Annotated in this window: 48 protein-coding genes, 1 tRNA gene and 4 pseudogenes (1 of these 53 only partly in view); 31 read left to right on the top strand and 22 right to left on the bottom strand. The window is 54.3% G+C overall.

Features of this window, described 5'->3' with window-relative positions:
- The 4 genes from AC4PCC_RS16550 to AC4PCC_RS16535 all read left to right on the top strand — a co-directional run.
- Positions 1 to 845: the 3' portion of a hypothetical protein gene (locus AC4PCC_RS16550; protein WP_492125242.1), read on the top strand. Its footprint begins 709 nt before the window's first position; the window shows 845 of its 1554 coding nt (coding positions 710-1554); the start codon falls outside the window, past its left edge; the stop codon is at positions 843 to 845.
- Complete coding sequence (locus AC4PCC_RS16545) at positions 842 to 1981, top strand: Imm72 family immunity protein (RefSeq protein WP_492125241.1); 1140 nt, start codon at positions 842 to 844, stop codon at positions 1979 to 1981. The genes AC4PCC_RS16550 and AC4PCC_RS16545 overlap by 4 nt, the downstream gene beginning before the upstream one ends.
- 685 nt (positions 1982 to 2666) lie before the next feature.
- Entirely contained in the window at positions 2667 to 3119 is a 453-nt protein-coding gene (gene tssE / locus AC4PCC_RS16540) for a type VI secretion system baseplate subunit TssE (RefSeq protein ID WP_492125240.1), read from the top strand.
- 42 nt (positions 3120 to 3161) lie between these two features.
- Positions 3162 to 4553 carry a VasL domain-containing protein gene (locus tag AC4PCC_RS16535; protein WP_492125239.1) on the top strand — a complete coding sequence of 464 codons (1392 nt, stop codon included), beginning with the start codon at positions 3162 to 3164 and terminating at the stop codon, positions 4551 to 4553.
- A 130-nt stretch (positions 4554 to 4683) separates the two neighbouring features.
- Here AC4PCC_RS16535 and AC4PCC_RS16530 read toward each other — a convergent pair whose 3' ends face one another.
- A complete protein-coding gene (locus AC4PCC_RS16530; protein ID WP_492125238.1) occupies positions 4684 to 10578 on the bottom strand; it encodes an autotransporter outer membrane beta-barrel domain-containing protein in 5895 nt (1964 codons plus the stop codon).
- A 543-nt stretch (positions 10579 to 11121) separates the two neighbouring features.
- Between AC4PCC_RS16530 and AC4PCC_RS16525 the strand changes: the two genes are divergently transcribed.
- Positions 11122 to 11646 carry a DUF2778 domain-containing protein gene (locus AC4PCC_RS16525; protein WP_492125237.1) on the top strand — a complete coding sequence of 175 codons (525 nt, stop codon included), beginning with the start codon at positions 11122 to 11124 and terminating at the stop codon, positions 11644 to 11646.
- 236 nt (positions 11647 to 11882) lie between these two features.
- Positions 11883 to 12284: pseudogene (locus tag AC4PCC_RS16520) on the top strand (Hcp family type VI secretion system effector); the annotation flags it as partial.
- A gap of 111 nt (positions 12285 to 12395) precedes the next feature.
- Here the strand turns inward: AC4PCC_RS16520 and AC4PCC_RS16515 are convergent.
- Positions 12396 to 13284: pseudogene (locus tag AC4PCC_RS16515) on the bottom strand (IS3 family transposase).
- A 447-nt stretch (positions 13285 to 13731) separates the two neighbouring features.
- Between AC4PCC_RS16515 and hemA the strand changes: the two are divergent.
- From hemA to AC4PCC_RS16495, 4 genes are read left to right on the top strand one after another with little or no spacing between them, the layout of a single operon-like run.
- Entirely contained in the window at positions 13732 to 14973 is a 1242-nt protein-coding gene (hemA, locus tag AC4PCC_RS16510) for a 5-aminolevulinate synthase (protein ID WP_067705554.1), read from the top strand.
- Positions 14970 to 15482, top strand: a complete 513-nt coding sequence (locus tag AC4PCC_RS16505) for a GNAT family N-acetyltransferase (protein ID WP_067704814.1) — start codon at positions 14970 to 14972, stop codon at positions 15480 to 15482. Before hemA ends, AC4PCC_RS16505 begins: the two co-directional genes overlap by 4 nt.
- 6 nt (positions 15483 to 15488) lie before the next feature.
- The gene (locus AC4PCC_RS16500) at positions 15489 to 16574 is read left to right on the top strand and encodes a Gfo/Idh/MocA family oxidoreductase (protein ID WP_492125236.1); all 1086 of its coding nucleotides are present in this window, start codon (positions 15489 to 15491) and stop codon (positions 16572 to 16574) included.
- 27 nt (positions 16575 to 16601) lie between these two features.
- Positions 16602 to 17771 carry an MFS transporter gene (locus AC4PCC_RS16495; RefSeq protein ID WP_067704819.1) on the top strand — a complete coding sequence of 390 codons (1170 nt, stop codon included), beginning with the start codon at positions 16602 to 16604 and terminating at the stop codon, positions 17769 to 17771.
- Between the two features lie 129 nt (positions 17772 to 17900).
- On the opposite strand, the gene AC4PCC_RS16490 is transcribed toward AC4PCC_RS16495, so the two are convergent.
- From AC4PCC_RS16490 to AC4PCC_RS16480, 3 genes and pseudogenes are all read right to left on the bottom strand, one after another.
- A complete protein-coding gene (locus tag AC4PCC_RS16490) occupies positions 17901 to 18914 on the bottom strand; it encodes a zinc-dependent alcohol dehydrogenase family protein (protein WP_067704821.1) in 1014 nt (337 codons plus the stop codon).
- 377 nt (positions 18915 to 19291) lie between these two features.
- Positions 19292 to 19669: an acetyltransferase gene (locus AC4PCC_RS16485; protein ID WP_067704824.1), complete on the bottom strand. Its 378-nt coding sequence runs from the start codon at positions 19667 to 19669 to the stop codon at positions 19292 to 19294.
- Positions 19666 to 19988, bottom strand: a pseudogene (locus AC4PCC_RS16480) (conjugative transfer ATPase); the annotation flags it as partial. The gene AC4PCC_RS16485 and the pseudogene AC4PCC_RS16480, both read right to left, overlap by 4 nt.
- On the opposite strand from AC4PCC_RS16480, the pseudogene AC4PCC_RS16475 reads away from it, so the two are divergent.
- Positions 19988 to 20553 (top strand): annotated as a pseudogene (locus AC4PCC_RS16475) (site-specific integrase); the annotation flags it as partial. The pseudogenes AC4PCC_RS16480 and AC4PCC_RS16475 overlap by 1 nt on opposite strands.
- 428 nt (positions 20554 to 20981) lie before the next feature.
- On the opposite strand, the gene AC4PCC_RS16470 reads toward AC4PCC_RS16475, so the two are convergent.
- The 3 genes from AC4PCC_RS16470 to AC4PCC_RS16460 form a co-directional block, all read right to left on the bottom strand.
- Positions 20982 to 21974, bottom strand: coding sequence for a reverse transcriptase family protein (locus tag AC4PCC_RS16470; RefSeq protein ID WP_492125235.1), 993 nt, complete (start codon positions 21972 to 21974; stop codon positions 20982 to 20984).
- 741 nt (positions 21975 to 22715) lie between these two features.
- Entirely contained in the window at positions 22716 to 23111 is a 396-nt protein-coding gene (locus AC4PCC_RS16465; RefSeq protein ID WP_492125234.1) for a hypothetical protein, read from the bottom strand.
- A 1-nt stretch (position 23112) separates the two neighbouring features.
- A complete protein-coding gene (locus AC4PCC_RS16460) occupies positions 23113 to 23673 on the bottom strand; it encodes a recombinase family protein (protein ID WP_492125233.1) in 561 nt (186 codons plus the stop codon).
- A gap of 384 nt (positions 23674 to 24057) precedes the next feature.
- Here AC4PCC_RS16460 and AC4PCC_RS16455 point away from each other — a divergent pair.
- A protein-coding gene (locus AC4PCC_RS16455; RefSeq protein WP_492125232.1) for an IS3 family transposase occupies positions 24058 to 25208 on the top strand; the annotation gives its coding sequence in 2 pieces (ribosomal slippage) (positions 24058 to 24316 and positions 24316 to 25208; 1152 coding nt in all).
- A gap of 446 nt (positions 25209 to 25654) precedes the next feature.
- Here the strand turns inward: AC4PCC_RS16455 and AC4PCC_RS16450 are convergent.
- The 7 genes from AC4PCC_RS16450 to AC4PCC_RS16420 all read right to left on the bottom strand — a co-directional run bounded on the left by AC4PCC_RS16450 (position 25655) and on the right by AC4PCC_RS16420 (position 32358).
- A complete protein-coding gene (locus AC4PCC_RS16450) occupies positions 25655 to 26590 on the bottom strand; it encodes a putative endonuclease domain-containing protein (protein WP_492125231.1) in 936 nt (311 codons plus the stop codon).
- Between the two features lie 29 nt (positions 26591 to 26619).
- Positions 26620 to 28290 carry a DUF6538 domain-containing protein gene (locus tag AC4PCC_RS16445; RefSeq protein ID WP_492125230.1) on the bottom strand — a complete coding sequence of 557 codons (1671 nt, stop codon included), beginning with the start codon at positions 28288 to 28290 and terminating at the stop codon, positions 26620 to 26622.
- A gap of 128 nt (positions 28291 to 28418) precedes the next feature.
- Positions 28419 to 28494, bottom strand: a tRNA-Phe gene (locus tag AC4PCC_RS16440).
- Between the two features lie 302 nt (positions 28495 to 28796).
- The gene (gene hpxZ, locus AC4PCC_RS16435) at positions 28797 to 29180 is read right to left on the bottom strand and encodes an oxalurate catabolism protein HpxZ (protein ID WP_067704831.1); all 384 of its coding nucleotides are present in this window, start codon (positions 29178 to 29180) and stop codon (positions 28797 to 28799) included.
- The gene (locus AC4PCC_RS16430; protein ID WP_492125229.1) at positions 29177 to 30577 is read right to left on the bottom strand and encodes an AtzE family amidohydrolase; all 1401 of its coding nucleotides are present in this window, start codon (positions 30575 to 30577) and stop codon (positions 29177 to 29179) included. Before AC4PCC_RS16430 ends, hpxZ begins: the two co-directional genes overlap by 4 nt.
- Complete coding sequence (hpxX, locus tag AC4PCC_RS16425; RefSeq protein WP_492125228.1) at positions 30568 to 30759, bottom strand: oxalurate catabolism protein HpxX; 192 nt, start codon at positions 30757 to 30759, stop codon at positions 30568 to 30570. Before hpxX ends, AC4PCC_RS16430 begins: the two co-directional genes overlap by 10 nt.
- A 12-nt stretch (positions 30760 to 30771) precedes the next feature.
- Positions 30772 to 32358, bottom strand: coding sequence for a gamma-glutamyltransferase family protein (locus AC4PCC_RS16420; protein ID WP_492125227.1), 1587 nt, complete (start codon positions 32356 to 32358; stop codon positions 30772 to 30774).
- A 154-nt stretch (positions 32359 to 32512) separates the two neighbouring features.
- Between AC4PCC_RS16420 and hpxU the strand changes: the two genes are divergently transcribed.
- The 11 genes from hpxU (at position 32513) to AC4PCC_RS16365 (ending at position 41523) form a co-directional block, all read left to right on the top strand.
- Positions 32513 to 33352, top strand: a complete 840-nt coding sequence (gene hpxU, locus AC4PCC_RS16415) for a MurR/RpiR family transcriptional regulator HpxU (protein ID WP_492125226.1) — start codon at positions 32513 to 32515, stop codon at positions 33350 to 33352.
- A gap of 290 nt (positions 33353 to 33642) precedes the next feature.
- A complete protein-coding gene (locus tag AC4PCC_RS16410; RefSeq protein WP_067704848.1) occupies positions 33643 to 34428 on the top strand; it encodes a transporter substrate-binding domain-containing protein in 786 nt (261 codons plus the stop codon).
- A 7-nt stretch (positions 34429 to 34435) separates the two neighbouring features.
- Positions 34436 to 35104 carry an amino acid ABC transporter permease gene (locus AC4PCC_RS16405; RefSeq protein WP_345830803.1) on the top strand — a complete coding sequence of 223 codons (669 nt, stop codon included), beginning with the start codon at positions 34436 to 34438 and terminating at the stop codon, positions 35102 to 35104.
- Positions 35101 to 35757, top strand: a complete 657-nt coding sequence (locus AC4PCC_RS16400; RefSeq protein ID WP_067704854.1) for an amino acid ABC transporter permease — start codon at positions 35101 to 35103, stop codon at positions 35755 to 35757. The genes AC4PCC_RS16405 and AC4PCC_RS16400 overlap by 4 nt, the downstream gene beginning before the upstream one ends.
- Positions 35738 to 36490: an amino acid ABC transporter ATP-binding protein gene (locus AC4PCC_RS16395; protein WP_492125225.1), complete on the top strand. Its 753-nt coding sequence runs from the start codon at positions 35738 to 35740 to the stop codon at positions 36488 to 36490. Before AC4PCC_RS16400 ends, AC4PCC_RS16395 begins: the two co-directional genes overlap by 20 nt.
- 15 nt (positions 36491 to 36505) lie before the next feature.
- Entirely contained in the window at positions 36506 to 37744 is a 1239-nt protein-coding gene (locus tag AC4PCC_RS16390) for a pyridoxal-phosphate-dependent aminotransferase family protein (protein WP_492125224.1), read from the top strand.
- Entirely contained in the window at positions 37744 to 39012 is a 1269-nt protein-coding gene (hpxK, locus tag AC4PCC_RS16385) for an allantoate amidohydrolase (protein ID WP_492125223.1), read from the top strand. Before AC4PCC_RS16390 ends, hpxK begins: the two co-directional genes overlap by 1 nt.
- A 27-nt stretch (positions 39013 to 39039) precedes the next feature.
- Positions 39040 to 39543 carry a 2-oxo-4-hydroxy-4-carboxy-5-ureidoimidazoline decarboxylase gene (gene uraD / locus AC4PCC_RS16380; RefSeq protein ID WP_492125222.1) on the top strand — a complete coding sequence of 168 codons (504 nt, stop codon included), beginning with the start codon at positions 39040 to 39042 and terminating at the stop codon, positions 39541 to 39543.
- Positions 39530 to 39865 (top strand): hydroxyisourate hydrolase, encoded by a 336-nt coding sequence (uraH, locus tag AC4PCC_RS16375; RefSeq protein ID WP_492125221.1) that lies wholly within the window; start codon positions 39530 to 39532, stop codon positions 39863 to 39865. The genes uraD and uraH overlap by 14 nt, the downstream gene beginning before the upstream one ends.
- A 249-nt stretch (positions 39866 to 40114) precedes the next feature.
- A complete protein-coding gene (locus tag AC4PCC_RS16370; RefSeq protein ID WP_492125220.1) occupies positions 40115 to 40807 on the top strand; it encodes a hypothetical protein in 693 nt (230 codons plus the stop codon).
- A gap of 236 nt (positions 40808 to 41043) precedes the next feature.
- The gene (locus tag AC4PCC_RS16365) at positions 41044 to 41523 is read left to right on the top strand and encodes an Hcp family type VI secretion system effector (RefSeq protein WP_345830812.1); all 480 of its coding nucleotides are present in this window, start codon (positions 41044 to 41046) and stop codon (positions 41521 to 41523) included.
- 112 nt (positions 41524 to 41635) lie between these two features.
- On the opposite strand, the gene AC4PCC_RS16360 is transcribed toward AC4PCC_RS16365, so the two are convergent.
- Positions 41636 to 42424, bottom strand: a complete 789-nt coding sequence (locus tag AC4PCC_RS16360) for a sulfite exporter TauE/SafE family protein (protein ID WP_492125219.1) — start codon at positions 42422 to 42424, stop codon at positions 41636 to 41638.
- Between the two features lie 117 nt (positions 42425 to 42541).
- Between AC4PCC_RS16360 and AC4PCC_RS16355 the strand changes: the two genes are divergently transcribed.
- On the top strand, positions 42542 to 43345 hold the full coding sequence (locus tag AC4PCC_RS16355) for an AraC family transcriptional regulator (RefSeq protein ID WP_492125218.1): 804 nt from the start codon (positions 42542 to 42544) through the stop codon (positions 43343 to 43345).
- Here AC4PCC_RS16355 and AC4PCC_RS16350 read toward each other — a convergent pair.
- Positions 43335 to 44102, bottom strand: a complete 768-nt coding sequence (locus tag AC4PCC_RS16350; protein WP_492125217.1) for an amidohydrolase — start codon at positions 44100 to 44102, stop codon at positions 43335 to 43337. The genes AC4PCC_RS16355 and AC4PCC_RS16350 overlap by 11 nt on opposite strands.
- Positions 44090 to 45250, bottom strand: a complete 1161-nt coding sequence (locus AC4PCC_RS16345; protein ID WP_492125216.1) for a pyridoxal phosphate-dependent aminotransferase — start codon at positions 45248 to 45250, stop codon at positions 44090 to 44092. Before AC4PCC_RS16345 ends, AC4PCC_RS16350 begins: the two co-directional genes overlap by 13 nt.
- A 201-nt stretch (positions 45251 to 45451) precedes the next feature.
- Here AC4PCC_RS16345 and AC4PCC_RS16340 point away from each other — a divergent pair, with 201 nt between their 5' ends.
- Genes AC4PCC_RS16340 through AC4PCC_RS16330 form a run of 3 tightly spaced genes read left to right on the top strand, consistent with a single transcriptional unit; the run spans position 45452 to position 47291 of the window.
- A complete protein-coding gene (locus AC4PCC_RS16340; protein WP_492125215.1) occupies positions 45452 to 46066 on the top strand; it encodes a methylthioribulose 1-phosphate dehydratase in 615 nt (204 codons plus the stop codon).
- On the top strand, positions 46063 to 46752 hold the full coding sequence (gene mtnC / locus AC4PCC_RS16335; RefSeq protein ID WP_492125214.1) for an acireductone synthase: 690 nt from the start codon (positions 46063 to 46065) through the stop codon (positions 46750 to 46752). The genes AC4PCC_RS16340 and mtnC overlap by 4 nt, the downstream gene beginning before the upstream one ends.
- Positions 46749 to 47291, top strand: coding sequence for a 1,2-dihydroxy-3-keto-5-methylthiopentene dioxygenase (locus AC4PCC_RS16330; RefSeq protein WP_492125213.1), 543 nt, complete (start codon positions 46749 to 46751; stop codon positions 47289 to 47291). The genes mtnC and AC4PCC_RS16330 overlap by 4 nt, the downstream gene beginning before the upstream one ends.
- On the opposite strand, the gene mtnA is transcribed toward AC4PCC_RS16330, so the two are convergent.
- Positions 47273 to 48307, bottom strand: coding sequence for an S-methyl-5-thioribose-1-phosphate isomerase (mtnA, locus tag AC4PCC_RS16325; RefSeq protein WP_492125212.1), 1035 nt, complete (start codon positions 48305 to 48307; stop codon positions 47273 to 47275). The genes AC4PCC_RS16330 and mtnA overlap by 19 nt on opposite strands.
- 157 nt (positions 48308 to 48464) lie before the next feature.
- On the opposite strand from mtnA, the gene mtnK reads away from it, so the two are divergent.
- Positions 48465 to 49664, top strand: a complete 1200-nt coding sequence (gene mtnK / locus AC4PCC_RS16320; RefSeq protein ID WP_067704901.1) for an S-methyl-5-thioribose kinase — start codon at positions 48465 to 48467, stop codon at positions 49662 to 49664.
- A gap of 164 nt (positions 49665 to 49828) precedes the next feature.
- On the opposite strand, the gene fadE is transcribed toward mtnK, so the two are convergent.
- A complete protein-coding gene (fadE, locus tag AC4PCC_RS16315; protein WP_492125211.1) occupies positions 49829 to 52354 on the bottom strand; it encodes an acyl-CoA dehydrogenase FadE in 2526 nt (841 codons plus the stop codon).
- A 209-nt stretch (positions 52355 to 52563) separates the two neighbouring features.
- On the opposite strand from fadE, the gene lpcA reads away from it, so the two are divergent.
- Together lpcA and AC4PCC_RS16305 are read left to right on the top strand one after the other, a co-directional pair.
- The gene (gene lpcA, locus AC4PCC_RS16310; protein ID WP_345830825.1) at positions 52564 to 53142 is read left to right on the top strand and encodes a D-sedoheptulose 7-phosphate isomerase; all 579 of its coding nucleotides are present in this window, start codon (positions 52564 to 52566) and stop codon (positions 53140 to 53142) included.
- 46 nt (positions 53143 to 53188) lie between these two features.
- The gene (locus AC4PCC_RS16305) at positions 53189 to 53956 is read left to right on the top strand and encodes a class II glutamine amidotransferase (protein ID WP_067704905.1); all 768 of its coding nucleotides are present in this window, start codon (positions 53189 to 53191) and stop codon (positions 53954 to 53956) included.
- Here the strand turns inward: AC4PCC_RS16305 and dpaA are convergent.
- Positions 53927 to 54667 (bottom strand): peptidoglycan meso-diaminopimelic acid protein amidase, encoded by a 741-nt coding sequence (dpaA, locus tag AC4PCC_RS16300; protein ID WP_492125210.1) that lies wholly within the window; start codon positions 54665 to 54667, stop codon positions 53927 to 53929. The two genes, AC4PCC_RS16305 and dpaA, sit on opposite strands and share 30 nt — an antisense overlap.
- Before the next feature lie 242 nt (positions 54668 to 54909).
- Between dpaA and dinB the strand changes: the two genes are divergently transcribed.
- Entirely contained in the window at positions 54910 to 55965 is a 1056-nt protein-coding gene (gene dinB, locus AC4PCC_RS16295) for a DNA polymerase IV (RefSeq protein WP_492125209.1), read from the top strand.
- A gap of 84 nt (positions 55966 to 56049) precedes the next feature.
- Here the strand turns inward: dinB and pepD are convergent, their stop codons facing one another.
- Positions 56050 to 57507 (bottom strand): beta-Ala-His dipeptidase, encoded by a 1458-nt coding sequence (pepD, locus tag AC4PCC_RS16290; protein WP_492125208.1) that lies wholly within the window; start codon positions 57505 to 57507, stop codon positions 56050 to 56052.
- Positions 57508 to 57671 lie beyond the last annotated feature (164 nt).

Raw genomic sequence — 57671 nt, 5'->3', positions numbered from 1 at the left:
GGCATGAAGCGGAAGCCTATCTGATAGAACGCCCGCTGCGGGATGCGCCAAAGCAGGGGACGCGATTTCCGAGTATTCATGCGGAAAAATTTCATGAAGATAGGTTACGGCGTAAGTATTCAAAAAAAGGTTATCCAGATATTGTTAACTGGAAAGGAGAAAGCCCAGCATTCGTTAAAGGACAACAGGTCTTTACAGATATCGCTTCTTTTAGCGGTGAAATCACTGCTAAAAGTGCCCGGGAGATGGCAGGCAGTACGATTTTCCGGGCTTTCGGAAACGAGACTGCATTGGCAACTAAGTCCGGCGGCTCCTGGGCGGCAGGGGGATTTTGGGGCTATCAAAAAGTGCCTGGTGACGCAAATGAATGGCGACAATTATCGGCGGTACTGGATGAGTGGAATGGCAATGGTTTTCTGGTGGTACTGCATCTGCCGGAAGACCTGGCTGCAAGAATGCCCGGTACTAACGCCTGGCACGGCAGAATTGCGGAACAATTTGGGAACGAGGTTCCTGCTCAGTATCTGAAAGGTGGTGGTGAGCAGGTCATTATTAATCTGGATGAACTGCTAAAAAAAGAACTGAACAGAATCGGGGAGCAGGTAAAAGCGACCGGAAAACCGGCCAGTGTTGAAATTAATAGCGTCAGAGCGGAATTTTATCCTTCCGGCTGGAAAGAGGTTGAAGGTGTGCATGGTTATACCCGGCCAGAGGGGATTGAACCGCCATATGCCACCTATACCCGGCAACTGCATGACGATGAGCTGCGCAGCAAAGTGAAGGACCGGATGATGATTAACGCGACCCGCATTGAACACCAGACCACCACAGGAAATGAACCATGATGTCCATTGAAAAAACCAGATATCCGATGACCGATGATGTTGTGAGGCGCAGGTTATTTTGGCTGTTACAGCGCCTAAGCAGCTATGCATTGTGGCAACGCAAACGGGATAACTGGGCTTATTTTACACAACTCTATGAACAGGCGCTGAAAACCTGGCCGGAGGAAATAACCAAGGGTTTTCATCCTAAGGTTATTATCTGGGCATACGATGCCCTGCGTCTTTATGATGAAGGGCTAACGGAACTGGCGGCGGGAAATCGGCAGGTATGGCAAATTAAAACAGGTGAGTTCGATCAACTTTTTCGGCCGGTTAGTTTAATAAGGGCTTATTTTTACTGGCCCTGTCATAGTGAACGGGGCGGGCAACGGGAGCCCTATCCTCCGGAAATAGAAAAAATTAATAAGTGGCGGGTTGCGGCAGAATTTGAAGGCGATAATCTGCTCTATCCACCACAAAATAACGTTTGTAATTTTTTTGATGCAGCGAGCTTACTGGACCCCAGTAATTATATTTATAATTTAAGCCACTTAACCTATCCGGTATTCCCGAAAAATCTCCCGCCCGTACCGGAGCGTAGCGACATTGTTATCGAAACCGACGATCCGGTACCCTGCGATGGTATCTGGGAGCCAGTCAAAATTCAGTACAATCATAAACTGCTGGTAATTAAAGATGGTATCAGCGGGTTTAAAAATCTCGGAGCCTATAACTATTTCATTCGTGGAATGAATGCACCCCGCCAGGTTTATTATGATGTTTTAATGGAAAGTGCTACGGAAATGCTGATAACCGACGATCCCATTCGTTATCGCGATGTTCACTGGCGCCTGGTCTGGGAGGACACCCGTTATTGTGACGGGATTATCCCTGATGAATCGGAATACTTTCTGGATGATGCGCCGGGTAAACGCATTACCTGCCAGAGCGGGGAGCGTTGTCTTCACTCCGGCCAATGGGCAACCATCGCCGGAGGGCATCAGCAGTTTATTGATGTTGAGGCAGGGACGTTGATGCCGGAGGCGACGAAATATCAGAGTGATATGTACGCGCCTGAAATACGTATTCCGGCAACATGGAGCCTTTTGCAAAGGGAAGATGAAGGCAGTGTTTATATCAAACCGGAAGAAAATTAATCAGTCGCCTGTTTCTGGGACAACTATCTCATTGCGTAAGTCAGAGACCAACAAACAGACTGAGAAATAACATCGATTGCATAGATATCTAAATGGATTATGAATAAGAAATATTCCGGTGGGCAGCATCAGAAGCGATATGTTATTGAGGGCTATCTTAATGAGGAAGAGTCGATAAACTGGCAGGTAATTTACATTAACAAAATTAGGGGGTGTCACAAAATGTTAAGTAAAATTAAACATGCAATTCTACTTCGCAAAAGAGTAAGGTTGAGTTATTTTTTTAACAGCCTCATGGTTCATATATTAATTTTTATAACTATTAATACAGCCACTTCAGTTTACGTAAATATTTTCCCTGCCATTAAAATCAAACAACCAGTAGGCAGGTTGCCTGATTTTGGGTTTTCTATATCCCCATGTTATGGATTTATTTATTCGACGATTTTAATCTTTGGAGTAGGTGTTTTAATGATTCTTGATATCCAGCGACTGCGAGATATGGGATATCGGTATCCGGGAGTAATCAGCATTGTGCTGATTTTATTAGCATTGTTTTCGGAGATGCTTAGTATCATGGTAAGAATAAATTTAATATCATTCATAATTGATGCTGGACTATTAATATTTTATATATTAATGCTTTTCAGTGCGTCGAAGCCAGCTATTGAGAGGAGAACCACTCATGTCGCATAGGAATCCCTCACTATGTGAAATACTTTACGGCAATTTTACCGGTGGCCTCGACCTGCATCAGGTCAGTGAAGAAAATCAGGTCATTTTGTCGGTTCTGGACAACATGCAACGGATCCTTAACAGCCGAGCAGGCACACTGGCGCATTTGCCGGACTACGGCCTGCCGGATATGACCAAAATCCTGCAGGGAATGCCGGGGACCGCACACCAGATGATGGGTACGCTTTCAGAGGTACTGCTGAAGTATGAGCCGCGCCTGAAAAACATTGATGTGGTGATACTGGAGCAGACGCAGCCCGGTGAACTTCGTTACGACATTGATGCCGAGCTGAAAGATCTCGGCCTCGTGCGTTACGGAACTGAATTTATGCCTCAGGGGAAAATTCTGCTGCGGCATCTAAAGCAACAACAATTCCTTGATCCTCTGACGTCAGCATACTGACTGGCAAAAACTTTTATTTTTTTACTTTCTTGAGCTATCCCTATGCCGCATTTTTCTGAACGTTATCTTAAAACCGGCGGCGACCCGCGCGCGCTACCGGATTATACCGCCCTGCGCGATGAGCTGAGCAAACTGTCACATCCGGCGCGCCCGGATGTGAACTGGCAGTATGTCGAAAAACTCTGTCTTTCGCTGTTTGAGCAAAATGGCGTGGAGCTGCAGACGGCAGCCTGGTACACGCTTGCCCGTACGCAACTGGCTGGGTTGTTTGGCCTGACTGAAGGCTTGTCCATCCTGGAGGCGTTGATTAGCCTTCAGTGGGGCGCGCTCTGGCCGCAGCCGGTACATGCGCGTATGGAAATCCTCAGTAACCTGAGCCAGCGTCTGCAGCAACGGATGCGTACACTCCCGCTAAACTACAGCGACCTCAGCCAGCTTTATCTTGCGGAGCAGCAGTTGACCCGCCTGGGCGCGGTGTTACAGCGTCTGGAGCTTAAGCATCTTAGTCAGTTTGATGCGCTGCGTACCCTGATGTACAACAGTGCGGCTCGTCTGGAAAACAGTGACAGTACATCCAGCCCAGGGACTGCCATTGAGCCCGGGATGGTGCTGCCTGCTACGGCAATGAATGGCGCGGGCACGTCTGCGGATACTCTGTCCGGTATTCCCGCTGTAGGGAAAAACGAATCGGTTAACACGGTGAAATGGGTGTATGTGGCGCAGCCGGAACATCAGCCGAATGTTGAAGTGTTGACGTCGGTATCGGCGCCGATAAAACCCTGGAAATCCTTCGCCGCCGGGATGTGTACCATGCTGGTGTTGAGCGCGGGAGCAGCATGGGGCTGGCATGCCTTACACCGACCTGACCCGCTATATACGCAGTTTGCCGCATCCCTCACACCGATACCTCAACTACTCACACCCGCCCAGCGGGAAACGTTGCGCCAGCAATCGCCCTTATCGCAGGCCTTTATCACGCAAACAGAGCAGCAGCTAGCCCGTCTGGGTCAGTTACCCCCTGACTGGAGTATCGACTACAGTCGTCAGCTGGTTGAACAGGCGTTCGCACTCTGGCCGGAGCAGGCTAAGCCTCTGGTAAAACAGTGGCAGCGGCAGTTAAACGCTGCCAGCATACCGTCGGAAAACCTGAATGGCTGGCATCAGGGGATGATGAAGCTACAGCAACTGAGCGACCGGCTGAGCAAGCTGGATGAGAAGAAGGGGAAATACATGACGGTTAGTGAGCTGAAATCAGTGGTATTTTCCACCATGCAGTCATTTAATCACTCTATACCGGCTGAAGAGCACCTGCGGATATTGTCACAAAACCCTGCAGGAGAACCTTTACCTGTTGCTGCCAGGGCTCAGCTGGAGATGCATCTGAAGCAATTAACGGCCCGTTACGCTGAAATAAAACAGAATACACCTAAATAAAACGGTGCTAAAAATTATGAGTGATTCAGTTTGCCACCATAATAATCGTCCCGGACGTAATGAAGACATTACTAACATCGCGGTGTGTTAATCAACAGGGACCAGGTCTCTTTCGCCTGGCCCCTCCCGATCAGAATGTCCACCTTACGCCAGCGTTGTAGCCCCAGCCCTTAGCGCCGTTACTGTCAATCTCTTTGCGGTAGTCCGCTTCGGCATAGAGCGACACATCATTTCTAAAGGTAGCGGTGCCGCCGATGCCAGCTTCCCACATCTGCCCGAACTTGCCGCTGGTGAAGGTGTGATCGAGCCCGTCGATATCCTTCGCGCCAACGGTCGTTTTCGCATTGCCGCCCCAGCCTTTAAAGTAATTAGCACGCAGATATGGCGTGTACTGACGGCCGCCGTCATCGCTCCAGCTACGATCAAGCTTCGCGCCAATGCGTCCAGCGGTCTGGTTATAATCGTTGTAGCTGACAGCAAGGTTCTCCTTATCGGTAAAACTGTCCATCGCCAGATGCATGTAGATCAGCTGTACCTGCGGCTCCAGGCGCACGCCGTTGCCCAGCGCAAAGGGATAGCCGCTCTGCAATGAGGCGCTCCAGCCCTTGCCTTTGATCTTCGCCACGTCTTGCTTACGACCAATGTCCGTTTCGCCACGGTGCCAGTGATAAGCGAGCGTGCCGTCCAGATAGAGGCCACTGTCCCGTAGCCAGCTGCTGTAAAGCGCGAGGCTGTCGCTGTTGAAAGTGGTGCTGCTATAGCCGTCAGCCGCATCAGGACGCAGGCGAGTATTGCCGCGCGTATAAGCAATGCCGCCGCGCAGGCTATCTTTGTCGCCGTCCAGCCGCAGGAGATTCCCGCCCACCTGTAACGCGCTGTAATCCAGATCGAAGTTGTAGCCGAAGTCATTGAAGCTCTGGCTGGTCTTATAGCGCAGGTTCGAGCCGGTATAGCGCACGAACATGTCGCCGCCGTCTCCGGCAGGCAAATCCTGCTGATGGCGCAGCTCGCCCAGGCGCTGTTGCAAATCGCCGAGGACAGCGGCGGTGTAATACATCAGCCCGACCGGTGCGGAAACGTAAGCTGGCACCTGTGGCACTACCGCAGCGCGGGAGGAGGCACCGCGGGTGACGAAGTCGTTTGCCAGGCGATAGTCCCAGAACTGGTTACCGCTGCCCGCCACCAGCCGCTGGTCGGCCTCGCTGCTGCCCGGCGCAAAGCTGTAGAGCGCGTACCTCCACGGCCCGGCTGCCAGATATCCCCCCTGCAAGGCGAAGCTGTCGGCACTGGCGTTACCGGCGACCTGCGCCAGCGATACGCCTTCATTCGCCTCGATAACCGCGTTATGGTTAATATCGCTCAGCAAGCCGGTACTGGTCGCCGCTGGCGTGACTTCAATTAGCGCGGTGCCGTTAGCATCGCCGGTCACGCGCAGGGTATCGCTGCTCTGGTTGCTTAACGCGCCGCCGCCGTTTAACACGCTGTTAAGCCGCAGCCGGCCGTAAAGCGAATTCAGCGTGCCGTTAATGGTCAGCGTATCGCCCGGTAATCCGCTGCCGTTGGTCAGATCCAGCGTTCCGGCGTTGTTCACCACCAGCGAATCGCTGGTTGCGCCCGCCAGTACCGGATTGACGCCGTTCCCGGCAAACAGCGTCGAGCCACCGTCGATATTGATAGTGCTGTGCGCCAGCTTAAGGCTGTCGGTCAGGGTCCAGTCGGTGTCAAGGAAGTTGATGGTGCTCCAGCCCGCGCCCAGATTGACGCCGCGGCTGAGATCGTCGCGGGTGAAGGAGCCGCCGCTGGCCGCGATATCGCTCAGGCTCAGCGTGCTGCCTTCGCCGCCCGCCGTGGTGATATGGCTGACGTCCTTCAGGCTGACATTCTGTACGTAAGCCTGATTATTCACGCCGCTGCCCATGGTCAGGCTGCCGTTAATGGTGCCGCCGGTTAGCATCAGCGTATCGGTGCCGTTACCGGTATCGACATCGCCATTGACCGCGCCATCAATTAACGCGATCCGATCGTTAGTGGCCCCACCAACCACCAGCGGCGTCTCGGGATATTGCGTGCCGAGGGTCCCTTCGTTGATAAAAAGCGTGCTGCCCCCGCGCAGATCGATAACGGGCGCAACGGTACTCCAGGAATAAATATCCCCCCGGTTAATCACTTCGCTGGCGGTGCTGGTGACAATCGCCGAGCCGCCACTCTCGGTAGTAACGTAGATATTGCCCTCTGAAATAACCTGCCCGCTGGTGTTCGCCCGCACCCCCGTGCCGCCCGATCCCACCAGTATGGCGATGCCGCGCGGTATAACCATATCATTGCGGGTGGTAGAACCGTCGGCATTAGCAAAGGTGTAGCCCGTGGCGCTTCCTGACGGTTCGATGGTGACGGAACCCTGCGGATTAAACGACGTGGCGGAACGGATGCCGCTACCGCTGCCTCTGGCGTAAATATAGGTGTTGGTCATGGCGATATTGCTGGTTTCGGCCAGGTTATTAATGGCGCTGCCGCTGCCCATAGAGGTCAGGGTGGTGCCATCAATCGCCAGCCCCGTCGCCCCTTTATCCAGCAAAATAGCATCGGCGCTGCCGTCACCCTCGATTGAGTTGCGGAAAATGCCGTCGCCCAGCACCCTGAAGCTGGCGTTATTGTTGACCCGCACGGCGGCGATGCCGTCTGAGGCAGCAAGCTGCGCACTTTCAGGGAAGTAGGTATTCTCACCCTCGCTGGCCTCTATACCTATTCCCGATGCCACTTTTATCACGCCACTGTTATAAAGCGATCCACCATGCAGGCGGACAGCGGTGCTGTTCACGCCCGTCAGGTCGATGGTCCCGCTGTTGGTCATGCTGTAGCCCACATCGAAGCCGGTAACATTATTACCCGCCCCCTGAACCACGGAACGGTTATCAAAGTTGCTAAAGGCCGCGTCGCTGAATCCGCCAAGCGTATTGTTGCCGTTCAAAGTGATGGGGCTGTTGATCACCGCGCTGGCGCCGTTTTGCAGCCGGATTGCCGTTGCGCCCTCGCCGTTAACGATGAAACGATCGGTGCCCTCCACGTAAGCGCCGTTGAAGGCGGCAATCCCCACGGAATTCTCGCCGCTCAGGGTGACCTCCGCCGGATTGATCTGCTGCAGCCAGGCGTGGTCGTTCAGCCAGTAAAGCGTTGAGTTCGCCGTGCTGACATCGGTACTGCCGCCATTGCTGACCAGTCTGGCTTCCCAATCGCCTGCCACATACCCCCTCTGGCGCGGATCGTGGAACACCACCGAGCCGCCGGTAACAATCGTGCCGCCGTCAAGGACCTGCCCGGCGATGGAGTTGGTACCATACAGATTAACAATGCCGTTCTGGTTGACGCGGGCCAGTTCTCCCCGGGCGATCGCCCCGTGCGTCGAGGCAAAATCGGGAGCATTGCCTGCCGTTACGTTCAGCGTACCGCTGTTGGTAATGGTGGTTGACGAGTCGTCGCTGGGAAACCAGAATCCTTCGGCATAAAGTGCCGTGCTGCCATTGCTGACATCAATGGTGCCGCTGTTATCAACTGAGGCACTGCTTAGCGCCCTGATACCCGATACCTCTTCTCCCTGCAGGCTGATATTGCCGGTGTTGGTTATCTGGCCTTTATTTTGCGCCGTCAGGCCCACTTCACCGTTGAAAAAACCGCTGATGTCGGCATGGTTGGTTAACCGCGTGCTGTCGCCATCCACCGCTGCGCCGGTGGCATTAAAGCTGGTGAGATTAAGTCGGGTCGCCTCATCAAGGGTACCCTGCGCGCCGCCGCTGAGGTTGATACCGGTTGAGTACCGCCCAACGTTAATTATCGCGCCCCTGGTGTTGATCCCGGTTCCGCTACCGCTGCCGGCAATCCCGGTTGAAAAAGAGGCGTCCGGCGTGATGGTCATACCCGCGCCATCAAACTTCGCGCCGTTCTGATAGTTGAAAATTGTGGAGTACCAGGCGGTATCGTAAGCGCCATAGCGACCGTTTACCGGAAGATTGATTTTTGCCTCTGGCCCAATCACCAGATAGCCGGTTTGATACTCGCCGCCGCGGATATTGAACAGGCTTTCGGTATCCACCGTCGCATTGCCTTCCGCGCGGATACCGACGGCCCCTTTACCACCAAGGTTTATCGGGCCGGTGATATTGGCATAAGCGCTACCGTCCTCCTCGCCTTTTACCCACACCGCCGTGTTGTAAGTGCCGTTGAGCGGATCGGCGCTGCCGTTAACGTTTATGGTGCCGTCCGAATACGCGCTGGCGCGGTTGCCGCTGGTGGCAAGGACTTTAATCGCCGTGCTGTTATCGCCATTCAGATTGATGGTGCCCGCGTTGCCGACCAGCCCGCCGCTGCCGGAGTCATTTACCGACATAGCAATATTTTCATCCGGCCGGAAATCTGCATGGCCATTGACATCGATGATACCGTTATTTTGCAAACGGGCATTCGGACCAGCATCCACCCGCATTGCGGTACTGCCCTGAGTCAGTGAGCCAATCACGATATGGCCGTCATTGATGGCGCTGCCGTCTCCTCCCACGCGAATACCAAGCGAATCGTTCAGCCTGACGTCCGCCGCCTCATCCGTCAGGCTGTTCTGCAGTGCACGTCCGAGATAGAGCGTGCCGCCCGCGGCATTAGCAAAACTGGCCTCTTTGCCATTAACAAAAATACCATCCGCCGTCGACCAGTTCGCTACGCCGACGTTGATATTGCCATTATTAATGGCGCTGCCAGCAAAAACGCCCAGCGCGGTGCCGTTGCCTGCCGTGTTTATCACACCCTTGTTGCGAAAACGGCTGTTATCTCCCATCAGCACGGTGTAACTGAAAACGGAGCCGTTTACCGTGGCGCTGTCCACGCCGGTGCCACCCGCCAGGTTGAGGAAGCTGCCATTAATGACACCATTATTAATGCCGGTAGCACCGCTTTGCAGTGTAAGCGCGCTGCCGCCAGGGGTACCCGTACTGATGCTCGAGACTTTACCGTTAATCACGGCGCTACCGCCATTAGCGGCCAGTACGGCGCTGCTACCGTTGATCACCTCCAGCGTTTTATTCACCGTCGCGGTCGCTTTTGCCCCGTCGGCGCTGAGCACCACCAGTTCGCCAATATCCTGTGCGGCCTCATCGCCAGGGTCCTGCGCTACCCTCCTGTAGACAATTTCGCCGCTGGTGATCGAAACCGCCTTATCCAGCTCACTGCTGTAGCTGTCCGGACTGAGCCTGCCAATTTTTAACTGATTTATCAGCCAGTTATTGTAATTTTGAAAGTCGCTGAAGCGGGTGACGTTAAAACGGGTGGTCTCGTTATCCCTTGTGGTGACGCTAAACTCGCCTTTATAGGTCGCCACGCTGTCGGCAGGAAGGGTCAGATAAGGCTCGCCGTCGGGCTGCAGAATGGACGTGAAGGTAATGCGGTTGTCGCTATTCCAGTTCATATTCCCGCTGCCGGTGGCGGCAAACAGTCGGCTCTGCTTAGCAGCCATACTCCAGCCGTTGGTTTCAGCGGTAGTTGTCGCGCCTTTTGCGCCAATATCAACGTTGATTGTCCCTTTACTGACCTGCGCCACGCGGGCATTGATATATTGTCCGCCTTTAACGTCAATGTAATTGGGCACTTGCGTATCCAGCCCGACGGGTGGCAAATCGATCATATTGGCTGAATTATAGACCTCGAAGGTGTCGGTGTCGCCGTTGGCAGCGGGGATGCTAATAGGGTAATCCTTATTTCCCGGATCGAGACGCGGTTTACCCACCAGAGAGTAATCCGTGCTGCCGCCAAGGTTTTGTAGCTCGCCCAGCGTGAAGCTCTGCGTGCCGCTCAGTCCCGAGGCAAACCGCTGCACGCCGCTCAGCGTTTGCGTTGAGCCATTACAGACGCAGAAAACACCCGCCTTGTTGTCATTAAGATAAGGCGAGAAAGGTTTCAGCGTGGCCGCCGAGGTTTGTGAGACAGGAATAAGGATTCCCTGCGCCGCAATAAGGCTCAGGAAAAGGGGATGTAATTTAAACAAGGATGTATCCTCCAGAGAGAAAAATTCATGCCTTAAAAAAATCCCGCCGTAATACCAGGGCGATGCCCGCTTTTCAGCAGGCCTTCACGCAGCGCGGCATAAGATTAATACTATTAATGGCATTATCATCACTGCCCGGAGAAAAGATCCATATAAACTTAACGCGGGAGATCGCGTTCATAAAAAAATAAGAATATTACCAGGCCGTTTCTAAATTAAAGTGGACCTTAAATAATCGGTACGACATTGATGAACTGAGAATTAGCCCTCAATTTTAGTCTTAACCTAAATTACATCTTTCTGTGGTTTGTTTTAGTGTTGAAAGCGGGGTTCTTTGTGAATTACGCGAATCGCTTTACTCACCATGATGGTTTTTTCTTTTTGTGTAACGGCAAGAATGATAATCGTCGGGGAGGTTAAATTCCCTGCGCTAAAATAATCCCTGAACCCGCTGCGAAATAACTATCAAATAATTGATCTTGACTGCTCGATAAATCGTCCTTAGCATTTAGTCACATAAAATACAGGGATAATAAGTGGTTTATGGCGTTAAATAGGAAGATGCTGCTGAATAGTGCTGATTACGCACCTTTCAATCTGTACGGTGTAGGTGTGTTTATGGCCTTTTCTGGTAAAGGTATGTATCGCAACAAAGGAGCATGCGGGGCTATCCCGAGTGATGGCCCATTCCCGCCGGGAAAATACTGGATTGTAGAAAGTGGATCTGGAAGATTAGGTTCGTGGGCAAAAGCTAAAGCTCAAGACCTATTCAACAAGATGTATTATGGTGCTGAATTCGGTCGCGATGAATGGTTTGCTTTATACAAGGATGATTGGGGTATTGATGACGGCACCTGGTTTGATGGCGTTTATCGCGGGTTATTCCGACTTCATCCGGGGCGAATGTCTGAGGGATGTATAACTATCGCACATAATTCAGATTATGCATTAATCAGAAATGCGCTTATGAATACAACCCCGATTCAGGTTCCTTGCATGCGTTCACTTATGGCTCGTGGTTGGGTTGAGGTGGTGGCTAGTGACTATAGCTCGAAAACTTGTCCGTAAAATTGCGAAAGTCGCATTCTACATCTTTCTTTGGCTATAGGCCGGACATTGGGAAGCCCTGAGATCTGGATAAGTGATCGCTTTTCTTCCTGGCTTGGTCATTTCATATATGGCCCGGGGGAAATAGGTGCTGATAACTATTATGATCTCTATTTTTACATATCACTAATGACTGTTTTTTCTATAACTACAGTAATTTATTTCATTGTAATGCAGTTAACCGATAAAATAAGGAAGAGATAATAGAATTAAGTCACGGTATTAATTTACTAGTAGATAATGTTAATAGTAAGATTACAGGAACTCGTCAACATTCGTCGATGATCCTTGAAAAGGAAGTCGATAGTTCTACTCCTTATCTTTATAAATCTGCTGCTACAGGCCAGACACTGAAAAGTGCAGAAATAAAATTTCATCACATTAGCGATGCAGGACAAGAGGTTTATTATTATACCGTGTTAATGGAAAACGTAAAAATCACAGGTGTTAACTGTGGTATGCCTAATGTTAAGTTAGCTGGTAATGATAAAATGAATCATGTTGAAAGCATCAGTTTACAGTATGAAAAAATCACCTGGCGAATTGTAGATGGCAACATTCAATATACTGATGCCTGGAATGAACGAGCAACTGTTTGAGAAACCATTTCTAACAACAGCAGCAGGAGTCTTTTTTTCCTGTTGCTGGCTCCCGGTAACCCTCCCAAAAAACCGGTGTGTTGATCTTAACCGCGTAATGTGGACACAGCACTAAGCGAGGGTCTGGTTTTCGAACTGTTCCGGGCTGAGGCCACCGCAGGCACAGTGGCGACGCCAGCGATAGTAATCACACTCGATATAATCAAACACCGTTGTCCGCATTATTTCCTGGCTGGCAAAACGTTCTCCGTGGACACATTCCACTTTCATTGAATGGAAGAAGCTCTCTGCGCAGGTACGTGATGTCACCGCACCCTTTCTGGTTCGGACCGCTGGCGCTGAAGTCCTGCTTCAGCAGGTTCTCTGACACCGGCAGCCCGTGCTCACTGTAGCTGACCTGGCTGAACCGCCGGGAGGCCTTTGCATGCAACCCATGCCGCCGCAGGCTGGAAGCGATGGTTTTAACATTACACGTCAGACCCTGCTCCCGTAGTTCATCTGCCAGGCGCGGCGCACCGTAGCGCTGTTTCGCCCGGGTGAAGGCGTCACTGACCGCAATGTCGCAGTCCTGCCTGAAGCGCTGACGCGCATTGATAACCCGGCACCGGTTGCACCAGGCCTGCCAGCCACTTCAGGACACACGCAATACCCGGCACGTGGCTTTGATGCTGAATTCAGCCTGATGTTTTTCGATGAAGACATACTTCATTTCAGGCGTTTCGCGAAGTATGTCGCAACCTTTTGGAGAATGGCCAGCTCCTCGTCCCGTTCCGCCAGCTGGCGTTTGAGGCGGGCAATCTCTGCCGCCTGTTCACTCTCGCGCTCAGAGGAGGTTGCCTGATGCTGCTGTTTGCTACGCCAGTTGTAGAGCTGTGATTCATAAAGGCTGAGTTCGCGGGCTGCGGCGGCCACACCAACGCGCTCAGCCAGCTTCAGGGCTTCACTGCGGAACTCAGGCGTATGTTTTACGGGGCTTTTTGGATACTGCTGGTTTTGTCATGTGAGTCACCTCTGGTTGAGAGTTTACTCACTTAGTCACGTATCCACTATTGCTGGGTAAAATCACAGTTCTGTACATGGCTGTCGACGACGTTGGATACAGCATCTGCCATGCTCAGGGCCGGCTCTCTATAGTTCATCATTTATACTTATCCTTTAAGCATGAGGTTTATCTTAAAAAAAGAGAAGTCGCCCATGAGAGGAAAGTGTGTTTTTTAATCAATCTCGTGAGTTTCCTAATAAATTCGTTCGCAAAATAGCCTTTTTAAATAACTTTCAGTTATATATAAATCCTGTTAGGCATAACGCATCGACCTTATAACAAAAAAGCAACTTTAAGTTACAAACAAGCAATAGATTATTAGATTAACTTAGCTATTATTAGCGCCCGCTTAGACACAACTTTACATTTAATGATAAAGCTGGCCGCAAAAAAATGGTTAACTCAATGAAATATATTGAATTTATTGAATCAAGGATTTCTGATCTTAAGGCTAGTGGACAGTATCGCACGTTTCAAACCATCAATCGGATTAATGGTTCGTATCCAGAAGCCTATACCGGCGATGATGACCAGAAGAAAGTGGTAGTCTGGTGCAGTAATGACTATTTAAATATGTCACAAAATCCCCAAGTTATTGAGTCCATGCATCAAGCAATTGAACAGTATGGCGCGGGATCGGGTGGTTCCAGAAACATTGGCGGTACGCACTCCTATTTTGAAAAATTAGAAAACGCTATTGCTGACTGGCATGGTAAAGACGCGGCCCTGGTATTTCCCACTGGCTACAGCTCAAATGATGCCACCATTCAGTGCTTGCTCAGACTCTTCGATGACTGCGTTGTCTTTTCCGATGCTTCGAATCATGCATCAATAATCAATGGTATTCGCAGTACTGTTATTGAGCGAAAGATATTCCGTCACAATGACGTTAAAGATCTGGAAAGACTACTTTCAGAGCAGCCTGTTGACCGTCCTAAAATCGTTATATTCGAATCCGTTTACTCAATGGATGGTGATATCGCGCCAGTTAAAGAAATTGTCGCGCTAGCAAAAAAATATAACGCGCTGACCTATATTGATGAAGTTCATGCCATAGGCATGTATGGCCCCAACGGAGCGGGTATTGCTGCCGGTCTTGGTATAGCCGACCAGATAGATATTATCCAGGGAACAATGGCGAAAGCTATCGGCGTTATCGGCGGTTATATTACTGCAAGCGCGCTGATTATCGACGCTATCCGCTCTTTTGCCTCTGGGTTTATATTTACAACTTCATTACCGCCGGCAATCACTGCCGCCTGCTATACGAGCATTCAATACCTGAAGAGCTCGAACGCAGAGCGGGATGAGCTGCATAAGAAAACAGCACTGCTCAGGAAACTCCTTCTGGAAAAAAACATCCCGGTAATGCCGATCAGTACCACTCACATCCTGCCGGTACTAATAGGGAGTGCGGATAAATGTAAAAAATCGGCACATTACCTTCTTGAGAAAAAAGGCATTTATCTTCAGCCTATCAACTTTCCTAGCGTACCGGTTGGCACAGAAAGATTTCGAGTAAACGTGACGCCAGGCCATTCTGAAGCACAAATCTACGCTTTGGCAGATGCTCTGGAAGAGGTGTTCCGCATAATGGACGTGCCTTTTATTCAGAAATCATCTCAGGAGTTAAAGACTGTCGCATGAAAGTTTTGGAAACCAGAGCCCCCTTCAGCGCAACATGCGTGAAAGCAGGAACAGCGGATATTGAAGGATTAATTCGTCTTCGGAAGCTGCTCCTCAGCGACGGCGACGCCCACTATTCTGCGACCTCATCCGAGGAAGACTTAGCGTGGCAGCTGCACTACCAAAAGTGGCTTCTTCAGAAGCTTAATGAACCCACAGGTAATGTGAGGGTTGTGGTTATACATGACGAAGCGGGCAACATAATTGCCTGCGCAACGGGCATTCTGGATGAACGAGCGCCTATGCCTGGCATTTTGAACGGCGTGCAGGGATGGATTCAGTCTGTGGTAGTGGCACCAGAATGGCGAGGTAACGGCCTCGCCAGCCTTCTCCTTTCTGCTTTATTTTCATGGTTTAGCGCCAGGGATGCTGGAAAGGTAGTGCTGCAAACAACGCCAGCAGGTAATGCGCTGTACAGAAAACTTGGGTTCAAAAATTCAGGTGAAGATCTTCTGATCAAAACACTGTGAGGAAAAATGGCCGCGTTAAATGTTCTTATTATTGGTCCCGGCTATGCCGGGAAAAGGTATATCAACGCTTTTCAGTCCTTAGAAGGGGAATTCAAGGCTACTGAATTTAACTATGCTTATGTCGCAGTAAGTAAGAAAGATCTGCCGTTCACTTACTATTCTTGTATTGATCAAGCGCTTAAGCAGCATCTCCCGGATGTTATTGTTGTGGCGGTCTCAGATGGAAAACATGCTGAAATCCTTTTCCAGCTGGAGGGCTATAGCGGTTTTATTATCTGTGAGAAACCGCTGGTTAATTCGGCAGACGATCTTCATCACATCCGTCAGGCGCTCGTCAATACGCTTGGATTCTGTATGGATATGGTTGAAAGGTATTCTGAAGCCACCGACTATTTAAAAAATTATATTCGCGACAACAGCCTCACTCTGCTACGGGTAAACTTCATTTGGGGAAAAGACAGGATACACGACCACAGAACTACCTGCGGCGTACCCAGTGAAATTATTCATTCCCTTGATCTGGTGGAATGGGTTGCGGGCATAAATGAGCATCTGGAGCTTGATGCCGCTATTGGGATAGAATCTAACTTTTCCATATCTGGCGATGACATCCTTGATAGCGTGTCGGTTACTGCCCGGCTTGGAGAAGCCCTTATCACCGGCTATAGCAGCTTCACCAATATAATTCGTCAGCGTACGCTCGATTTTATCTTTTCATCGCCAGAAAAAGAGCTGGTGTATGCCCGGCTGACGTTTGATACGCCTGAGTGGGACAATGACCATCTTAGGCTATGGAAGCACACAAAGAAGGGTGACGAATTGATTCAGGCATTTACCACCTCTTTCGATGAGTCTGAACAGGAGTTAAAAACTATTCAGAAGCTCAGGAAACAGGTGCGGGAAGTCATTCATTATATTCTGAATAACTTACCGCCTGAACACGCTTTTGCCGATCTCGATACTTCGCTGAGATTGCAGAGTCTGCTTAACACGATTGAGCATAAAGCGCGCCGACTTGGCCCGGCAAACTATGTCCTTAAAGATAAAAGGGAATTGTTCACTGAAGATGGCAGCCTTGAGCAATTAGGCTAGGCGGTTTCACCATTGTTTGAAGGTTCTATGAAAAAAATTATTTTCTTATCCATAGGAATGTTCGCTTTAGGTCTGGATGCGTATGTCATCGCCGGTATACTGCCAGCAATCGGGCTCACCTATGGTACCAGTGAAGCTCAAAATGCCCAGACCGTCACTGCGTTTACGCTTTGTTATGCTGTTGCCGCCCCTCTGTTTTCCGCCCTTCTGGCCGGAAAATCAGTTCGTAAAATTCTTAGCGTCGCGTTAGTGATTTTTTCCGCTGCGAATATCGGCAGCGCATTAAGTCCCGACCTGCATACTTTATTATTCTTCCGGGCGATTGCAGGGACAGGGGCGGGGCTTTTCTCACCGGTTGCAGCGGCAGCAGCAGCAGCCCTGGTTAGTCCGGAACGTAAGGGCCGCGCGCTGAGCATGATCCTGGGCGGTATGAGCACCGGAACGGTAATTGGCGTGCCTTTGGGTCTAATCCTCTCCTCACACTTTGGATGGCAAAGTACCTTGTGGCTGGTAACCGTTATTGGTGTCGTTGGGCTGATTGGCGTGGTGGCGGGCTTTCCTGATATCACCGTTTCAGCACCGCCTTCATTATCGGCTCGCTTTAGGATGTTAGGCAATCGTCAGGTAGCAGCAACAGTTGGTGTCACCTTTCTGACGGCACTCGCCAGTCTTGGCCTTTATACCTTCATTGCGCCCGTGCTTAAGGAAGTCTCTGATGTGAATGCTATTACGCCTTACTTATGGGCGTGGGGCATTGGCGGGATGATAGCAAGCTTCAGTGTGGGCCATGTGATCGACTGGTGTAAAAAACCCGCCATTTTGCTGGTCTTCATTTTGCTGATTATGACCCTGTCGCTGTTGAGCATACCGATTACTTCTCAGTATGGGCCGGCGTTCGCCTTTCTCTCTTTCATCCTCTGGGGAGCTACAGGCTGGTCATCGCTTGCTCCTCAACAGCACAGTTTGCTCAGAATGCAGCCTGAGCACGGCGCAGCTGTGGTAGCGCTGAACAGTTCCAGCAATTATTTAGGCGGTGCGGTAGGGACTATCTGCGGTGGGTTACTGATTTCTTACGGCATCCACGCCAGCAGCCTGCCTTATTTCGCTGGCACAGTGGCAGCACTGGCCCTAGTGAGCCATCTGGGGATTCTGGCATCACGACGGACTGCGGCTCGAGATAACTCTTTCAATAACTAAATAGATTAACAGGGGCCAATTCAGGCCCCTTTATTTTACAGCGTTTGCGGCCTTAGTGACTGATCTGTTCAAACCATACCGACTCTGAATCATATACACAGCACGCTTAAATCCTGCCGCTATTTTAATCTATTGAAGAGTAATAACAATTTTGCCCGTGTGTTTTTTCCCCTGCATAAAGCGCCAGGCTTTTACCGTATCGGCAAACGTAAAAGTCCTACTAATTAAAGGACGGAGTTGTGCCTGAGAGATAGCTCTGTTCATGTCCTCAAAGTCTTCACGCGAGCCCACACTCATCGGCATAAGCACTGCGCCACTTGCATATATATCCATAAAGTTCAGCATGCTGTTGCCCTCGGAAGCAAATCCAAGCAGAATAATTTCGCCACCCTGCGTACAGGACTTTATGGAGTGAGCTATGGTTCCTGGCCCCCCAACTTCTACAATACGATCCACGCCTCTGCCTTCCGTCAATTCTCTGACCTGGTGATACCAGTCGCTATGCTGTGTGTAATTAATTATATGGTCAGCGCCCTGCTCACGGAGTAGCTGCTCTTTTTCCTGAGTTGAGGTCAGTGCAATCACTTTTACGCCCAGTAGCTTTGCAAATTGCAATGCGAACAACGATACTCCGCCGGTGCCCTGTATAAGAACCGTCTGGCCTGCTTTAAGCTGTCGCGGTTTCATCAGGCTGTTCCACGCAGTCACTGCCGCACAAGGCAAGGTGGAAGCCTCTTCAAAAGAGAGATGTTGCGGAATGGAGACCAGCGCCTCCTCACTGATAACTTTATACTGAGTCAGCCATCCATCGTCTTCCAGCCCCCATGCCCCTCTTCCGGTATCCTGAGTTAAGGCGCCAGCCTGCCAGTTAGGGAAAAATATGCCTGCGACCCTGTCTCCCTTACGGAATCTGCTCACATCATCACCTGTCTCGACGATTTCACCGGCCCCGTCAGATAGCGGAATGAGGCCTTTGCGTGGAGAAAGGGTTCCTTTTCCAAAGAGCATTGAGAGATCGCGGTAGTTAAGGCTACAGGCTCTGACTTTGACCAGCACTTCTCTTCGGGATGGTTTCGGCTCGTCTTCAATACGCATATTAAGGGCGTCCAGACTACCAAAGCTGTTGATGCGAAAACATTTCATAATAAAATCCTGTGCTTAATATTTGCAGCATTAACTTTAGACGATTCAGCGAAGAAGAAAATGATATGTACTGTATATGCTGAAGATATAATCAGCTCAGATAGAGCAGTTACTCTGTCAGGAGAAATTTGAAATCAACGCACTGAGCATTTACCGATCATATGAAAGGCGACGTTTCTTTAGGCTCAATATTCGTAACCAGCAAGCGTATACCCTGAATCACCTAATAGCGTAAGTTTCAGGGTATGAAAGTCTATATTTCGCTCATTTCTGACTGAAAAGACCTTACATAAAATAAAACTCGGCCATGGCGGCCGGCATCAAAAAATATCATTTTCCTCTTATTATCAGGCCCTTGCTGAGGGCCAGTCTCTGTTCTAAACAATCAGCCCGTTTATCCACAGCATCAGATACACCAGGTCAGCCGAATCCGGCACCGTGATATACCAGCGCGGATGCGCATACTCATCTTCCTGCGGCCAGCTTGTCTGCCCCGTCACGGTGATAAGGATGTTCACCGCCTGCTTCAGCTTTCCCTCAATATAGATTGCCACGCTGCTGCTGAGCCCCACCCGGTGCGGGTGACAGGTCATTTTCACCGGCCCGGACAGGCGCTGTCTTATCTTTGCCCGCAGCCTTACAAGGTGCTGATGCGTCGCCGGGAGCACGCCGGGCTCCCCCTGAGGCGACAGGGTAAAAAGCGCGCCGCCACTGTGCTCATTAATAGCCGGTTCAGGGTACTTCAGTGTCATCATACCGTGGCAGGCTCCCGTTTTTTTCCGTCAGACCGCGCAGACGGTCCAGGTTCAGCGCGACGCGTTTTGCCGCCTCCAGTTCGCTGCAGTTAAACTGATTCATTAGCGCCCGGCGTTCGGCTTTCTCCTCTTTTTCCCTGATTCCCAGTGCCAAGAAGAGACTTGGGGGCACGGCACGAAACAGCGCTTCAATCCGTTTCGCCAGCACCACGCCTTCCGTATAACAGCCCGAGAGTTTACTGGCGGGAAGCAGCACCGACTCCTGCTCCGGCGTGAGCGCGCGGAAACGGCTGATGTCTTTCACCTCCTCCGGGGGCAACCGTCCTGGATACGCTCAGATATACGGGAATGAGGCAAAATCAACTGCTGCATATTCAACTCAGGGACGTCAATCTGACAGAAGGCTATATAGACCTGCGCCTTGAGGGGAGTAAAACGCATAGGGAATGGCGCGTTCCCGTTGTTAAGCAGCTGCGTTTGCGGCTACAGCTTCTTCTTACACGGGCAACGGAGGCTGGAGCTGGGCCAAAAGATAACCTCTTCGATATCAGTTTTTACATTGCCGGGAAAAAGGCAAAATTTGACAGGAATGATGTGACAGTGATGCATCAAAAGATCCGCTCATTTTTCGCCGTCTGTCAAAGGAATGTGGTTTTGCCGTTTCACCGCACCGTTTCAGACATACCTTGGCTACAGAACTGATGAAAGCACCGGAAAGGAATCTTCAGCTGGTTAAAGATTTACTGAGTCATCGTAGCGTAAGCACAACAATGGAATATGTGGAACTCAAGATGGACATTGTGGGAAAAACACTGGAAGAAGAATTTTCGCTGCACCCAGATCTCTGTGTAGAAAGGGAATTACAACTATTGACACAAAACTGATTGACTGGGCTTGTTGCCAGTTATCGAGAGAAGGGAGCCTGCTGTAACAGGCTCCCTCACTTGATGGACTGATTCAGAAACGTTAACCAGTGCCGATACGCTTACACCGGAGGACATTCCGTAATGACCGGCCCCTGTATGAACCGCCCGTTAAGATTCTCATCTCTTAACCAGCGTGTTTTGATGCAAAATTAGTGGTGCCCGGACTCGGAATCGAACCAAGGACACGCTTCCTGACTCGCTAACTCGATGATAGTTAATCAGTTAGTCTTACGCTTCGATTGCGAATGTACCACTTCGTTGTACCATTAAGCAAGACCTCATCAGTCTACCAATGAAGAACATATGGCTATCTCTCATAACAAAAATCGTATAGAAGTGATCACAATTTTTTCTACCATTACTCTTTCGCGGCTTGAGTGTAAACCTTACTTTGATGATACATCTTGCTTAACATTTTGAATATTCACTGCAACCAAATCCTGTTTAGCGGCTTTCAAAATTCTACTGAAATGTATTGCCTTCGATTTGATCCTTGGATCTATCTGACCTGCTGCGTGAAGCCTTCCTGTCAGTTTCTCCAATGCTATTATCCGAGAGGCATCTGAAGTTTCCATAGCCAAAGTATCAAACCCTGCTTTGATCATTCTGCTATGCTTCCACCTTGTTTTCAGGACTCCATCAGAAATAATTACCCCAGTTAGAAGCTTTGCCTGATTCTCTTGGTAAAACATTTCTTTCCGTGATTTTGATTGCATTCCATGCTTTGAAATACATGACTTGGCACAACTTGAAAAACCTTTTGGGATTTTTTCCCCTGAAAAAGCAACATCATCTACATATACTGAAAAATCTAAGCCATTATCATTTGCTAACCGATATAGCTCATCAAACATTGGTTTATTGGCCCAGTAAGCCAATACCATGCTAAGAGGGCTCCCAGTTGGGACACAATTGTTGTAGGTAACTAAATTAGTTATCATATGTGCGACATCAGGTTGCATCAGAAAGTCATTAACGAATAACCTATAGATCTTTGATCCTGAAGTTGAAGGGAAGAACTTATGAATGTCTAATTTCAATAATTGAAAAGAGCTCTGATGGACTCTGGCGTTGGTTATAATGGATCTTTTTTTTCTACCCGAGTGAACGTATTCTGGTTGCTCAATCCTATTAAGTAAATTACCTATTTTTCTATGGATTATTTTCAGTTGTAATTTTGGTTCTTGTACGCATCGCCCACTGGGGGTGAAGAAAACTCTGTATGAGGTATCTCTGGATAGCTTTTCAATTTGCGGGAGGCTGAATCCCATTAACGCCAGAAACTTTTTTTTAGTTGTCAACTTGAAAAAAGGGGATTGGTTTAGTGGGTAATTTTTCCTTGATTCGAAACTACTTGAGGAACGTGTTGCATTTTTCATTGGCTGTTATCCTTTTCATTATGGCCTCCAGCGGAAGCACTGCTTCACCAAGGACCACAAGGACGCAAGCCCTTCAGAGTGAAATACTTCTGACACTATCTCTTTGATCAATAAAGTAATAAATATCTTTATTGAACCCTTCAACAGGTCTTTCAACTTTCCACTCACACAACACGTTTGCTGAACACTAGTTTGGTTCTTTTTGCGTGATTTATTACGCATATAACAACTCCTTCTCAGTTCCCAACAGGTCGGAATGACCCGCTAGCCTCGCATGAACTGATAGGATTGAGAGTTGTTCAGCAACTAACCCCAATAATCCGACGTCATTTATGACGTCGTGCCTCGCACACATCTGGATATCCAGTACGTCGGCAACACGGCATAACGGTAACCCGGTACGGCGGCGGCACGGCATAGTGGCAATCCGGTACGGCGGTAGCACGGCATAGCGGTAGCCCGGTAGGTCGGCAGCACGTCATAACGGTAACCCGGTACGTCGGCAGCACGGCATAGCGGTAACCCGGTACGTCGGCAACCCGGCATAACGGAAACCCAGCAACAGCGGAATCAATGCCACGGGATGCACATTGTACCAGCTGCTCTGTGTGGAGAGCCTTTAGAAGCCTGAGCTTCCACGATGCCCAAACGTCGGGCGTCAAGTTTTCACGAGGATGTCTCTCCTTAACTAGCAAGAAAACTTTATGATCTATTGGCTCAATTTGCAACAGGTGATCGTGTCTAACGAGATGGAATACACGCGAGCGCCAGATTGACGGATGGCCTATAGGCCACCTCTCTTTGGATTAAGTTCATCGCCAATTGGCAAGACTGCATATCTTTAGTCTTAGTTCTCGCCATTGGACCACCATACTGAATTCGATCTCCTTCTAAATACCCTTGTATAAGCGTGAAACTAGTTAACTCATTGAAGGATCCGATTGATTCACTTTTTTTGGAGGTTTCAACACACTCACTTTCAAATCTCGCCCAGCGAATTGATAATTCTTGCATCGAGTCAAGTGCCTTGGTGCATTCCTCCCGTCCAACATACTCGTATGTATATTTACCCATATCAGCAGACATATCTCCTGAGCCAACCATCAAGTGAAGTACTAAAGCAAACACCGTTGTCATATCAAAATCCTTTTTCAGTGTTAGAGTTCCTAACAATTCGATAAATGCTTGTAATACCTATACCTAGCTCACGCGAGATCTCTGGCTTGGTAAAACCTTTTTCGACCATCTCAACAACTTCTTTTGTCTTGCTTAGAGCCGTTGCCTTCCTACCTTTGTATTTTCCTTTGAGTTTTGCAATTGCTATACCTTCGGCTTGGCGTTCAAGCATCATTTCGCGTTCAAACGTAGCAATTGCTCCTATCATGGTGAGCATAAGCTTACCTGTCGGGGTAGCTGTGTTAATGCCAATATTGAGAATATTGAGTGCTACGCCTTTGCTGTGAAGATACTCCGATATCTCTAGTAGATGCCGAGTATTACGGGCGAGTCGGTCAAGTTTTGTGACCTGTACGAAGTCACCTTCTCGGACAAACTCTAGCATTGCTTGCAGCTCTGGTCGGCAATCTTTGGCCCCGCTGATTTTCTCCCTGAATACTTTTTCGCAGCCTGACAGCGCTTCGAGTTGAGTATCGAGATTTTGCCCGGTAGTAGATACACGGGCGTAGCCTACATTTGCCATATGGACTCCTTAAGCCTGCCAATAGACCATGCTACGCTGCACAGACCTGCCAAAACGCTAAATCAACCCTGTGGCATGGCCTGAACGGTCATTCCAGCGTTGCAGCGATGGCAGATCTTTAGGGCATGGTTATTGGCAGGGGGCAATTAGTGAACTGTTTATAACAGCGGGAGGTTAGGGAGCTTCCTGAGTAGGGAAACCTGTAGATACTGCTTTAAACATTACTGCTATGAATGCTGTCAGTGCTGCCCATAAAGCTCGCTTGAATAACACCACCCAATTCATCTCAGCGCTCTCGTAATGGTAGGGGAGGGGTAACCCTGATCTTACCCGCGAATAGTGGACACGCGACTAAGTGAGTAAACTCTCAATCAGAGGTGACTCATGACAAAATCAGCATTAACCAGCAAAAAACCACGTAAGCAATATACGCCTGAATTTCGCAACGAAGCCCTGAAGCTTGCTGAACGCATCGGGGTAGCAGCCGCTGCCCGTGAACTTAGTCTGTATGAATCGCAGCTTTATGCCTGGCGCGGTAAGCTGAAAAATGCACATTCCTCTTCCGAACGTGAGCAGGAAATGTCTGTTGAAATTGCCCGCCTTAAGCGACAACTGGCGGAACAGGCAGAAGAGTTGGCCATTATCCAAAAGGCCGCGACATACTTCGCGAAGCGCCTGAAATGAAGTATGTCTTTATTGAAAAACATCGGGCTGAGTTCAGCGTCAAAGCCATGTGCCGTGTGCTTCGGGTTGCCCGCAGCGGCTGGTATGTCTGGTGCCTGCGTCGCCATCAGATAAGCCCACGTCAGCAGTTCCGTCGCGTCTGCGATGAGGCCGTCGGTAAGGCATTTACTGAGGCAAAACAGCGTTATGGTGCGCCTCGTCTTGCTGACGAACTACCGGAATACAACATCAAAACCATTGCTGCCAGCCTGCGCCGTCAGGGACTGAGAGCAAAAGCCTCCCGCCGGTTCAGCCCGGTAAGCTACCGTGAACACGGGCTGCCCGTGTCTGAGAACCTGCTGAAGCAGGATTTTTACGCTAGTGGTCCAAACCAGAAGTGGACAGGTGACATCACGTATCTTCGCACGGACGAAGGCTGGCTCTACCTTGCAGTGGTGATTGACCTGTGGTCGCGTGCAGTTATTGGCTGGTCAATGTCACCACGGATGACAGCGCAGCTTGCCTGCGACGCACTGCAAATGGCACTGTGGCGGCGTAAACGTCCGGAAAATGTCATTGTTCACACTGACCGTGGTGGTCAGTACTGCTCATCGGATTATCAGAGCTTGCTGAAACGCCATAATCTGCGCGGGAGCATGAGCGCAAAAGGCTGCTGCTATGACAATGCCTGCGTGGAAAGCTTCTTTCACTCACTGAAGGTGGAATGTATCCACGGAGAGCGCTTTGCCAGCAGGGAAATAATGCGGGCGACGGTGTTTAATTATATCGAGTGTGATTACAATCGCTGGCGTCGCCACAGTGCGTGCGGCGGTCTAAGCCCAGAACAATTTGAAAACCAGAATCTCGCTTAGGGCGGTGTCCACATTACGTGGGTAAGATCACCCATGGATAAGCTGGTTGCTTGCCTGTAGAGCCTCTGACGGCGTTTAAATAACAGTGAAAGAGTATCATGATGAATCATATAGTTTATCCTCTTGGTTGATAACAACTTTCTTATACCCAGGTTGTGATAATCCATTGATTCATAGAGTTTATTTTTAGTTGTGAAGTGATGCTCTGCTGCAATTTTTTATGGGGGGAAGGCTTCGACGAATTCGCTTAGGCGACAAGGAATCTTTGAGATGCTTTGACAAAGGGGAAGGGAATTTGAGTAATAAAAGTATGTATGGGTATGGTTGAACTCTATAAGTATGTGTTGGGGGCCGTTTCAGGCGTATAAACGTACCAAAATGCCGATTATCTTTATACGGCAATAAATATTTTGGTACGTCTTTGGAACATCTTTATCCTTGGAGCGTTACAACGACAGCCTCCGGAGGTGAGCACGTTTAAAACTGACACTCCTGCCATCGCTATAGGGAATTTCAAGCCTTTGCAATATGGCCTTCATCTCCCTCAGCCGCTGTAATGGACGCCTAAGCAGAAAATGGCATTCATTCAGCTCAGAGTTATAGGCTAAATCAGATGAATTGCTGGTAATCAGCAGTTCGGTCTTAGTCAAAGTGCTACAAGCTTTCCGGAGGCAGTGAGCGTAACAATCTTCCAGGTTTACCAGCCGCTTTAAATGCCTGATTGTGTCGAACCACAACTCCTGTTCTTCATGTCGGACTCTGATCAACTTGATCTCAGGGCGATTTTGACGAAACCAGCGATCTCGACGTTCATCATTTTGCTGATATCGTTTCTTTCTATGGGCTACTTCATCAAATTCGATAATAAATTGTCGCTTAACTGTTTCACCATTAGTGAGGTCGGTATAGCGTTGTTCAGTAATGAGAAAATCCACTCGGAAGCTGCCTATTTTCTTCTGACTTACGATTTCGTAATGAGTATTGGCAGCAAGCCGGGCATATCCTGCTAATACATCACGCAAGCGTTGTCCAAATTGACCTTCCAGCTTGCTTTCACCGGCGGTAACCGGAAGTTGAATGCCTGATTTAGACTCAATTGCGTTGATTAAATCGGCATTTGTACTGCTGTGAACGCTGTATGTAAGCAGAGCCAGTGCATCACCAGCTGAAACCCAGCCGTCGACGTCCGGAAATTTACCCTCGATTAGGTCATAAGTGCAGTAACTAAGAACATTCTTGGGAGCCCCCAAGAGCTTGGTATGAGTTCGCTGTACCCATTGTGTAAATCTCTTCGCCTGTGGAGTGAATTTCCGCAGAAATTGGACGGCTATCTGGGGGCCCCCGGCAGTGATACGCCATGCTGAATCAGGTATACGTAACATTATGATGATCTCCAATTAATCACTATGACTTATACCGCTGGAAAGTCTTTTTCCCGTCGTACAAGGTCTAGTCTTGGGATTTGCTCAATAACATTACGCTGGGCTTCTACGGTCTTCTCTCCATATCCGTGGCTGGCCTTTTCCCTTGTGGGTGAATTGTCGTTATGTCCGAGAATGCTGTCCTGAATTTCTTCACGGATGCCCAAATCTCGGCACAAAGTGACGAGCGTGTGACGGAAGCTGTGGGTAGGTTTGATACCTTCCCTTGTCAGCCCGTGTTCGCGAATGTAGTTGCCCCACCAGCGGCCATAGTTGTAGGAGTATGAACCGTTCACTTCCGATTTTTCGGTAAAAAGCTGGTAGGTTTTGGACTGCACAAAATCAAGGAAGCCCAGTTCAAGCAGGTGGCTGTGTATCGGGAACTGACGTGTATTACCTGTCTTGATCGACTGGCCTTCACCCATAGACAGCCTGAAGCAGGGGGTGCCGTCCACTTCTACGATGTCCCCTTTACGGAGCTGGGCGATTTCTTCAACGCGAGCACCTGTATAGTAAAGGATTATTGGTATCCAGTACGCCATCACGCCGTGTTTGGTTTCTTCGCCCTGAAAAACAGGCAGGAAGAAAATTTGGCGGATTTCATCGTGGCTGAAAGATCTCACGACTGTCGGCATGGATACCGTTTTGCGTTTCTTAAGCTTGCTGAGCGGATTTTCGATAAGCCTGCCGTCTTCGACCGCGACTCTGAAAACAGATGACAGCTCCTTAAGGATATTTTCGACACGAACCTGGCTGATTTTCTCACCTTCGGCCTCCACTTGTTTTTGTAGAGGAAGCAGCCGCACAGCTTTCGATGGGCGGGATGGCAGTTTTTCCAGCAGATTACGGAAGTTGGCCAGGTCGGCGACAGAGATATCTTCGATAGCTTTCTGCCCGACAAACTCGATGAAACGATTTGCCGATGTCATGTAGGCATCAATCCTTTTTTCCGCCCGCAACGGTTCATGATGTCTGACGTGCTCTTTGTAGCGTTTCCATAAATCTGCAAAGGTGAGACTTTTAGTTTTTTCTACAGGGAGTGAGTCCAGACCTTTCTTTCGGGCGTAGGATCTGGATTGTAAGCTGAGGAGATAAGTATTTGTCAGCTCGCTACGCCGCTCTGCAAGCCGCCATGCCAGTCGGTTACGCCATAGTGGCGTCAGAGTTACAGGCGTGTACTCGAGAGCCTCATCCAGTTCGACAGCCAGCAGTTTGCAGATGGCAACATCTCGCTCTTCTTGACATGTCTGCGACTTGAAACGGGGTTTGTGTTCCCTGTCTTCCAGGTAAGTGTGGATGATGTCATTTTCGGAGGAGTGGAACAGCCCGATTTTACCATCAAGTTCATCTTCTGCGATGTAACGTTCCCGTATAAGCTCATCCTGCTGCATGGTCTTTGAGGCCCATACACCAGCAATAAGTTCAATATCGGCATCAGTGAGTGTCTGCTCTGCGGCCAGCTGTTTTTCAGCCAGCCTGAGCATGAGGTCAATCTGGATGATTTTGGCAGGCGCACGCTCTCTGGCCTCCTTCACGTCTTTCGTATCAAGAGTAAACTTGATTTCACGTTTACCAAGTATGACGACCAGGTGTTTGGGTACGGCTTTACGGACGTGGTAAACGCCGAATCTGTTCTTAGTTGGCTGTATCATAATGCCCATTTTGTACCACCTTTCTGTACCACCGGGAAGCGGGGCCGGAGGAAGATTTAGATAGGTAACTACTGACAAACCAACAAGTTATTGAGTCATAACGCAAAAACCCCCGCATAAGCGAGGGTTTGGAATAGTGGTGCCCGGACTCGGAATCGAACCAAGGACACGGGGATTTTCAATCCCCTGCTCTACCGACTGAGCTATCCGGGCAACGGGGCGCATTAAACCCTTTTGGAGGAAAACCGTCAATGGCTTTATTGTGGAATTTGAACCGATTGCACTCTTTTCCATCAATGCGGGCGGTAAACGACACTTTTCTGTGCACTACGGCGAAATTTTGACAGGCTACCTGCCCGAATCCCCGAATCCCCGAATCCCCGAATCCCCGAATCCCCGAATCCCCGAATCCCCGAATCCCCGAATCCCCGAATCCCCGAATCCCCGAATCCCCGAATCCCCGAATCCCCGAATCCCCGAATCCCCGAATCCTGTGGCCTCTGGAGATAAGCGCCTTAGCTCATTAAACTCACCTGGGCGGCGACAATGCGCCATCCGCAGGGGAGTTTGACCCAGGTCTGCTGCTGGCGGCCCACCCGGTCGCTGCTGTCACGGGTAAATTCCGTGCTGCATACCGCGAAGTCTTCGCCAAAGGTGGTAATAACCGTATTGCGCAACTGGCGATCCAGCCCGGCGGCAGGGCGCGAGGCGCGGAAGGCCCGGATCGCGTCTATGCCATACAGATTTTCTCCGGCACCCAGCCGCACGGTGCGGCCGTCGTGCCAGAACAGCTCGTCGAGCACCACCGTATCGTTGCTGATTAGCGCCTCTTCATAGCGGTAAAAGGCGGCGGTGACCTCCGCCAGAATCACCGGGCGGTCGATATATTCGCTCTTCATAGCGTGGCTCCCATTGTTGCTGGCAGTGCGGTGGTGATGCCCATCTGCTCCAGCGCCCAGGCGGCGCGCAGGCAGGCGTCTTCTTTAAAGGGGGCGGCAATAAGCTGTACGCCAATCGGCAGGCCTTCCGGCGTGCGCAGCGGCACCGTGGTCACCGGCAGCCCGAGAAAGGAGATGGGCTGGGTGAGCATGCCCATACTGGCGCGAATGGGCAGGTCGGTATCGTTAATGCGCAGGGTTTCCTGACCAATCAGCGTGGCGCTGTCCGGCGTGGCCGGGGCGATAAGCACGTCAAACTGCTCAAACAGCGGCAGCGTCTGCTGTTGAAAGCGGCGGCGGAAGCGCTGTGCCTGCACGTACCAGGCGGCGGGGATCATCGCCCCGGCCAGCAGCCGCTCGCGCGAAAGGGGCTCGAAGCGTTCGGGTTGGCTGCGCAGCGCGGGCAGGTAGAGATTACCCCCTTCGGAGGCGGTAATCAGAAAGGCTGCATTACGTGCCAGTTCAGCGTCCGGCAGGGTAACGTTATCCTGCGCGTTAAGCGCCCGGGCGACCGCGGCGACGGCGGTACGCGCGTTTTCGCTGCACCAGGTGTGAAAGTAGCCATCCAGTACTCCCACGCGCAGCCCATCAGCGCCGCGTTCCAGCTGGTTAAAGACCGGGTGCAGGGCTTTATCGGCCTGAAATCCGTCCTGCGGATCGCGGCCCTGGAGGGCATCATATACCCAGGCCAGATCCTCCGTGCTGCGGGCAAAGGGACCAATATGGTCGAGGCTAGCAACAAATGGCTGGCTGCCGCTGCGGGAGAGGCGGCCAAAGGTTGGCTTCAGGCCGAAAATGCCGCACAGCGAGGCGGGCACGCGGATCGAGCCGTTGGTATCGCTGCCCAGTGAGAAGTTAACCAGCCCGGCGGCGACTGCCGCTGCCGATCCGCCCGAGGAGCCACCGGCGATACGCCGCAGATCGTGCGGATTTTTCGTGGCGCCGTAGTGGCTGTTCTCAGTGGTGAAACCATAGGCATAGGCGTCCATATTCAGCATGCCGGAGAGCAGCGCACCCGCGTCAGCCAGCCTGCGCACCGCCCAGGCATCCTCTGTGGCCGCCGGGCGATCGTTAAACAGGCTGGCTCCCGCCAGGGTGGTCTGCCCGGCCACGTCAAACAGGTTTTTTACCGCATAGGGTATCGCTGCGAGCGGCGGGAGGGGCAGGCCGGATTTTCGCCGGGCGTCAAGCCTGTCGGCCTCGCCGAGCATGCGATCGCGGGTGATATGCGTCCAGGCGTTAAGGGTCGGATTGTACCGCTCAATATCAGCCAGGGTCTGCCGGGCAATATCGCGGGCGCTCAGTTCGCCACGGGTTAGCGCCGCCCGCACGGCGGCAATGGATAAGGTCACGCACATGCTTTATACACCCCCGCCACGTCCAGACGCTCATCGAGCGGTAAGGCCATCAGCGGCTGCGCCATGGTGGCTATACGCGTAAACTGCACCCGCAGCGCGTCGCGGCGTGCATCGTCCAGCGTCACGCCCAGCACCTGCTCCATCTGTTCCAGCCACACTGCCCAGTCAGGCTCGTTACTCATGATGTTCTCCTGTTAAAAACCGGCTGCGCTGCCGTCGCTGCGGGGATCGCAGGCACCTTCCAGCATGCCGTTGGTATGCCGGACGATGGCACCTGCATGGCCGACGGCCTCGCTGAAGTCAGGGAGCTTTTCGACCTCATGACCCAGCGCCCGCAGGGTATCGAAGGTTGCCTGGCAAAAGCGGCCCTCCAGCTTCAGGGAGTCCGACGCCTGGCCCCAGGTGCGTCCCAGCAGCCAGCGCGGGGCGCTAACGGCCTGCTGGAGCGGCATGCCCTGTAATACATGGCGGGTAAAGATAGCCGCCTGCGTCTGCGGCTGGCCGTCACCGCCCATTGATCCGTATACCAACGTGCGGCCATCATTCAGGCGCGCGGCTGCGGGGTTAAGGGTATGAAAAGGCTGCTTGCCCGGGGCCAGCGCCAGCAGATGCTGTGGATCGAGGCTGAAAGCCGCGCCGCGGTTCTGCCAGGTAATGCCGGTGCCGGGTAGCACCACGCCGCTGCCAAATTCGTGATAGATGCTCTGAATAAAGGAGACGGCCAGGCCGCTGCTGTCCATTACCCCCATCCACACCGTATCGCCCGGGCCTTTACCTTCTCCCCATGGCGCAGCGCAGCGATCGTCAATGCTGTCTGCCAGCCCGTCCAGGATGTTGCCGTCCAGCAGCGCCTGCATCTCTTCCTGCATATGCAGCGGATCGGTGATGTAGCGGTCACGCAGGCCAAACGCCAGCTTGGTGGCCTCGACAATGCGGTGAACGGTCTGCGCCTCATTCGCAGCGGGCATATCCAGCCGATCGGTGATGCCCAAAATGGCCAGCGAAACCAGCCCCTGGGTGGGGGGCGTCATATTGAAAATGTCGCCGGACTGATGGCGGAGACGCAGCGGCGCGCGCCGCTTCGCCCGATGATTATTCAGGTCTTCCAGGGTGATCGGCATGCCCAGGCGGGACATCTCTCCCGCCATATGGTTTGCCAGCGGGCCGCGATAGAAGCTCTCCAGCCCCTGTTCGGTCAGTATGCTGAGGGTGTTCGCCAGCGCCGGTTGAGTAAAGCGGCTGCCCGCTTCAGGCACCTCGCCATCGGGCAGAAAGGTGGCGGCAAAACCGGGCTGATCGGCCAGCTCATGATATTTAGACCGGGTGGCATCGGCCTGAGAACCTGTTACCGGAATGCCGTCTGCGGCATAGCGAATAGCATCGGCCAGCAGGCGGGAGAGGGGCAGGGCTGCGCCGCCCATCCCGGCAGAGACGTTTAGCGCTTCGGACCAGCCGCTGACGGTGCCGGCCACGGTCAGCGCCGCCCTGGGTCCGCGGTGCGGGATAGCCTGCGCCGGTTCATAAAAGGCCAGGCTGGCGAGGGATCCGGCCGCGCCGCTGGCATCAATGGCAATCGGGTCGCCCTTTGGCGGCACGATCAGCCAGAAGCCATCGCCCCCCAGTCCGTTCATATGCGGATAGACCACCGCAATGGTGGCCGCAGCCGCGACCATCGCTTCAATGGCGTTGCCGCCATCGCGCAATACGGCCAGCGCACTTTCGCTGGCGAGGTGGTGAGGGGCGACGGCCATGCCGAGCGGGGCGATATGACTCTGAATCATTTCAGTCTCTTTTTATCGGGTACATAAATGAAGTAAAGCAAGAGATGTTCCAGGTTGCCGCCGGCAATGTTTCGCTGCCGAAAAATTTTTCTCCTCAAGGGCGATAATATTTGGTTATGCTGGGAAAAATGAAACGAAAGTTACAAGGTAAGCGATGAAACAGCTTGATGAGCGCCTGAAAAGTCACTATCCCCAGCTCTCCCCGCAGGAGCAGCGGGTCGCGGATTTCGTTTTCGATCATTTCGACGATCTGATCGGCTATAACAGCGCAGAGCTGGCGCGGCTCAGCGGCGTCTCAAAGGCGACCGTCAGCCGCCTGTTTAAGCGGCTGGGCTACGAGAAATACAAGGATATGCGTGACGAGCTGCGTACTCTGCGCCAGAGTGGAATGCCCCTGACCGACAACCGCGATGCGGTTCAGGGCAACACGCTGCTCTCCCGACACTACAAGCAGGAAATGGCCAATCTGACGCAGTGGGTTAGCGCGATTGATCCCGGGCAGTTTGGCGAAGTGGTGCAGCAGCTCGCCCGCTGTAAACGCATATTTATCATTGGGATGCGCAACGCTTATCCGGTCGCGCTGCACTTTCGTCAGCAGCTCCAGCAGGCCAGAGGCGGTGTGATGGTACTGCCGCAGCCGGGACAAACGCTGGCAGAGGAGCTGGTGGAGATGACGCCGGATGATACGGTGGTGGTGCTGGCGTTTCGCCGACGTCCGCGCATTATCAAACCCCTGATGCTTGCGTTACAGGGCCGCGATATTCCCACGCTGGTCATCTGCGAGCCGCAGGCACAGGCGGTTATCGCGCTGGCCCGCTGGCAGCTGTGCACCCCGCTGGACAGCGTCTCCGCCTTTGACAGCTATGCTTCGGCAAACAGCCTGATTAACCTGCTTGCCAATGCGCTGCTGCATGAATCACTCAGCGAAGGACGGCAGCGGATCCATCATATTGCCGATCTCTACGGGCAGCTTGACGAGCTGGAGCGGCGCTAGTGGGGCACTGTTTTGGTGCTCTGCCTCTTTATGGGGCGCTTCCCCGCATCACTCTTTATCTCCCTGATCTGCGACGAGTGCGCTAAAGAAATGCCTCTCACGGCTGTAACCCGGTCATAACCTCTTAAATTTCGAATAAATCGCGCTTTTCTGCTGCTACTGCTCCGCGCTCTTCTGGCGGAGCAGTAGCGAAAAGTAATTATCTGTCGCGCCCGATGATGGCACATTAGTTGCAAATAAATTCTTTAAGAATCTTTCGTTTCATGTTTTATTAACCGGGGTAGATAAGAATGAAGAGAGCATTTTTGGCAGTGTTGGGCGCAGCTTTGATGTTGACTCAGGTCACCCAGGCAAGGGCGGATCGGCTACAGGATATTGAAAAAAGAGGCGTTATACGCATTGCCGTGCCGCAGGACTTCCCGCCGTTCGGCTCGGTAGGGACTGACCTTCAGCCGCAGGGTTACGACATTGATATGGCCACGTACCTGGCGAAGCAGATGAAACTTAAGTTGCAGCTGGTGCCGGTCTCCAGTGCCAACCGCGTGCCTTACCTGCAAACCGATAAGGTCGATCTGGTGATCTCCAGCCTGGGGAAAAATCCGGAGCGGGAAAAGGTTATCGCGTTTAGCCGCGCCTATGCGCCATTTTTCCTCGGCGTGTTTGGTCCAAAAGAGGATGACCTTAAGAGCGCGGCCGGGCTGGCCGGTAAATCCATCGGCGTGACGCGCGGGGCGGTTGAGGACATGGTGCTGAGCGATATCGCGCCGAAGAACGCGCAGCTGAAGCGGTATGAGGACAATAACACCACGCTCTCTGCTTACCTGTCGGGCCAGGTGCAGTACGTGGCGACCGGCAACCTGGTGGTCGCCGCCATCACGCGTCAAAACCCCGGTAAGGCGCCGGTCACCAAATTTATGCTAAAGGACTCGCCGTGCTTTATCGGTATGCGTAAGGACGAACCCGCCCTTAAGGCGAAGGTGGATGCGCTTATCGCCCAGGCGCTGGCGGACAAAACGCTCAACGGCCTGTCGCAGCAGTGGCTGAAAGCACCGCTTCCGGCCGATTTCGGCGCCTGAGGGAGCAATGATGGGACAACTTAATTTCCCTGCGCTGTGGCCCTTCTGGCCTGAACTGCTGGCCGGACTTTGGGTTACCGTCCAGCTGACGGTGCTGGCCACCGTGGGCGGGGTGGGGCTGGGGATCCTGGGCGCCGCGCTGCGTAGCGGCAGGCCCACGCTGCTCAGCCGCCTGTGGGGTGGCTACGTAGAGCTGATCCGCAACACGCCGTTTGTGGTTCAGCTGTTCTTTATTGTTTTTGGCCTGCCGAATCTGGGGTTGAAAATGACCGCGGGCGAGGCGGCGCTGCTGGCGATGCTGATTAACCTCGGGGCCTACAGCACGGAAATTATTCGCGCCGGGATCCAGGTCACCCCGCAGGGGCAGTGGGAAGCCGGGCGCGTGCTGGGGCTAAGCCGCAGCCAGACGTTTCTTCGGGTGGTGCTGCCGCCCGCGCTACAGCGCATTTATCCGGCGCTGGTCAGCCAGTGCATTATCGTGATGCTGGGGTCGTCGGTGGTATCGCAGGTTTCGTATGAGGAACTGACCTTTGCCGCCAGCCTGATCCAGTCGCGGACCTTTTTAAGTTTTGAGGTCTATCTGGTGACCACGCTGATTTATCTTGCGCTGTCGGTGGCGATGCGGCAGCTGCTGCTGGCCGCCGGGCGTAAATGGCTGAGAGGAGCGCAGAGATGACCACTTTTACCGACTGGGATATTGTTCGCAATCTGCTGCTGGCCGCACGCTGGACCCTGCTGCTGTCGCTGACCGCCTTTTTCGGCGGCACGGTGGTGGCGCTGCCGCTGGTACTGGTTCGCCTCAGTCGCCGACGCTGGCCGACGCGGCTGGTGCGCTGTTACAGCGAACTTTTTCAGGGGACGCCGCTGCTGATGCAGCTGTTTCTGGCCTTTTTCGGCGTGGCGCTGTTTGGCATTGACGTCTCGCCCTGGACCGCCGCCTCGCTGGCGCTGACGCTCTATACCAGCGCCTTTCTGGTGGATATCTGGCACGGGAGCATCAGCGCGCTGCCGAAAGGGCAGTGGGAAGCCTCACGCTGCCTGGGACTGAATACCGGGCAGACGCTCTGGCGGGTGGTGCTGCCGCAGGCGCTGCGCATCGGCATTGCCCCCACCGTGGGCTTTGCCGTACAGGTGGTGAAAGGCACCGCGCTGGCGTCGATTATCGGCTTTGTCGAACTAACCAAAGCCGGCACCATCCTGAATAACGTGACCTATCAACCTTTTAAAGTGTTCGGGCTGGTGGCGCTGGGCTACTTCCTGATGTGTTATCCGCTGTCCCGCTACAGCCAGTATCTGGAGAAGAAATTCAATGCCGCTCATCACCATTAATCAGGTACAGAAATACTACGGTGATAACCACGTCCTTAGGGGTGTGGATCTCGACGTCGATATGGGCGAAGTGATCTCGATTATTGGCCGCAGCGGCTCCGGCAAAAGCACCCTGCTGCGCTGTATGAATGGCCTTGAAGCCTATCAGGAGGGCAGCATCAAGCTGGGCGGTATGACCATCACCCACCGCGACTCGCAGGCGCGCGAGATCGGCCGATCGGTCGGCATGGTTTTCCAGAACTTCAATCTGTTCCCGCACATGACCGCGCTGGAAAACGTCATGCTGGCGCCGCGCCGCGTGCTGAAAAAGAGCGAAGCCGCGTGTCGCACGCTGGCGGCGCAGATGCTGGAAAAGGTCGGGCTCGGCGACCGGATGAACTACTACCCGGCAAACCTCTCTGGCGGACAGCAGCAGCGGGTGGCGATTGCGCGTGCGCTGGCGATGTCGCCAAAGGTGCTGCTGTGCGACGAAATTACCTCTGCGCTCGATCCCGAGCTGGTCGGCGAGGTGTTAAAGGTGCTTGAGCAGCTGGCCCGCGAGGGCATGACCCTGATTCTGGTCACTCACGAAATGAACTTCGCCCGGGAAGTGGGCGATCGCGTGGTGTTTATGCATCAGGGCCGCGTCTGGGAGCAGGGAGACAGCAGGACGGTATTTGCCAACCCGCAGACCCAGGAACTGAAACAGTTTATCTCGTCCGTGCGCGGCCTCGGCCAGGCGCAGGGCGACTGACAAAGGAGAGAACAGATGGAATTAAGCCACTACCCGCAGATTAACCCGCCCCCGCGCCTGCTGATGGGCCCCGGCCCGATCAATGCCGACCCCCGCGTGCTGCGCGCGATGTCCAGCCAGCTGCTCGGCCAGTATGACCCGGCGATGACCCATTACATGAACGAGGTGATGGCGCTGTATCGCGGCGTGTTTCGCACCGAAAACCGCTGGACGCTGCTGATTGACGGTACTTCCCGCGCCGGGATCGAGGCGATTTTACTGTCGTCGATCCGCCCCGGCGACAAAGTGCTGGTGTCGGTATTCGGTCGCTTTGGTCATCTGCTGTGTGAAATTGCCCGCCGCTGCCGCGCGGAGGTGCACACCATCGAGGTGCCCTGGGGCGAGGTCTTTACGCCGGACAGGATCGAGGACGCGATCAAAGCCGTGCGCCCGCGCCTGCTGCTGACCGTGCAGGGCGATACCTCCACGACGATGCTTCAGCCGCTGAACGAGCTGGGTGCCATCTGTAAAAAGTATGGCGTGCTGTTCTACACCGATGCCACCGCGTCGCTGGCCGGTAACGTGCTGGAAACCGATGCCTGGGGGCTGGACGCGGTCTCCGCCGGGATGCAGAAGTGCCTTGGCGGTCCGTCAGGCACCTCGCCTGTCACCCTCAGCCCGCAAATGGAGGCGGCGATCCGCCGGCGTAAATGCGTGGAGCAGGGGATCCGCACCGCCGATCACCAGCAGGGTGAAGAGGAGATGATCTGGTCGAACTATTTCGATCTCGGCATGATCATGGACTACTGGGGACCGGAGCGGCTGAATCACCATACTGAGGCCACCAGCGCACTGTTCGGCGCACGCGAATGCGCCCGGGTGATTCTGGAAGAGGGGCTGGAAAAGGGGATTGCCCGCCACCAGCTGCACGGCGATGCGCTGCTGAAAGGCATTCAGGGTATGGGGCTGGAGGTCTTTGGCGATCTGCAACATAAGATGAGCAACGTGCTGGGGGTGGTGATTCCAAAGGGGATCAACGGCGACCAGGTGCGCCATCTGATGCTGGAGGATTTTGGCATTGAAATCGGCACCTCGTTTGGCCCGCTGCACGGCAAGGTGTGGCGTATTGGCACCATGGGCTACAACGCGCGCAAAGCGTGCGTGATGACCACCCTGAGCGCGCTGGAGTCGGTGCTGACGCATCTTGGCTACCAAACGACCCAGGGCGCGGCCATGCAGTCGGCGTGGGATCGCTATGCGCAGGAGAACGGCTGATGAGTGATTGCCAGATGAGCGAAGCCAGCGCCACGCTGGCCGCTGCACGGGTGATGGCACGCTGTGACGTACTGGCTGAAATCAGTGAAACGGCAGGCGCCCTGACCCGCGTCTATCTGTCGCCCGAGCATCTGCGCGCCAATGCGCAGGTGGGGGCATGGATGGCAGCGGCGGGCATGCGCGTCTGGCAGGACAGCGTCGGCAATATCTGCGGTCGCTACGAGGGACAAAGCGCAGACGCGCCTGCGCTGCTGCTGGGGTCGCATCTTGATACCGTGCGTAATGCCGGTCGCTACGATGGCATGCTGGGCGTCCTGACGGCAATAGAAGTTGTGCAGGCGCTGCATCAGCAAAACCAGCGTCTGCCGCTGGCGATTGAGGTGACAGGCTTTGGTGATGAGGAAGGCACGCGGTTTGGCATTACGCTGCTGGGGAGCCGGGGGCTGACCGGCCGCTGGCCGGAGAGCTGGGTTAACCATCCTGATGCTAACGGAGTCACGGTGGCGCAGGCGATGGCTCAGGTCGGCCTGGACGGGGCCGCGGTGCAGAACGCCGCGCGCAGGGCAGAGGATATCGCTGCCTATCTCGAACTGCATATTGAACAGGGGCCATGCCTGGAGCAGGCAGGCCTTGCGCTGGGGGTCGTGACCGCCATCAACGGTGCCCGTCGTCTGAACTGCCGGTTTACCGGCGAGGCGGGCCATGCCGGAACGGTGCCGATGACGCACCGTAAGGATGCGCTGGCCGCCGCCGCCGGATGGATGGTATTTATTGAACAGGCCACGCAAAAACGCCATCCGCAGCTGGTCGCCACCGTCGGTACGCTACAGTGCCAGCCGGGCGCGGTAAACGTTATTCCCGGCGAGGTTCAGCTGACGCTGGACGTACGCGGGCCGGACGATCGGGCGCTGGCCGAGCTGCTGGCGGAATTACTGCACGAGGGTGAAGCGATTGCGCTGCGCCGTGGGCTGACCTTCAGCGCCGATGAGTATTATCACATCCCGGCGACGGGCTGCGATGAGAAACTCCAGGCGGCGCTGAGCCTCGCTGTGGATCGGGTTCAGGGTCGCAGCCTGTCGCTGCCCAGCGGCGCGGGCCATGATGCAATCGCCATCGCGGAGCGCTGGCCGGTGGGAATGCTGTTCGTGCGTAACGACCGGGGGATCAGCCACCATCCGGCGGAATCGGTGATGGAAAGCGACGTGGCGCTGGCGCTTCAGGCGTATCAGCAGGCCGTATGCAATGTGGCGCTATCATTAAGTGAGTAACGGGATGGGCAGGTTTAGAGGAATCTTATGACGCTGGAATATTTTAATCAGGCGACGGCTGATGAGGCTAAAAACCAGATTGCACACTGCGTGGCGCTGGAGGCGTGGGCCGCCGCACTGGTCGCGGCCCGCCCCTTTGCCTCGCTGGACGATTTACTCAGGGCCGGAAGCGAGCTGGCCCGTCGCTGGGATGAGCAGGCGTTAAGCCTTGCGCTCTCTGCGCATCCGCGCATTGGCGAAAATGCCTCGGGGAATAGCAAAGAGGCGAGGTTGTCCAGAGGTGAGCAGCAGCAGGTCAGCCGCGAGGATAGTGAACTCCGGCAGGCGCTGCGGGCAGGGAACATGGCCTATGAGCAGCGTTTCGCACAGGTATTTTTAATCCGCGCCAGGGGCCGCAGTGGCGAAGAGATCCTGACCGAGCTGCATCGCCGCCTGCTTAATACGCCGCAGCAGGAACGCCAGGAAGCGCTCGATCAGCTGCGGGAAATCACCCTGCTGCGCCTGAAGGAGACGTTTAATGAGTACGATTAGCACGCATGTATTAGATACCGCGCTGGGCAAACCGGCGGCTGGGGTAGCTATTGCGCTGGAACAACAGGAGCAGCGTGGCTGGCGGGCGATCGCTCAGGGCCATACAGATGGTGACGGGCGACTGAAGGCTTTAACCCCGAACCCGCTGCCGCCGGGGCGCTATCGCCTGACGGCAGAGATTGGTGACTACTTCGCAGCCAGCGGGCGCGATGCCCTTTACGTCAGCGCACAGATTGATTTTGTCCTGCCTGAATCGGGCAGTCATTACCATCTGCCATTTCTGATCTCCCCCTGGTCATGGTCCACCTACCGGGGCAGTTAAACCGGCCGTGAACCCACCTCATCCGCCCCGGCTTGCGCATTCCTGCCGATCCCCTCAAATAATGAGGGGTGATGCTCAGCTATTACAGATGCAATGACTGGAATGCTGAAATATTACTGAAAATAAAAGAGCGGGATTTTTATAATTCAGACGTGCCTCTCATTTTATGAAATAAATGCTCATTTACTCATCAGTACCTAAGGCATATACTCTCCGAAAGGGATGAATAAAAATTATCACGGAGCGATAATGTATTACGGTAATGAAATTATAGGCTTTTTACAGTCAAATAAAATCCTCGCACTGAAGCTCGACCACGCCTTTACAGGCGTCGGCAAGGTGGTATCAAAGAAGGTGGATACAATAAGCGCAGGTGCAAAACGTGCGCTGTATTACACATCCTGCTTTACTGACGAATATCAGGACGTCTGCCAGCAGCAAAAGATCGAAGATATTCGATTTGCTAAAGGGGTATATTATCTTCTGCGACATGAAGATGTTGTATATGAAATGCTTAAGATTTACTTTGAAGAACTCTTCCGATACAGGACCTCAGAACAACTTGAGCATATCAAAAAAATGCTTATGGCAGTGAATGTCCATATGGCCGCCAGCTCACTCACCAACGCCGGATTCGCCTTAGCGGCAGCATCGTCCGTCGCCGTTGGTTTGAACCTAAGCTTTGATATGAGTGCTTTAGCTGGACGTGCGGCGGGGATGGGGATCGGGATGGCTGGCCTCTATGGCGTTGTTCAAAGGGCTGCCGATAGCGCCCATCGACTTCATTTTATCTGTCCAGCCTATTACGCTGCACTGTACGCTCATGAACTTGAAATGATGTACTTCCTGATTGAGCCATTGTTTGAAAAAGCGGGAGCGCTTAAAGCAAAGTGGGCGTCGGATGATGACATTAAAGATATCATTATCAACATGATTAGATAGCCATGATGAATCTTATCCGAAGGTTTTTTAGACGACTGTTCAGGTCATTGTTTTCAATGTACGGCCCCGCAGTGCTGACACTGATTTTTGCCGTCGTTCTGGTGCGTTTTTTTCCTGATGGCCCGATATGGCCGGTAGGGGTATTCGCTATATTTATTATATATATATTTTCACGTTACATAAAATGGTAATCGTGTGGATATTAGCGCTTTGAAACCAATTTATAAGGAAATAACATGTCTGCTCCCGCACATTTGTGGCTTGAAGATGAAAATGGCTCTCCTGTTGTTGGCAGTTGTTTAATTCCACAACGCTTAGGCTCGATCGAATTAAAATCTTTTTCGCATGGTGTAACCATTCCTGTAGAGTCGGGCTGGGGAAAACTTACGGGCACGCGCGTTCATCGGCCTGTCGTAATAGTGAAAGAGTTCGATCAGACAACGCCACTCCTTTATCGCGCTGTATGTGAAGGTCGCACACTGAAAAAAGCCCTGGTCAGGATGTACCGAATTTTAGAATCAGGCATTGAGTCTGAATATTTCAATATCATCATGGAAAACGTCAAAATTACCACGGTTTCGCCTTATCTTGCCCCTAACGGCATAAGTAGCACCCACCTTGAAACGCTTGAAGTGCGTTATGAGGCGATCACCTGGACGTTTACGGAAGGAAATATTATCTACCGCGACGCATGGAACGATCGCGTCTGTGCCTGACGACGGCGGGCATCGGTAGAGGCCATCCTTTAAAGAAGAGGGTACTGAAAAAATCACCGTCCGGAAATTTCAGCGGTTCCGGCATAACACTCTCTGTCGCGTGCCGACCACGTCACAGCACAATCGCGACCAGCACCGCCAACAGCAGGGCAATATAGACGCGGGCGTGCAGGGCATCCGGTACGGCCGGAACCACGCGGCGGGTAAACAGAATGCCCAGCCAGCCTGCCAGCGTCAGCAGCGCCAGAATTTTCAGATTGATAAAGCCGAGGTAGCCGGGGGCCTTGACCGCCTGTAGCCCGCTTAGGATATAGACAGCCGCGCCGCAAACGGCAACGGGCAGGGAGAGCGGATTCGCCGCGCTTACGCAGTCACGCATTGTGTAGCCATGTCGCCTGAGCAGCGGTACGGTCATCACGCTGCCGCCCACGCCAAGCAGTGCCGCCACCAGGCCGATCGCCACCCCGCCGACGCCAGAGGTTAAGGCCGAAAGCCTGCGCCGGGCGGGACGCTGTAGAAAGCCTTTACGCATCAGGCAGTCTGCCAGGGTAACCAGCATATAAATCATAAACAGTACCCGGATGGTCCGATCGGCAATCTCTCCGGCAAGCAGCGATCCTATTACAGCCCCTATCGCGATGTACCCTGCCAGCGGAAACAGCGTGGCGGCTGACAGCCTGCCCGCCCGCCAGTTCTGCCAGCTTGCCCAGCCGGCGTTAAATATCATCACCGCCGTGGAGGTCGCGACGGCAATATGCATGGCGCTGTCGGTCAGGTCGGGCTGGCGCACCAGCATCTGATAGACAAAAGGCACCACCACAAAGCCGCCGCCAAAGCCAAAAAGCACCGTGGTGATGCCGGTGGCAAAACCCGCGAGTAAAATCGTGATTAACTCCACCATTCATTAATTCCATCAGATGCGTTAAGCGACGATCCTAACGTGGGAACCTGGCGCTTCCCATTTCTGCGGCGCTCATTTACCCTTGCGAATCGGTCAGGCTGGGTGGTGACGGTGTAGATGCGTAACGTGCATATTGATGATTATGATGCGCTCGCCCGCGAAGTGGTGGCGGTGGGTAACGACTATCCGCAGGGGTATCGGCTTCCCACGCACCGCCACCGGCGGGCGCAGCTTTTATATGGCGCTACCGGGCTGATGGAAGTCACCACGGATATGGGGCGCTGGACCGTGCCGCCGCAGCATGCGGTATGGGTCCCGCCGCAGATGGCGCACAGCGTGAAGTTTACCGGCGTTTCAACGCGCAGCCTCTATATCGAACCCGCCAGCGCCAGCAGGCTGAACGTCGGGGAGGCGTGCAAAATTATCAGCGTGTCGCCGCTGCTGAGGCAGCTACTGATTGAGGCGGTAATGCTGGATCCGCTCTACGACTCGCCGCGCGATCGCCTGCTGATCTCGCTGCTGCTGGAAGAGCTGGCACTGATGCCCTGCCGCCAGTTTGATATCCCCCTGCCACGTGAGGAAAAGCTGTTGAAGCGGTGTCAGGCCTTTCTGGCCGCGCCGGATATCCACGATGCGGCAGATGACTGGGCCGCCATGCTGTTTATGAGCCAGAGCACCTTCCGGCGCTACTTCCTTAAGCAGACGGGGATGTCGTTTATGGCCTGGCGGCAGCGGGCCTGTGTGGTTGTCGCGCTCAGCAGGCTGGTGGAGGGAACGCCGGTATCCGGGGTGGCGCTGGCGCTGGGCTACGACAGCGGATCGTCGTTTTCCACCATGTTTCGCCGGGTCACCGGCCAGCCGCCTTCGTTTTACCTGCCTGGCGGTCAGCTGGCGCGAACAGAACACCCGCTCAGAGGCTAAAGGTATCCGCATCGCGCCACGCCGGGAAGCGCTCGCGATAGTCGCTCAGCGTTTCCAGAGACAGTTCAGCATTTAACACGGCGGGCTGATGCGGCTCGCCCGCCGCCAGGATCTCACCCTGCGGGCTGATAATTCGGCTGTCGCCGCTGTAGTGATGGTGGTTGCCGTCGCTGCCCACGCGGTTGCACCCGGCGATGTACGCCTGATTCTCAATGGCGCGGGCCAGCAGCAGCGCCTGCCAGTGGGCGGTGCGCGCGTCGGGCCAGTTAGCCACGTAAAGCGCCAGATCGTAATCATTGCGACTGCGTGAGAACACCGGGAAACGCAGGTCATAGCAGACCTGCGGCAGGATCCGCCAGCCGCGCCACTCGATTATCTCCCGACGATCGCCCGCCTGGTAATGGTGATGCTCATCGGCCATGCGGAACAGATGTCGCTTATCATAGCGATGCACCTTACCGCCCGGCTCCACCAGCAGAAAACGGTTAACCGCGCCTTTGGCGGTCTGAATGGCGGCACTGCCGCCGACCAGCGCCCCGGTGGCCTTCGCTTTCTCATGCAGCCAGTCTGTCACCCGCGCTTCCGGCAGGGAGCTTTTCGCCGCCTCCATGGCAAACCCGGTGGTAAACATCTCCGGCAGCACAATCAGATCGCGCCCCTTCAGGTCGGCCAGCAGCGTATCGAAAAAGCGCAGGTTGGCTTCGCCATCCATCCAGACCAGCGGCTGCTGGAGAACGGTCAGATTTAAAGTTGACACAGGCGCTCCGCGGCAGCATCCAGCGTGGCTTCCTGTTTGGCAAAGCACAGGCGGATCAGTTTATAAGGGAAAGGTCCGGCGCAGAATACCGACAGCGGAATAGCCGCCACGCCCACCTCTTTCGTGAGCCACTGGCAGAACGCCACGTCATCCAGATCGGAAATCGCGCTGTAGTCGGCCAGCAGAAAGTAAGTTCCCTCGCAGGGCAGCACCTTCAGGCGGCTTGATTCCAGCGCCTGAATAAAGCGGTCGCGTCGGGCACGATAAAATTCGGGCAGTTCGCGATAGTGTTCCGGCTCGGCATTCAGCATATCGGCCAGCGCCAGCTGGGCCGGCGTATTTACCGCAAAGGTCAGATACTGATGTACCTTGCGCACCTCAGCCGACAGCGATGGCGGCGCTATGCAGTAGCCCACCTTCCAGCCGGTCATATGGTAGGTTTTCCCGAACGAAGAGACGGCGATAGCGCGCTCGCGCAGCGGAGCATGGGCCAGCACGCTGGCGTGGCCCGCCTCCGCGAAGCAAATATGCTCATACACTTCATCGCTTAACACGTAAATTTCCTGCCCGCGAATGGCCTGCCACAGGGATTCAAAATCGCTTTTCTGCCAGACGGTGGCAGAGGGATTGTGCGGCGTATTCAGAATAACCAGTCGGGTACGCGGCGAGAGCAGGGCGGCAAACGCCGACCAGTCGACGTGAAACCCCGGCGGCTGGAGAGTCACGCGCCGCATGATGCCCCCCGCGAGGGTGACGGCAGGCGCATAGCTGTCATAGCTGGGATCGAAGCAGATAACCTCATCACCCGGCCGCACCAGGGCGGTAATGGCGGCGAAGAGCGCCTCGGTAGCACCGGCGGTGACCGTGATTTCGCTGTTGCTGTCGGGCTGGTGGCCGTAAAGCGCCGCTGTTTTCGCGGCAATGGCCTCGCGCAGCGGCTGCACGCCGGTCATGGGCGCATACTGATTTGCGCCCGCGCTGACGTGGTGGGCCAGACGCGCTTTCAGGTAGTCCGGCCCGTCGAAATCGGGAAAGCCCTGAGAAAGGTTAATGGCGTTGTGCTGCTGCGCCAGCGCGCTCATCTGCGAGAAAATAGTGGTGCCCAGAGCGGGAAGTTTGCTCTGCGGTGTCAGTGACGTCTGGCTCATTATCGGTAACCCTTGCGAAACGCTTATCCCGGACTGGCACCCTGTGACTGTTGCGGCAGAGTGAAATCCGTTGGGAATTAATGATGTGTTGGAGGTGTCTTGCTGCCACTATAGCCTCGATGTTAATATTTGGCAATCGAGACGCTTAGACGTCTAAACGCTAATGTTATGCTCGCCGATCCGGCAGAGAAAAGGAAACCTATGACCCTCACTCCGCAGTTAGATCAGTTGGTGGCCGCCTGCCACTGGATCGGTGCCAGGGGCTGGGCACCGGCCACCGGCGGCAATATGTCGGTACGTCAGGATGCTGAGTTTTGCCTGTTAAGCGCGTCCGGCAAAGACAAAGGCGCGCTGACCCGCGATGACTTTATTCAGGTTGAAATTGCCAGCAACCTCGTCCCCTCTGGCCGAAAGCCGTCGGCAGAGACCGGGCTGCACACGCTGATTTACCGGCTGTTTCCCGATGCGGGCGCGGTACTGCATACCCACACCGTCAATTCGACCGTCCTCTCACGTATTGCGAAGGGGGCCGCAGTAGAATTGGAGGGCTATGAAATGCAGAAAACGCTGGCCGGACAGACCTCGCATCTTGATCGGGTATCGGTTGCACTGTTCGATAACGATCAGGATATTGATGCCCTGGCGGGCCGTATTGACCAGTACGCTCAGCATCAGCCGCTGCGCTATGGCTTTCTGCTGCGGGGACACGGGCTGACGTGCTGGGGACGGGACGTCAGTGAGGCAAGACGCCATCTTGAAGGGCTGGAGTTTCTCTTCCAGTGCGAACTACAACGTCGGCTATTGGAGGCCAAATGATCCGCGCAATTGTTACCGATATTGAAGGAACCACCAGCGATATTCGTTTTGTTCATGAGGTGCTTTTCCCCTACGCGCGGGAAAACCTCGCGGCCTTTATTGCCGCCTTTCAGCATCGTGATGAGGTGGCCCAGGCGCTGAACGATCTGCGCAATGAGATAGCCCAGCCGCAGGCCACCACGGAAGATTTGATTACCGTGCTGTTCGCATTTATGGACGAGGATCGCAAGTCCACCGCGCTGAAAGCGCTCCAGGGCATGGTCTGGCGCGACGGCTATGTTAACGGCAGCTTTACGGGTCATCTCTATGCGGATGTCCTGCCCGCGCTGGAAAAGTGGCGACAGCAGGCGATTGATCTCTATGTATATTCCTCAGGCTCAGTCGCTGCGCAAAAATTGTTATTTGGCTACAGCGACGAGGGTGATATTACTGGACTGTTCAGCGGCTACTTTGACACCCACGTGGGAGCCAAGCGCGACACGCTCTCCTACCGCAATATCGCCGATGAGACCGGCTTAAAGCCGCACGAACACCTGTTTTTATCCGATATTCATCAGGAGCTGGATGCCGCGCAAGACGCGGGCTGGCAGACCTTACAGCTGGTGCGTGACGGGGCAGACACACAGAGTCGGCACCGTCAGGTAAACCGTTTTGATCAGATTAACCTGGAGTCGTTTTCACTATGAGTGCACTGACCCTGTTTACCGACAGCGAAGCCACCAGGCCGGTGTGGCACAGCACCGATGCTGACGAAATCCGTCAGCAGCTAAATGCAAAAGGCGTGCGCTTTGAGCGCTGGGAAGCGGATCGCGATCTGGGTGAAAACCCCGATGCTGACACGGTGATTAACGCGTATCAGCATGCGATTGACCGGCTGGTGGCGGAGAAAGGCTATCAGAGCTGGGACGTTATCAGCATGCGTGCCGATAACCCGCAGAAGGAGGTGCTGCGCACGAAGTTCCTGTCTGAGCATACGCACGGTGAAGATGAGGTGCGTTTCTTTGTGGAGGGCGCGGGTCTGTTCTGCCTGCATCTGGATGGCCATATTTATCAGATCCTCTGCGAGAAGAACGATCTGATTTCCGTTCCGGCAGGCACGCCGCACTGGTTTGATATGGGCTCGTCACCCCACTTTACCGCTATCCGCATTTTCGATAATCAGGAAGGCTGGATTGCCAACTTTACCGGCGACGCGATAGCGGATGCTTATCCGCGCCTGCCGTAGAAAGCGCCTGCGGCAACCTCTGCCGGGGTGACCACGCCGGTATCCAGCACCCAGCCGCTAATCAGGGCGGCGGGCGTGACGTCAAAGGCGGGATTATAAACCCGGGCGTTTTCCGGGGCCCACTGCACGTCACCAAAGCTGCCCGCCACGCCGGTCACTTCACTGGCGGCGCGCTGCTCAATAGGGATGGCGTTACCGTCAGGACAGCTGCTGTCGAGCGTTGTGTGCGGGGCGGCAACGTAAAAGGGAATGCGGTGATAGTGAGCCAGCACCGCCAGGCTGTAGGTGCCAATTTTATTGGCAACGTCGCCGTTGGCCGCAATGCGATCGGCACCGACCCAAATGGCGTCAACCTGCTGCTGCGCCATCAGGCTGGCGGCCATGCTGTCGCAAATCAGCTGGTAGGGCACACCCAGTTCGCCCAGCTCCCAGGCCGTCAGGCGTCCACCCTGAAGTAGCGGGCGGGTTTCGTCCACCCAGACGTTTTCGACATTGCCCTGCTGCCAGCCGCGCGCAATGACCCCCAGCGCGGTGCCCACACCGGCAGTCGCCAGCCCGCCGGTATTGCAGTGGGTCAGCAGGCGGCTGCCCGGTTCGATCAGCGCAGCCCCCGCCGTCGCAATACTGTCGCACAGCGCCTTATCCTCACCGACCAGGCGCAGGGCTTCCCTGCTGAGCGCGGCGGCTACGTTGTCCGGTGCCTGAGCCAGTACCTGCTTCATGCGGTCGAGATTATTCATCAGATTGACGGCGGTGGGGCGGGCGGCCCGCAGCACCTCCAGCGCCGCCGCCAGTTCGGCTTTTGGCAACCCGTTCTCCGCCAGCAGCGCCAGCAGCAGGCTGGCAGAAAGGCCAATGAGCGGCGCACCACGCACCCGCAGGGCTTTGATATGACCCACCAGCGAGGCCACATCAGGCGTCGGGCACCAGTTTTTTTGCTGCGGAAGCGCCTGCTGATCGAGGATCCAAAGCTGATTGTCACGAACTTGTAAGCTGGTTGTGCTCAGTGTCTGCATGAGAAGTAAAATCCTGGTTGCGTCGTCAGGCGATATTGTGCCAACATGCCTGACGGATGTATAGACGTCTGCACGGCTTGTTTGCAACAAATTAACGTCACGCGAACGTTTCTGTGAGGCAGCGGGCAGACAGCAATGGGCTAAAGAGGGTGAGTTGATGTCGCAATATCGTACTTTCACTGCAGCGGATGCCGTGGAATATGCCCGCCAGTATGGCGGTGTTGAAAATCCGGACAGTCTGGTTGAGTCGCAGGAGATCGGTGACGGCAACCTTAATCTGGTATTTAAGATATTCGACCGCGACGGCAACAGCCGGGTCATTGTCAAGCAGGCGCTACCCTATGTGCGCTGCGTGGGTGAATCCTGGCCGCTGACGCTCGATCGCGCGCGCATTGAAGCCGAGGTATTGCAGATCCACGGTCAGTATTGCCCGGAATATACGGTGAAGATCCTGCATCACGATCCCGAGCTGGCGGTGATGGTGATGGAAGATCTCTCCCACCTGGCGATCTGGCGCGGCGAGCAGGTTAGGGGGCGGGACTATCCGCAGGCATCCGCGCAGCTTGGTGAATATCTGGCGCAGACGCTGTTTCATACCTCTGACTTCTACCAGCATCCGTATCAGAAAAAAGCGGAGGTGATTCGCTTTACCAATCCCGAGCTGTGCGACATTACCGAAGAGCTGTTTTTCAACGAGCCGTACGAAGTGCATGAGCGTAACGGCTATCCGCGCGCCCTGGAGCCGCTGGCCGCCTCGCTGCGGGACGACGACGAGCTTCGTCTCAAGGTGGCGGCGCTTAAGCACCGCTTTTTCTCTCATGCTGAAGCGCTGCTCCACGGCGATGTCCATAGTGGTTCAATCTTCGTGGGTGACAATACGCTGAAGCTGATTGATGCAGAGTTTGGCTACTACGGCCCGATCGGGTTTGACGTGGGTAGCGCGCTCGGCAATCTGCTGATTAACTACTGTGCGCTCCCGGGGCTGCTGGCCCCCCGAGAGGCGGCAGACGCCCGCGAGAAACGCCTGAACGACGTACGTGTCACCTGGCAAAGCTTTGCGGATCGCTTCCTGACGCTGACCGCTGAGAAATCGCGCGATCGCGCGCTGGCCTGGCCGGGCTACGGCGCGGCCTTTTTGCGTAAGGTGTGGTGCGATACCCTGGGATACTGCGGTACCGAGCTTATCCGCCGTACGGTAGGGATGTCGCAGGTGGCTGATATCAAAACGATTGAAGATGAGGTGATGAAGGTGGAGTGCGTACGCCAGGCGATCGCGCTGGGCAGAACGCTGATTCTGGCCGCGGATCATGTGGAGAATATCGACGCGCTGATCGCTCGCGTGCGGCAGAACGGTTAACGCTATGCAACTTTCCTTTTGGCGGGGTATGAGTTTCCGTTAACGGCGTGCCCTTCCCACCGGCGGTTATTGGCCCGGTGGATTTTCAGCTTTCGTTCGTCGCTATCCTCTCCCTTCAGCCGCTGATTTGCCGCTGAAGGGGAAGGGAGGTTGAGTCAATAACGTCAGGCTATGGCCGTTTTTCTTGCATCATCAGGTATCTTTTGCAATGTAGCCTGCTCCTGCTCCTGCTCCTGCTCCTGCTCCTCAGACGCAGATGGAGGCTGAGGCCCGGACGTCCTGCTAAGCGGCTGGCTCGCCAGCGCATCGGCCTCAAACTCATCAACGTTAATCGAGCGCAGGCGGCTGGCTTCGGCGCGGGTCAGGATGGCGGCTTCCTCTTCATTCAGCCACTGCTGCGCCAGCCCCTGCTTCGCCAGCGCGTCCAGGCGGGTAAAGGGCAGGTTTTTTTTCTGCTCTTTGCACAGGCGGTCGTGAATGATTTCGGCTGCCATTATGTCCACCAGGGCCTCTTCCAGCTGTCCGGCCGGGTTATGCTCTGACGCGGTCAGATACTGGCCGCGACCAATGCGGCTGCGGGTCGCGGACGGCACCTGAAGGATGCGCGCCAGCTGGTGATCCAGCCGGTCTGACGGCGCCAGGCAGCGGCGGCCCAGCGGGAATATCGTCAGGCGAAGCAGACCCGCGACGGCGCGGTTAGGAAAGTTCCTTAACAGCGCGTCCGTGGCGTCTTCTGCCTGCTTTAACGCATCCTGCACGCCCCAGTGCAGCAGCGGCAGATCGGCCTTATTACGGCCTTCATCTTCAAAGCGCTTGAGTGCCGCAGAGGCGAGATAAAGCTGGCTGAGCACGTCGCCCAGACGGGCAGAGATACGCTCACGCCGCTTCAGGCTGCCGCCCATTACCGACATCGAGACATCGGCAAGCAGCGCCATATTGGCACTCACGCGGTTAAGGTGCTGATAATAGCGGCGGGTGGCATCGCGGGTTGGCGCGCGGCTGGTGCGCCCGCCGGTGATACCCAGCCACAGGCTGCGCACGGTGCAGCTGCCGACGTGACCGATATGGCTGAACAGCGCACGGTCAAAAGTAGCGAGGTCGTGATTTTGTGCCGCCGCCATTTCGGTCAGTACATACGGATGGCAGCGAATCGCCCCCTGGCCGAAGATAATCATGCTGCGGGTGAGGATATTTGCCCCTTCCACGGTGATGGCCACCGGCGCACCCTGATAGGCACGGGCAATGAAGTTGCCCTTGCCGAGCATAATCCCTTTGCCACCGGCGATATCCATCGCATCAATAATCGCCCGCTGCCCGCGATGGGTGCAGTGGTATTTCACAATGGCAGAGAGCACCGCCGGTTTTTCACCCAGCACAATACCGTAGGTGATCAGCGAAGCGGCGGCATCCATCATCCAGGCATTACCGGCGATACGCGCCAGCGGCTCTTCAATACCTTCCATTTTGCCTATCGGCAGGCGGAACTGGCGGCGAATATGGGCGTAGGCCCCGATAGCCATTGCAATGCTTTTCAGGCTGCCCGTTGAGTTGGAGGGGAGGGTGATACCGCGTCCCACCGAGAGACACTCGACCAGCATACGCCAGCCCTGTCCGGCCATCTTCGGCCCGCCGATAATGGTATCAATGGGAACAAAAATATCCTTGCCGCGCGTCGGACCGTTCTGGAAAGGCACGTTGAGCGGGAAGTGACGTTTACCGATCTCCACGCCCGGCGTATGGGTAGGGATCAGCGCGCAGGTAATACCCAGCGACTCCGTATCGCCCAGCAGATGGTCGGGATCGTAAAGCTTAAACGCCAGCCCCAGCACTGTCGCAATCGGCGCAAGGGTAATGTAGCGCTTATTCCAGCTGAGGCGCATACCCAATACCTGCTGTCCCTGCCAGTCACCCATGCAGACAATGCCGGTGTCGGGAATGGCGCCGGCATCGGATCCTGCTTCCGGGCTGGTCAGGGCAAAACAGGGGATCTCCTCTCCGCGGGCCAGACGCGGCAGATAGTGATTTTTCTGCGCATCAGTGCCGTAATGCTGAAGCAGCTCGCCGGGGCCAAGCGAATTGGGCACGCCCACGGTGATCGCCAGAATGCCCGAGACGCCCGCCAGCTTCTGCAATACCAGCGCCTGGGCGTAAGCGGAAAATTGCAGGCCGCCGTACTCTTTCCTGATGATCATCGCGAAGAAGCGGTGCTCTTTCAGAAAGGCCCACAGCTCGGGCGGCAAATCGGCCATTTCATGGGTAATCGCGAAGTCGTTTGCCATACGGCAGGCTTCCTCTACCGGCCCGGACAGAAAAGCCTGTTCATCGGCGGTGAGGCGCGGCTGCGGGTAGTCATGCAGCTTCTGCCAGTCGGGGTTGCCGCGAAATAGCTCGCCTTCCCACCAGGTGGTGCCCGCCTCAATCGCCTCTTTTTCGGTACGCGACATCGGTGGCATCACCTTTTGAAAGGTGCGCAGCATCGGCTTAGAGAACATCGCCCGCCTTACGGGCAGCAGGTTTAATGGCAGCAGAATCACCGCCAGCGGAATTAGCAGCCACGGCGTCCAGACGCCACCTGCGGCCCAGGCAATGCACCATACCAGCAGGGCGAGACTGCTTAACGGCAGGTTTACGCGATGATAAAACAGGGCGGCAATCAGGACGATCGTCGCAAGGCAGCTAAGAGCCAGCATAAAATTTCTCCAGAAGTAAGAGGTCTGACCTGTTAGGAGTATATGTAGTTGAGATGGTTTTTATTAGCAATCTGGTTACATAATAATTACAACCTGGCTCACACTCCGCGTGTATCACGCGTGAAACGTCTGGACCGGCAGGAAGGGTGCTGTTCCCCCCTCCTGCAAGTTGATAAACTGGCGGCGACCTCACTTAAAAGGATCTCTCTATGTATCAGGACATCATTCGTGCAGAACTCAATGAAGCCGCCGAAACGCTCACCCATTTCCTGAGCGATGACGCCAATATCCATGCCATTCAGCGCGCGGCCGTGCTGCTGGCAGATGCATTTAAAGCGGGGGGCAAAGTCCTTTCCTGTGGCAACGGCGGATCGCACTGTGATGCGATGCACTTTGCTGAAGAGCTGACCGGACGCTACCGGGAAAACCGTCCGGGCTATCCGGCCATTGCCATTTCGGACGTCAGCCATATCTCCTGCGTCAGCAATGACTTCGGCTACGACTATGTCTTCTCTCGCTACGTTGAGGCGGTAGGCCGCACGGGCGACGTGCTGTTTGGTATCTCAACCTCGGGTAATTCGGCCAACGTCCTGAAGGCGATTGACGCCGCGCGTGCGCAGGGCATGAAGGTGATCATCCTGACCGGCAAAGATGGCGGCAAGATGGATGGCCTGGCTGACGTAGAGATCCGCGTGCCGCACTTCGGCTATGCCGATCGCATTCAGGAGATCCACATCAAGGTTATTCATATCCTGATCCTGCTGATTGAAAAAGAGATGGCGAAGTAACCCTTTCCCGGCCCTGGTAGCAGGGCCTTACTGCGAGGTAGTCGCTATGTGTGAACTGCTCGGGATGAGCGCCAACGTTCCTACGGACATCTGTTTCAGCTTTACCGGTCTTGTCCAGCGCGGTGGGGGAACCGGTCCGCACAAGGATGGCTGGGGGATTACCTTTTATGAAGGAAAAGGCTGTCGCACATTCAAGGATCCCCAACCCAGCTTTAATTCGCCTGTCGCACGGCTGGTGCAGGAGTATCCGATTAAATCGCATTCCGTGGTAGCGCACATTCGCCAGGCGAACCGGGGCGAGGTGGCGCTGGAAAATACGCATCCCTTTACCCGCGAGCTGTGGGGCCGCAACTGGACCTATGCGCATAATGGGCAGCTGAAAGGCTACCGAACGCTGGATACCGGTCCCTTTCGGGCGGTCGGCGAAACCGACAGCGAACAGGCATTTTGCTGGCTGCTGCACAAGCTGACCACGCGCTATCCGCGTACGCCGGGCAACTGGCCTGCGGTATTTCGCTATATTGCCGAACTGGCGACGGAGCTGCGGAAAAAGGGTGTATTCAATATGCTGCTGTCGGATGGCCGCTATCTGATGGCTTTTTGCTCGACGAATCTGTTCTGGATAACCCGTCGGGCACCGTTTGGCAAGGCTACGCTGCTGGATCAGGACGTTGAGATTGATTTTCAGAAGCAGACCACGCCGAATGACGTGGTCACGGTGATCGCTACCCAGCCCCTGACGGGCAATGAAACCTGGCACAAAATTGCGCCAGGCGACTGGGCGCTATTTTGTCTGGGTGAGCGCCAGCGATGAACCGGTAGCCGGGGCGCTAAGCAGTGACCCCGGGCTATTCAGCACGTAGTGACCGTCGCTGACGCTGACCGAAGGCGGCAGGTGGGTCTGCACAAACTGGGCGTAGCCCGGTTGCAGCTGCTGCCAGAAGCTGTAGTACACCGAGTTACGGTGACGCTGCATATTGCTTTCGGTCATGCGGAACGGATAGATGCTTAATTCGATACGTGGCTGACCGTTACGCAGCGCGGCTTCCACAAAGCGATAGATATCCTGAATATTGGTATCGGTCATCGCATAACAGCCGATAGACACGCAGCTGCCGTGGATCATCAGATATTTCCCTTCATATCCCTGCTGACGATCGTAGGCGTTAGGGAAGCCGACGTTAATCGCCCGATAAAAGCGGCTGTCGGGTTTTAACTGGGAAAGCCCGACGCTGTAAAACCCTTCCGGACTTTTAAAATCTCCCTGACGGCGCTTAGGCCCCAGGCCACCAGAGAAATTACAAATTCGATAGCTGTCTATTAAACGATAATCGTTGCCAATTTTGCCATAAAGCTCAAGCGTGCGTTCTTCTTTGAATATCTGAATATACACAGGCGTGCCAATTAGATGTTTCTTTAATTCTTTGCTTACCGGTGCCAGCGGCAGTACCGGGGTGGTGGGTACGCTGGCGAAAACAACGGCTGGCAGAAAAAACATCGCAAAAAGGAGTGCGATTTTGCCCATTCTGGTTCCCTTGAAAAAGGAGGGGTGGATGCGGCGTCCGGGACGCGTTTACAGGCAATATCAGTTGATAGCCGCTATTGCTGCGTCACATTAGCATTGTCTATTTTTTTATCAAGAGAGCTGAGTATAAAATACTGAATAAAAATGTGGCTCAGCCCTTTGCCGCTGTGCTTTGGCTAAACGGGTAATATTGTCATTCGCTTATTTCGCTGTATACTTATCCAGTACAGTTGGAGGGGGATATGCGGAAGATCATTCACGTCGATATGGACTGCTTTTATGCCGCAGTAGAGATGCGCGACGATCCCAGCCTGCGCAATATCCCGATAGCCATCGGCGGCAGCCATCTTAAGCGGGGGGTGATCAGCACCGCTAACTACCCGGCGCGCAAGTTTGGCGTACACAGCGCCATGTCCACCGCGATGGCGCTTAAGCTCTGTCCGCATCTTAAGGTGGTGCCTGGCCGTTTCGAGGCCTACAAAGAAGCCAGCGCCCATATTCGTGAAATATTCTCGCGCTATACCTCCCTGATTGAGCCGCTCTCTCTGGATGAAGCCTATCTTGACGTCACCGACAGCCTGCACTGCCACGGGTCGGCCACGCTGATGGCGCGCGAAATTCGCCAGACCATCAGTCGGGAGCTGAATCTGACCGCCTCGGCAGGCGTAGCGCCGGTGAAATTTGTCGCCAAAATTGCCTCCGATCTGAATAAACCCGACGGGCAGTTCGTGATAACCCCTGATGAAATGTCGCAGTTTCTGCTGACGCTGCCGCTGGCGAAGATCCCCGGCGTCGGCAAGGTGACGGCCAAAAAGCTGGAGGAAATGGGGCTGATGACCTGCGGCGACGTGCAGAAAACCGATCTTGCCGCGCTGCTCCGGCGCTTTGGCAAGTTTGGCCGGGTGCTGTGGGAGCGCTGTAACGGCATTGATGAGCGGGAGGTGGTGACCGATCGCCTGCGCAAATCCCTCGGCGTTGAGCGTACCCTGTCGGAGGATATCCACAGCTGGGAAGAGTGCCTGAAAATTATCGACTTCCTCTATGAGGAGCTGGAGCGCCGCCTGATCAAGATCAAGCCAGACCGGCTGATTGCCCGCCAGGGCGTCAAGCTTAAGTTTAATGATTTCCAGCAGACCACGCAGGAGCACGTCTGGCCCGAGCTGAATAAAGACGACATGATTGCGGTGGCGAAGAAGGCCTGGGAGGAGCGGCGGAGTGGGCGCGGCGTCAGGCTGGTCGGACTGCACGTGACGCTGCTCAATCCCCAGATTGAACGTCAGCTGCTGTTGGGTTTATAGCGGGTAAGAGCGGGCAGCAACAGGGGCAGGCGCACGGCCCGCAGGGAAGCAGCAGGCGGAACAGGGTCCGCCTGCCGCTCAGGCTTACTTCGCCGGGATTGCCTTAAGCAGCGCCGTCAGCAGCTGCCAGTAGAGGCCCACGCTGGCAATATGGACCTGCTCATCCGGCGAATGTGGCCCGGTAATGGTTGGCCCGATGGAAACCATATCCATGTCCGGATAGGGCTTTTTAAACAGACCGCACTCCAGACCCGCGTGGATCACCTGGATGTTTGGCGTTCTGCCAAACAGCTTTTTGTAGGTCTCCCCCACCAGCGCCATCACCGGCGAGGTGGCGTCCGGCTGCCAGCCAGGATAGCTGCCTTTCGCCCGCACCGTGGCACCGGCCAGTTCGGCCAGCGCGGTCAGGGTTTCCACCACGTACTCTTTACCGCTGTCGATCAGCGAACGGATCAGGCTGTTGATCACCGCTTCGTTTTCGCGGATCGCCACCACGCCGACGTTCAGCGAGGTTTCGACCACGCCTTTCACTACGTCAGAGTTGCGAATAACGCCGTTTGGCGTACTGTTCAGCAGCGCGATAAAGGCGTCGCGGCTGGCTGCGGTCAGCGCCGGGCCACTGGCCGCCACGTTCTCCACCACCAGATTAATGTTCTTCTCTTTCAGCGCCAGCTCGCTTTTTAGCGTCTCCAGATAGTGCAGCGCCTGGCTTTTCAGCACGTCCAGCCTGTCTGCCGGGACGGCGAGCGTCGCCGTGGCCTCACGCGGGATAGCGTTACGCAGCGTACCGCCGGTAAAGTCGACCAGGCGCAGATCCAGTGCCTTAGCCTGGGTGAACAGAAAGCGGGCCAGCAGCTTGTTAGCGTTACCCAGGCCGACGTGAATATCACAGCCGGAGTGGCCGCCCTTCAGGCCCTTAAGTTGGAGCTGAATATGCGCGAAGCCTTCGGGTACCGCTTCACGGTCGATCGGCAGCGTCGCCGTAAAATCAATGCCGCCCGCGCAGCCCATATAGATTTCACCCTCTTCTTCCGAATCGGTGTTAATCAGGATGTCTGCCTGCAGCCAGTTGGGCTGAAGGCCAAACGCACCCGCCATGCCGGTCTCTTCGGTCATGGTCAGCAGCACTTCCAGCGGGCCGTGCTCAACGTTTTTATCCGCCAGCACCGCCAGCGCAGAGGACAGACCAATACCGTTATCCGCGCCCAGCGTGGTGCCGCGCGCCTTAACCCATTCGCCGTCGATCCAAGGCTGGATGGGATCTTTCGTGAAGTCGTGAACCGTGTCGTTGTTTTTCTGCGGCACCATATCCAGGTGCGCCTGCAGCGCCACCGGCTTCAGATTTTCCAGCCCGGCGGTGGCAGGTTTGCGGATCAAAATATTGCCCACTTCATCGCGTTCGGCCCAGAAGCCCTGTTCTTTCGCCCAGCCCAGAATGTACTGCGCCAGCGCTTCTTCATGATAAGAGGGGTGCGGAATAGAGCAGACTTTGGCAAAGATATCCCACAGCGGCTGTGGTGACAGTTGAGATAATTCAGACACGATAACTCTCCTGTGCCAGCACCATCGTTCAGCATGAGCCGTGGATGGCGAGCAAGATTAGCGGTTAAACAGCTCGCGTCAGCGGATCTGACGCTGTTGGCAAAGAATATCATCGTTTCAATGGGGATGCTTACTTCGCAACAGCAAAAAAGCGGGCTGGAGGC

It is taken from the genome of Erwinia sp. L03-1 (genome assembly GCF_058686115.1).
The sequence above is the reverse complement of the archived record's forward strand: the minus strand, read 5'-3'. Positions and strand labels throughout refer to the sequence as shown.

Bases quoted from the DNA above. Each gene is read 5' to 3' on its own strand.
- hemA (WP_067705554.1), top strand. From the start codon at position 13,732: ATGAAATATATTGAATTTATTGAATCAAGGATTTCTGATCTTAAGGCT.
- AC4PCC_RS16390 (WP_492125224.1), top strand. From the start codon at position 36,506: ATGGAATTAAGCCACTACCCGCAGATTAACCCGCCCCCGCGCCTGCTG.
- dinB (WP_492125209.1), top strand. From the start codon at position 54,910: ATGCGGAAGATCATTCACGTCGATATGGACTGCTTTTATGCCGCAGTA.
- AC4PCC_RS16445 (WP_492125230.1), bottom strand. From the start codon at position 28,290: ATGGGCATTATGATACAGCCAACTAAGAACAGATTCGGCGTTTACCAC.
- AC4PCC_RS16345 (WP_492125216.1), bottom strand. From the start codon at position 45,250: ATGAGCCAGACGTCACTGACACCGCAGAGCAAACTTCCCGCTCTGGGC.
- AC4PCC_RS16355 (WP_492125218.1), top strand. From the start codon at position 42,542: ATGCGTAACGTGCATATTGATGATTATGATGCGCTCGCCCGCGAAGTG.
- AC4PCC_RS16525 (WP_492125237.1), top strand. From the start codon at position 11,122: ATGGCGTTAAATAGGAAGATGCTGCTGAATAGTGCTGATTACGCACCT.
- AC4PCC_RS16330 (WP_492125213.1), top strand. From the start codon at position 46,749: ATGAGTGCACTGACCCTGTTTACCGACAGCGAAGCCACCAGGCCGGTG.
- AC4PCC_RS16370 (WP_492125220.1), top strand. From the start codon at position 40,115: ATGTATTACGGTAATGAAATTATAGGCTTTTTACAGTCAAATAAAATC.
- AC4PCC_RS16420 (WP_492125227.1), bottom strand. From the start codon at position 32,358: ATGATTCAGAGTCATATCGCCCCGCTCGGCATGGCCGTCGCCCCTCAC.
- AC4PCC_RS16495 (WP_067704819.1), top strand. From the start codon at position 16,602: ATGAAAAAAATTATTTTCTTATCCATAGGAATGTTCGCTTTAGGTCTG.
- hpxK (WP_492125223.1), top strand. From the start codon at position 37,744: ATGAGTGATTGCCAGATGAGCGAAGCCAGCGCCACGCTGGCCGCTGCA.
- lpcA (WP_345830825.1), top strand. From the start codon at position 52,564: ATGTATCAGGACATCATTCGTGCAGAACTCAATGAAGCCGCCGAAACG.
- uraD (WP_492125222.1), top strand. From the start codon at position 39,040: ATGACGCTGGAATATTTTAATCAGGCGACGGCTGATGAGGCTAAAAAC.
- AC4PCC_RS16450 (WP_492125231.1), bottom strand. From the start codon at position 26,590: ATGTTACGTATACCTGATTCAGCATGGCGTATCACTGCCGGGGGCCCC.
- uraH (WP_492125221.1), top strand. From the start codon at position 39,530: ATGAGTACGATTAGCACGCATGTATTAGATACCGCGCTGGGCAAACCG.
- hpxU (WP_492125226.1), top strand. From the start codon at position 32,513: ATGAAACAGCTTGATGAGCGCCTGAAAAGTCACTATCCCCAGCTCTCC.
- AC4PCC_RS16460 (WP_492125233.1), bottom strand. From the start codon at position 23,673: ATGGCAAATGTAGGCTACGCCCGTGTATCTACTACCGGGCAAAATCTC.
- AC4PCC_RS16365 (WP_345830812.1), top strand. From the start codon at position 41,044: ATGTCTGCTCCCGCACATTTGTGGCTTGAAGATGAAAATGGCTCTCCT.
- AC4PCC_RS16400 (WP_067704854.1), top strand. From the start codon at position 35,101: ATGACCACTTTTACCGACTGGGATATTGTTCGCAATCTGCTGCTGGCC.
- mtnK (WP_067704901.1), top strand. From the start codon at position 48,465: ATGTCGCAATATCGTACTTTCACTGCAGCGGATGCCGTGGAATATGCC.
- AC4PCC_RS16305 (WP_067704905.1), top strand. From the start codon at position 53,189: ATGTGTGAACTGCTCGGGATGAGCGCCAACGTTCCTACGGACATCTGT.
- tssE (WP_492125240.1), top strand. From the start codon at position 2,667: ATGTCGCATAGGAATCCCTCACTATGTGAAATACTTTACGGCAATTTT.
- AC4PCC_RS16465 (WP_492125234.1), bottom strand. From the start codon at position 23,111: ATGACAACGGTGTTTGCTTTAGTACTTCACTTGATGGTTGGCTCAGGA.
- AC4PCC_RS16405 (WP_345830803.1), top strand. From the start codon at position 34,436: ATGATGGGACAACTTAATTTCCCTGCGCTGTGGCCCTTCTGGCCTGAA.
- AC4PCC_RS16500 (WP_492125236.1), top strand. From the start codon at position 15,489: ATGGCCGCGTTAAATGTTCTTATTATTGGTCCCGGCTATGCCGGGAAA.
- AC4PCC_RS16485 (WP_067704824.1), bottom strand. From the start codon at position 19,669: ATGATGACACTGAAGTACCCTGAACCGGCTATTAATGAGCACAGTGGC.
- AC4PCC_RS16340 (WP_492125215.1), top strand. From the start codon at position 45,452: ATGACCCTCACTCCGCAGTTAGATCAGTTGGTGGCCGCCTGCCACTGG.
- AC4PCC_RS16430 (WP_492125229.1), bottom strand. From the start codon at position 30,577: ATGTGCGTGACCTTATCCATTGCCGCCGTGCGGGCGGCGCTAACCCGT.
- AC4PCC_RS16545 (WP_492125241.1), top strand. From the start codon at position 842: ATGATGTCCATTGAAAAAACCAGATATCCGATGACCGATGATGTTGTG.
- hpxX (WP_492125228.1), bottom strand. From the start codon at position 30,759: ATGAGTAACGAGCCTGACTGGGCAGTGTGGCTGGAACAGATGGAGCAG.
- mtnA (WP_492125212.1), bottom strand. From the start codon at position 48,307: ATGCAGACACTGAGCACAACCAGCTTACAAGTTCGTGACAATCAGCTT.
- AC4PCC_RS16490 (WP_067704821.1), bottom strand. From the start codon at position 18,914: ATGAAATGTTTTCGCATCAACAGCTTTGGTAGTCTGGACGCCCTTAAT.
- AC4PCC_RS16360 (WP_492125219.1), bottom strand. From the start codon at position 42,424: ATGGTGGAGTTAATCACGATTTTACTCGCGGGTTTTGCCACCGGCATC.
- fadE (WP_492125211.1), bottom strand. From the start codon at position 52,354: ATGCTGGCTCTTAGCTGCCTTGCGACGATCGTCCTGATTGCCGCCCTG.
- AC4PCC_RS16395 (WP_492125225.1), top strand. From the start codon at position 35,738: ATGCCGCTCATCACCATTAATCAGGTACAGAAATACTACGGTGATAAC.
- mtnC (WP_492125214.1), top strand. From the start codon at position 46,063: ATGATCCGCGCAATTGTTACCGATATTGAAGGAACCACCAGCGATATT.
- dpaA (WP_492125210.1), bottom strand. From the start codon at position 54,667: ATGGGCAAAATCGCACTCCTTTTTGCGATGTTTTTTCTGCCAGCCGTT.
- hpxZ (WP_067704831.1), bottom strand. From the start codon at position 29,180: ATGAAGAGCGAATATATCGACCGCCCGGTGATTCTGGCGGAGGTCACC.
- AC4PCC_RS16505 (WP_067704814.1), top strand. From the start codon at position 14,970: ATGAAAGTTTTGGAAACCAGAGCCCCCTTCAGCGCAACATGCGTGAAA.
- AC4PCC_RS16470 (WP_492125235.1), bottom strand. From the start codon at position 21,974: ATGAAAAATGCAACACGTTCCTCAAGTAGTTTCGAATCAAGGAAAAAT.
- AC4PCC_RS16535 (WP_492125239.1), top strand. From the start codon at position 3,162: ATGCCGCATTTTTCTGAACGTTATCTTAAAACCGGCGGCGACCCGCGC.
- AC4PCC_RS16410 (WP_067704848.1), top strand. From the start codon at position 33,643: ATGAAGAGAGCATTTTTGGCAGTGTTGGGCGCAGCTTTGATGTTGACT.